This is a genomic window from Sulfitobacter undariae (assembly GCF_014196805.1).
Taxonomy (GTDB): Bacteria; Pseudomonadota; Alphaproteobacteria; order Rhodobacterales; family Rhodobacteraceae; genus Sulfitobacter; species Sulfitobacter undariae.
In genome coordinates, this window is record NZ_JACIEI010000002.1 from 113,348 (window position 1) to 168,446 (window position 55,099).

Here is a 55,099-nt window from a genome sequence, read left to right on the forward strand (position 1 = left end):
GCGCGTGGGATCTGGTCAAAGACTGGAGCAAAGAAACACGCGAAGAGCTGCGGATTGCGGCGTCTGTTGACGGGCTTCAGGCCGAGGTGAACGGGATCAAAATGATCGACCTTGCCCGCGAAACTGTTGCGCTGTCAGAGGCGGGCTTGAAGGCACGTGCCCGCAGTGGTGCGGGTGGTTTGGTCCCTGACGAGACACATTTCCTGAACGCGCTGAAGGAAAGCATCGAAACAGGCAAATCCCCAGCTGATGAGCTGCTGGATTGCTATGGTGGCGAATGGGCCGGAGACTTGAGCCGGATTTACGGTGATTTTTCCTACTAAACCTAGGCGGCTGACGCAGGTTTGAGAACGCGGGTGCGGTAGTACTCCGATATCTCTGATTTGCGCGCCGCTTGAGTCGCTGCTGACACTGGTTTGTCTTTGTCGAACAGCAGAGCATAGCCCTGCATTGCTTTTTGATGGGCATCCATATCGACGGCTTTTGAAGAATTTTTTGCCTTGCCTGTTTGTGCCATTGGACGTGTGGGCGTGCTGCCGCTGGATGGCATAGCATACAGCACCAGTATGGCGATGCCGCCGACGATAGGAACAAAGGACAGGAGCCACCAAAAGCCCGACATCCCTGCATCATGTAAACGCCGTATGCACAGGCTGGTGTAAGGGATGGTGACTAGTACAAGGTAGTAGCCGGTGCCGAAATCAAACAGGCTTAGGTCTGATAGGGTTAAGAGGTTCTGGCCTGTGCTTAGGGCGGCAAGTTTGGCCAAATCGAATACGGTAACGATAAGGCCGATGACGCCAATAGCTAGAAAAGCCCACCAAAACTCCGAGCGGGTTGCGCGGCCTTCGAAGTTAAAGGCATTCACTACGGCCAGTTTCAGCGCGATGAGGGGTCCGGTCATAGCTCATTATCCTAAATTTAGGTTTGATTTCTTGATAATCTATGAAGGGCATCCGTGTCGTTAACTGGGGCAAAATGTGGTGAATTCACGACAGAGTCGTAAAAAGGCCCGCATGAGCGCGGACCTTTTGTCGATTTCTAAAAGGGGTTAGGCTGGCGCTGCTGCCACTTGCTTGGGCTTTGCGTCATACATTACTGCGCGCAGGGTGCCGATTGCTTGGGTGAATCCAAGCCCAAGGCACAGCGCGGCCAAGCCGAGCGCGGTAAGGAAGGCGACCATAGGCGCGTCTGCTAGTAAGGGCAGGGTGGCACCGATCAAGATTACACCACCAGCGCCAATCGCGCTAAAGCCGGTTGCAATGGTGATGGCACCGGTACGGGCTATGGCACGACTTTGCGGGCACTCACCCAGCAAACTGCCAATACGTAGGATCATAACGGCCAGTGCGGCAAGAGCACCAAAACCAAGGGCGATGTAGAAAAGGGCAAGAATAAGCATGTCATGTTTCCTTTCAGAAGTGTGATGAGGGGTTAGAACGGGCGCGGCTTTGCAAAGAAGTCGCGGCGCAAGCTGTGGTAAATTTTTGCAAAGACGTAGGTCCATAAGGGGGCAAAGACCATACCGAAGCCGATGTACATAAAACCAGTGGCGAAAAACTCTCTGTCGCCAGTCACGGCAAAAATTAGCAACAAGGGCGCAAACCCGACGATCATCGACGCGAAGGCCACAAAGGCCAAGTCACTCGGCGCACCGTCGTGGTGGCGTAAATACCAGAGCAGAACAGGGGTGCCGACCATGAGATAGAGCGGCCCGCCCAATATGAGCGCAAACACAGGGATGAAAAGGACCCAGAAACCACAGAGGGTGACAACCAAAGGCCCGCCAATCAAAGCGACAAAGAATGCAACGGGATCAATGACGTAACGGGTCGGGTATGGGATGTGCGGCGGGGCGATAAGGGTCTGCATGTGATGTCCTTTCAGTGTGTCGCGGTTCTGAATTTATTATCATTTCTGTCATAAGAGAAATTAAAGGCCAAAAGTTAGACCTATAGCCCCTAGCCGTCCTTACCCTTTGGCAAGAAACGGGCAACGCGGGCACCAAGGCGGATCGCCGCCATTTGAACGGAGCGGGGCAGGCGCGAGACATCTGTGTACCAGCTGTCAAACATCTGCATTGTATCAAGTGTCTCTTTGATCCGTGCCTTAACGGCGGGTGGTGTTGCATCCTCTTCTGCCTCGCGTTGGACTTCCTCCAAGGCGCGCAGGGTCGGGGCAAACTCACGTTCGCGGCGGCTCTCGATCACGGTAGTGGTGAGTTCGAACATGTCGCGGACTGACGTAAAGTGATCGCGGCGATCGCCGAGCTGGCGTTGGGATTTGACCATGCCAAGGCTTTGCAATTCCTTCAGCCCGTTGGACACATTCGAGCGTGCCAGATTCAAAAGCTCACAGATTTCATCCGCATTCAGCGGATCAGGCGAGATGTGCAGCAGCGCATGGATTTGCGCGACTGAACGGTTGGTGCCCCATTTCGCACCCATGTCACCCCAGTGGAGGATAAAGTTCTGCATGGCGGGGGTCAGGTGCATTGGAACGACTCATCTGTTAATTTCTGTAATGACAGAAATATCAGAATGGATCGAATGTGCAAGAAAAATCGACGACAGATGCTTTCGGTGCTTTTGGTTCATTTTTCGCGCGAAAGTCTGACGTTGAAGAGGCCTGAGGATATTTTGAGGTGTTGCAGGGTTTGTTTGCCGCCTGCTGTGCGATAGATCAGCTCAATCTTGGCCGAGGAAATGCCGAGAGGTGACAGATGGCCCGGCCCTGCAATTACTTTGTAGCTGACAGCACAGGTCAGCGTTTCGCCAGCCTGCGTTCCGCGGTCGGAGCGCATCGCGACAACGCGGCGGCCATCATACATTTGGATCGGTGCAGGGCAGCCTTTGGCGCGAAACAGTTGTGCCATTGCACGCACGGGGTCCATGACGCCTGCGGGTACTTTGTTGATGTCAGATAAGGCTGTCAGCTCGTCTTGGGGTGTGATTGCGGTGCCCACAGCGCGGGCTTTCGCAATCTCCACCGTGACCACGCGGTTTTTGCGCGATGATCTGCTTTCGCCAGTAAAACGGCTGGTTGCCGTGTTGCCAATGCTGGTGCCAGTATAGTTTCCGTTGAAAACCCCCAAGGGAGTGTTGTCCAAGGTCGATGTCAAAATGGTTTTGCGCCCGGTCTCGGCGAATTTGATCTGTCCCAAGGCTTTGCCGCCCAAGGAAACGCTAAAACTCTCAGCACCCACAGGCGCGGCGAGCATCAAAAAACACAGCGTAGCTGCCGGAAACTTCATCCCTTTTGACCTATTTTGGGTTCGGTACCCGCACGAATGCGAGCAATGTTTTCGCGGTGACGCCAGAACACGATCAGCGTCAACGCCAGAGCGAGCAGATATGTCGTGCCAAAGCCGGTAAGTACAACCAGAACGCTGGACATCGCCGCCGCAAACAGTCCGCCCATGGAGGACATGCGTGACAGACCCGCCGCGACAAGCCATGCAATGCACGCGCCAATGCCTGCGGGCCACGCCAGCGCCAGCAATATCCCCAAGAAAGTCGCGACACCTTTGCCGCCTTTGAACTTGAGCCAGACAGGGTAGCAATGCCCCAACATCGCAGCGAGCGCCGCGATTTGTGCGGCATCTTCGCCACTAAAGGCACGCGCCAGCAGCAGCGCAACCGCCCCTTTGGCGCCATCCAATAGCAGGGTCGCAATGGCGGCGGGTTTTGACCCCGTGCGCAGCACGTTGGTGGCCCCGATATTGCCAGACCCGATTTCACGTAGGTTGCCAAGGCCCATCACACGGGCAATCACAACGCCAAAAGGGACAGATCCGATGAGGTAGCCAATTACGGCCCAGAGCAACAAAACAGAGACGGTGCTTTCAATTAGCGGCATGGGGTACTTTCCAGTTAAACAGAATAGACGCAGGAGCCTGCAACATAGGTTGATAGAACCTTACCCTGCATGCGCACTCCGTCAAATGGGGTATTGCGTGATTTTGACAGCAATGTTGCACGGTCCAGCACAAAGGGCGCATGGGCGTCAAACAACACCAGATCCGCAGGCGCACCCTCGGCCAATCGCCCCGAAGGCAGGCCCAACCGTTTGGCAGGGTTAAACGACATAGCACGCCACAGTTGCGGCAGCGTGATCATATCCGCATGCCACAGACGCAGCGCTGCAGGCAGCAGCGTTTCAAGCCCCACGGCACCTGATGCGGCCTCTTCAAACGGCAGGCGTTTGCTTTCTTCGTCTTGCGGGGTGTGCATAGAGCAGACAATGTCGATCAGCCCCGATGCCACGGCTTCAACCATTGCAAGACGGTCTTCTTCGTCGCGCAATGGCGGCTTGAGCTTGAAGAACGTACGGTAGTTCGCCACATCCAGCGCGTTCAGCGTCAGGTGGTGGATGCCAATGCCCGCTGTCACATCCAGCCCGTTGCGTTTGGCGCGTTCCAGCGGCGGCAAGGACCGCGCCGAGGTGATCTGATCCGCATGATAGCGCGCACCTGTCATCTCGATCAAAGCAATGTCACGGTCCAACCCCATCCGCTCGGCCATGGGCGACACGCCGGGCAAACCGCGAAGGGATGCGAATTTGCCAGATGTCACCGCAGCGCCACGGCTCAGGATCGGTTCTTGGGGATGGGCGATGACCAAGGCACCAAGGCTGCGGGCATAGGTCAGCGCGCGGGAGAAAACTTTGGTATCGGTGATCACATGGTCACAATCGGTAAAGGCCACCGCACCAGCGTCCATGAGAAAGCCGATCTCGGTCATCTCGCGGCCCTCACGGCCTTTGGTCAGCGCGGCCATGGGCAGCACGTTGACGGGCGTTGTCTCATTGGCGCGGCGGGTGACGAACTCCAGTGTTTCGGGGCTGTCGATGGCGGGAGCGGTGTCAGGGCGGGTGATCATCGTGGTGACACCGCCTTTGGCCGCTGCCATTCCCGCCGAGCGGTAGCTTTCTTTATGCCGTTCACCCGGTTCACAGACTTTGACACCCAAATCGACAATGCCGGGGGCAAGGTATTTACCGCCGCAGTCGATGATCTCTCCTTTTGGGTTGGCTAGATCACCTGCGGTGACAGCAGCAATGCGGCCATTTTTAACAGTAAGCGAGCCGACCGTTTCGGTCCCGTTTTCAGGATCAATCAAAGTGGCGTTGATGAAATGAAGCGTCATGGCGTCTCTTTCTGGATTTTCAGTATGAGGTGGTACACTTTGTCCACATCGTCAATCCATGTGAATTGTGGGGGGCGTGTGGGAAAGGGGTGGTGCTTGCTTCGGCCGGGGGGGCCAAAGGTGATTGTATGCTCGTGGTCGGTACGGATTTTTCGCTTTGGTGTGATGCGGATTTTGCGCAGGCGCGGCTTGGCCCATGGGTATGACAGGCCGATGATAGCGCGGCGGGAGGTGAGTGTGTAATAGCTATAGCGCCGCGCGACCGTATTGCGACAGATTGCATAGGTCGTGACGGCAATTCCTATACCCAGAAATATCAGCCCTACGATCCAGAATATGGCGCCTGCGAATACCACGATTGTCATCCATATCAGGGCAAAAGCACTGAACAACATTCCGAATGCCATCATGAAGAACTCTTCACGAGTCATAGAGAAAACAGTGTCGGGTCGACCTTGCCAGAGGATCGTTTCATCCGCTTCCAATATGCCGTCCCATGGGTCGCTCATGGCAGCAGTCGGGCGCGGGCGGCTAGAATTTGCGCTGCGATGCTGGCAGGCTCTGGCACATAGGCGATACACACGCGCTGCCTGTCCTTGAGGAAGAGTACAACGCTCCACCCCAACCGCGTGCGGACATCCGTGATATCCGCCATCGGGATACGGACTTCGCCGTCCGGGCCATGGTGGATGACGGCATCGGTGCGCAGATACCAACGGTTCTGGCGGATAGCCCGCCAACGCGTCGGATCATCAACGCCGAAACTATAGAGGAGGCTCAAGATTGGCGCGATATAGATCAGCGGCCAATACCCCGTCGACTGGGCAACTCCCCAGCCGAACAGGGCCAAAGCAGCGGCGGTTGTCACGCCAGCCAGCGCGCAACGGCGCAGGTACACCCGCAAGTTGGGGGACCAGGCAGCGAGCGGTTCGCTCACCCTGCCATCCAGACCATGCCTGCAGCCACGGCGAATGCGACCAATAGCGCGACGGTAGCAACGCGGCCCGACATTTTGGGATCAGGTTTGGGTTCTTTCATTTCAGTATCCACCATATCAAGAGAAGTATCAGCACCATTGCCACAGCGGTAATGCCACTGCCCATGCGCATCCGACCTGCTGTTGTGGGTTTGCCGCCCACGCCAGAATAGAGTTTTGCGGCATCAGAAGCGATCGGTGCCGCGCCATGTAGGGCTTGGGGTTCGGCATAGGTGCCGATCAGGGTCAACGCGCTGTCAGGGGTAAAGGTGATACCGCCTGCGTCACTGACCTTGGAGAAAAGAAGCAGCACATAACCGTCCAGCGCTTGCAGGCGGGTTTGATCACGGCGCAGCGCGGCTTTGTCCACGTCATACCCGTCACTGAGATACTGCATCAGGCCCACGCCCGTCAGGTCAGATAGGGCGAACAGTTCAAATTCACCCTCGCTTACGGAATGGTTAAGCAGTTGGGCCGCCACAGCGCTTTTAGGCTGCTGTTTTAAGGTGCGTGCCATATCCGCCATCGGGCGGGAAATGGCAAAAACGCGGATTACGCCGTGTTCAGATTGGGGAATGTCGATCACAGTCATACGCGTGCCTCCAGATGGGGCAACAGCGCGTCTGTGTGCTCGACAAATTCAAACCCTATTTCGGTCTTTTTCTTGGCCTCGGGGAGCAGAAAAGTTACGCTGGCGGGCATTGTATTGCGCAAATTTGGGGCGGTAATCGTTTCGCGGGGAATTGCCTTCACGCGGGTTTTCTGCCCCTCTATACGAAACATCAAGGCCCGTTTGTCTGTCAGGGCATAGCGGGTCGCCGCAAAGGCTTTGAGCTGCCGCCATGTGGCCCAAGCAGGGATCAACACCAACAGGGCAGGCAATAGCAACAGCCAGACGTCATTGTCTTTGCCTTGGGTGGCGATGATAAAGCCGCCCGCCAGAAACAACCCTGCCGCCGCCATTGGCGCAGGGCCATAAAGCCGCCAATTGCGCCAATGCAACCGCGGCTTTGGCTGGCCAGTCCAGAGCAGCTTTTCATCTGGCTCCAGCACTGTCTCCCAAAAATCGGTGGGGTTTTTCATTTCCGGCTCTCTGCAAGGTTCTGCGCCAGCAGATCCATCGCCGCCATACGCACAGCCACACCCATTTCCACCTGATCCTGAATAACGCTGCGGTTGATGTCATCCGCCAGAGTTCCGTCGATCTCGACGCCACGGTTCATCGGGCCGGGGTGCATGACAATTGCATCGGGTTTGGCGTGGGATAACTTTTCGGCATCTAGGCCGTAGCGGTGGTAATATTCCCGTTCGCTGGGGATAAACCCGCCGTCCATGCGCTCTTTTTGCAAGCGAAGCATCATGACAACATCGACGTCTTTCAGGCCTTCTTCCATGTTGTCAAAGACCTCGACACCGAATTCACCAATGCCTGATGGCATCAGCGTGGGTGGTGCAATCAGGCGGATGCGGTTTTCCATTTTACCAAGCAACATGATGTTTGAGCGTGCAACACGGCTGTGTGCGATGTCACCGCAAATGGCGATGGACAAGCGGTGCAGGCGGCCCTTGGCGCGGCGGATCGTCAATCCGTCCAGCAGCGCCTGTGTCGGATGTTCATGTCGGCCATCACCTGCGTTCAGCACGGCGCAGTTCACTTTCTCGGCCAGTAAATCCACCGCGCCCGATTGCGGATGACGCACCACCAGCAGGTCAGGATGCATGGCGTTCAGGGTCATCGCCGTATCAATCAGGGTTTCGCCCTTTTTGATAGATGAGGCCTGCATGGCCATGTTCATCACATCTGCGCCCAATCGTTTGCCTGCAATTTCAAAGCTGGCTTGGGTGCGCGTTGAATTTTCAAAGAACATGTTGATTTGGGTCAGACCCTTAAGCGCGGAGCCGTGTTTGTCAGGCTTGCGGTTTTGCTCGGCATATTTGTCGGCCAAATCCAGTAGGGTTGTGATCTCTGACGGATGCAGAGGCTCTATGCCGAGCAGGTGACGGTGGGCGAAACTCATGGCGAAAACCTCTGTCTGTTTGGGCCGTTATAGGCCCGCAGGCACAGGCGGGCAAGAACCGCTGCATAGGGCATTTCGGATCGCGTGGTTGGCGCGTACACTGCACTAATGGAATCACTGGATTTTCACACGGCGCGCGCGCTTTTGGAGTGGCAGATTGAGCTGGGCGCCGATGAATGCATCGGCGACGCCCCTGTCGATCGCTATGCGTTGCCTGACAAGCTGGTCAAACCAAACAAACCTGACATCAAGCCGCATCTGACCAAAGGGCCAGTCAAAATGGATGCGCCTGATCCTGTGGCCGAGGCGCAGAGCGCAGCACAGGGGGCAACTACGCTGGACGAATTGCGTTTAGCGATGGAGGCGTTTGAGCGATGTGATCTCAAACGAGGTGCGCGCAATATGGTGTTTTCTGACGGGATCGCAGGTGCACCTGTTATGATCATCGGCGAGGCGCCAAACCGTGACGAAGACAGAGCAGGCAAGCCGTTTGTCGGCGATACAGGCGTGCTGCTGGACAGGATGTTTGCCGCCATCGATATGGGGCGCGAGCGTGCTGATGCCCCTCTCTATATTGCAAATGTCATACCGTGGCGGCCCAATTCGGGCCGTGATCCAAAGCCGGATGAAATCGCGATGATAAAACCGTTTTTGCTGCGCCACATCGAATTGGCTGCGCCCAAGGTGTTGGTGTTGATGGGTAATGGCGCCTGTCAGGCCCTTTTGGCGAAAGTAGGCGTATCGCGTTTGCGTGGAGAATGGACGCAAGTCGCTGGTTTGCCCGCAATGCCAATGCTGCACCCTGCGTCGCTTTTGCGAAACACGGATGCCAAGAAAGAGGCATGGGCGGATTTGTTAGAAATAAAGGCGGCGGTGGAAAAATGATTGATCCTGTAATCCTCTTGGCCTTTGTGCCTGCGGCCTTGGCGCTGAATGTAACGCCGGGGCCTGATATGATGTTATGTCTGGCGCAAGGGATGCGTTCGGGGCGGGCCTCGGCTTGGGCGGCCAGCGCGGGGGTCAGTGCGGGTGCCTTTGTGCATGTGACGGTTGCGGGTCTGGGCTTGGGCGCGGTTGTGGCAGCCTATCCTTGGGCGTTTTCAGCGATCCGTTGGATCGGGGTTGCGTACTTGCTGTATCTTGCGGTTCAGGCGTTGCGCAGCAACCAGATCAAAGCAGGCGGACAAGGGATGCGCCCGTTCAAAGCGTTCCGTGCAGGGTTTTTCACCAATTTGAGCAACGTCAAAGTCATCTACTTTGTGCTGGCTTTTATCCCGCAATTTGTCGTGCCCGAAGCAGGGCCGGTGTTTGTCCAGTTTCTGGTCTTTGGCAGCATGATTGCGCTGGGTGGTTTTGTGATCAACGGCATGGTTGGGGCTTATGCAGGCACATTCGGTGCCAAACTGATCGGCTCCAGCAAGACGCTGGGATATATTACCAGCGGCATTTACGCTGCCTTGGCCGCGCGCTTGGCGGTGATGGAGTAAGCGATGACAACGATGAACGAAGCAAAAGAATTCATACCCGTGCGGATCGCGGTTTTGACCGTGTCCGATACACGTGACATGACCCAAGACCGTTCGGGCGACGTGCTTGTGTCGCGGCTGGAGGCGGCGGGCCATGTCTTGGCCGACCGTAAAATCCTGCGCGATGAGCGTGCCGAGATCGCGCAGCAGTTGCGCGACTGGTGCGCAGAGCCCCAGATTGATGTTGTGATTTCAACTGGCGGTACAGGGCTGACGGGGCGTGATGTCACCGTCGAGGCGCACCGCGATGTCTATGAAAAAGAAATTGATGCTTTCGGGACGGTGTTCACCATTGTCTCTATGCAAAAGATCGGGACCAGCGCCGTGCAATCGCGTGCAACAGGCGGTGTGTCGAATGGCACGTATCTGTTTGCGCTGCCCGGCAGTCCCGGGGCGTGCAAAGACGCATGGGATGAAATTTTGGTCAAGCAGTTGGATTATCGCCACCGCCCCTGCAACTTTGTTGAGATTCTCCCACGGCTGGACGAACACCAGCGCCGTAAATAGGCCGCACTTCTAAGCGTTGCTATGATATTGGTCTGGCGCATGTATATGCTGCGACAGGTTTGGACGCGGTAGAAAGCCAACTATTGTAAGTGAAATGTTTAACGTGAGTGTGCAATGCGGTTTCTGAGACAAAGCATGGTCGGCCTGTTTCTGGCGGCTGTTACCTTGGGCTTGTTGGTCTGGGCGGTTGAACTAGTCGGTGGGGCGGTTCAAACGCGGATGGCGGATAAGTCGGTTGAACGTGCCGCTCGGGAGCGTGTTTTCACTGTCAACGTTGTGCAGGCTATAGAGAGCACCCGAACACCGATCCTTGAGAGTTTTGGCGAAATCGCAAGCCGCCGGACGCTAGAGTTAAGGGCGGCAGGAAGCGGGCGTGTGATCGCCTTGGCCGCAGGGTTTGAAGATGGCGGTCGCGTGCGTGCAGGCGATGTGTTGTTGCGGATTGATCCGGTTGATGCGCAGGCTGCTGTGCTGCGCGGGCAAAGTGATCTGGCGGATGCAATGGCCGAAATTCGCGATGCTGAGCGTGCAGTTGATCTGGCGCAGGATGAATTATCTGCGGCGCAAGAACAGGCGGCGTTGCATTTGCGCGCTGCACAACGTCAGTTAGATTTGGTTGGGCGTGGTGTTGGAACCACAGCAGCGACAGAAACAGCCGAGCTTGCAGCATCTGCTGCGCGACAGGCCGTTTTGTCACGGCGTCAGGCAGTGGCGCAGGCGCAAGCACGGATTGATCAGGCGGCAAATGCCAAGACCCGTGCGCAGATTGCTTTGGCGGAACTGGAACGAGGATTAGCGGATACCGTTCTACGCGCACCCTTTGATGGCACGCTGAGCGCTACAAGCGTCGTTGAAGGCCGTTTGGTCAACGCAAATGAACGTGTCGCGGATTTGATTGATCCTGATGATCTGGAAGTCTCTTTCCGTTTGTCGATCGGGCAATATGCGCGGATGCTGGATGCGGAAGGGCAAGTTTTGAAATCAGAGCTTCGTGTGGGGCTGGATGTTTCGGGGGCGAACCTCGAAGCGGTCGGTCGTGTGACGCGTACCTCTGCTGCCGCAGGGGCGGGCCAGACAGGGCGGTTGGTATTTGCAAAGCTGGATACGGCGGCGGGTTTCAAACCGGGTGATTTTGTCACGATCAGTTTGCAAGAACCCGCGTTAGAAAACGTTATGCGTTTGCCTGCCTCGGCAGTTGATGCGGCGGGGGCCGTGCTGCTTTTGGGGCCAGAAGATAGGTTAGAGGCGGCGACAGTAAAGGTGCTGCGGCGGGTTGGCGGCGCTGTTTTAGTGCGCGGCGACATCGCAGGCCGCGAAGTGGTTGAAGCCAGATCGCCATTGATGGGCGCTGGCATTAAGGTGAAACCGTTGCGCAAAGGCGCCAAGCCAGACGCGCCGCAGATGCTGGAGCTAACAAACGAGCGGCGGGCAAAGTTGGTGGCCTTTGTTGAAGAAAACACACGTATGCCCGAGGCTGCCAAGGCGCGCGCACTTACACAATTGGCCGAACCATTGGTCCCTGCGCAGATGGTTGAGCTGATCGAGCGCCGGATGGGGGGCTAACCTATGGTACGCCCAATCCCCAAAACCGCTGGCGGAATTCTGTCGTATTTCACGCGGCATAAAACAGTGGCAAACCTGCTGCTGGTGCTGATGGTTGTTGCGGGGCTTGTTGCGGCGCCAAACATGAGGGCGCAATTTTTCCCCGATGTTATTGTGGACAGCGTCACAGTGTCCACTGTTTGGCGGGGGGCTGGCGCAGATGATGTAGATGAGGCGATCAGTCAGGTGCTGGGCACAGCCTTGTTGGGGCTGGAAGGGATTGAAAGCACTTCCAGCACATCGCGTGAGGGCAGCAGCACAATTTTTCTGGAGTTCGAGCCGGATTGGGACATGTCGCGTGCAGCAACAGATGTGCAAACAGCCGTTGATGCGATCACAACCCTGCCAGAGGAAGCCGAAGACCCAAATGTAAGGCGCGGCGCATGGCGTGACCGCGTGACAGATGTGGTCATCACAGGCCCGGTCGCGCCAGAGCAATTGGGTCGATTTGCTGATGAATTTGTGACCCGCCTTTTTGCTGCGGGTGTCACTCGTACCTCCATTCGCGGGGTCGCTGCGCCACAAACGCTGGTTGAAGTGCCGTCATCCCGTTTGATCGCCTATGATGTGACGATGGCACAGATTGCGGCGGCTATTGCATCAGAAGTAGATGCTGATCCGGCGGGGGATGTGGACGGCGCAAATGCACGTGTGCGCACAGGTATTGCCAAACGTACGCCACAACAGATCGCTGGGATCACGCTGAGATCGGATGCAGATGGGTCCAAATTGCTGGTGGGCGATGTGGCCACGGTCTTGGCGCTGGGTATTGATCGCAATATGGGATTTTTCGTTGGTGACAATCCCGCAATGACCGTGCGGGTGGACCGCTCGGAACGTGGTGATGCCATTGGCATCCAACATGACGTCGAGAGAGTCGCAGCCGATCTTCAAGCAAGCCTGCCTGCATCCGTACGGGTGGAATTGATCCGTACAAGGGCCGAAGCTATTTCCGGGCGTTTGGACCTGCTGGTGGGGAACGCGCTGGTCGGGCTTGGGCTTGTGGTGGCGTTGTTGTTTTTATTCCTCAATGCGCGCACGGCGTTTTGGGTGGCTGCGGGGATACCTGTTGCCATGGGGGCTGCTATTGCTTTGATGTATGCGGGCGGTTTGACGATTAACATGATTTCGCTGTTCGGGTTGATCATCACGCTTGGAATTGTGGTGGATGATGCGATTGTGGTTGGGGAACATGCCGATCACCGCTACCGTTTGGGCGGGGTTAGTGCCGCTGAGGCGGCAGAGGGCGCTGCGCAACGCATGGCAATGCCTGTCTTTGCTGCGACACTCACAACCGTGATAGCGTTTTTCGGTCTGGTCGCCGTGGGGGGGCGGTTTGGCGGCCTGATCGCGGATATTCCCTTTACGGTGATCGCTGTTTTGTTGGCTTCTTTGATCGAATGCTTCTTGATCTTGCCGCACCACATGAAGTCCGCGCTGGCAGGGAGTGAGCGGCGGGAAAGCTTCTCTGCGTTTAAGCTGGTGATCGGGGGATTCGTAACTGCCGTGGTGGCAACGATGCTGGTCTCGGCTCTGATCTTTGGCGCGATTTGCCTGTTTTTGAGGCTCAATGGGGCGGATGTCGGGCAGGCCTATGGGCTGCTGTCGGGGGTATCGGTGGCATTGGTCGGGGTCACTGTGATTTTGATCGTTGGCTATTTCGTTTCACGTCCTGCGCGGTTGCGCCAAGTTTTGAACGGCATCGGGCGGCATGGGATTGATACGCCGTCATTTGTGGTGAACGCGGGTTTTGTCTGGATGCGCGAGCGGATGTTCAAACCCTTCATGGCGGGCGTTATTGCTGCACGTTACGTGGTGTTGGCAGGGGTTGTGACGGTGCTGGCCAGCCAGATCGCATTGTTCATCAGCGGGGATGTTCAATGGCGCTTCTTTAATTCGCCAGAGCGCGGTTCGGTTTCCGGTAATTTCATCATGGCCGAGGGCGCAACGCGTAGCGATACGTTGGAGATGATGCGCGAAATGCAGCGCGCTACTGATGCGGTCGCCGCCCAGTTAGAGGCCGAGCACGGGATCAATCCGCTGGAATATGTCATGGCGCAGATTGGCGGCAACAGCGGACGGGGTCTGGCGGCGGCAGAAAATAAAGACGGTGATCTGCTGGGTGGCATTTCGATTGAATTGATTGATGCCGATTTGCGCCCATATTCCAGCTCTGAGTTTGTTGGTCTGCTGCAAGACGAGGTGGTGAACCACCCCCTCTCCGAGAGTGTGAGCTTCCGTGGCTGGCGTTCTGGTCCGGGGGGCGATGCGCTGGACGTGCAGTTTTACGGTGCGGATACGCAAACCCTCAAAAACGCCTCGACGGAACTGCAAGCAGCGTTGCTACAATATCCCGAAGTCAGTGCGATGGAGGATGATCTGGCCTATGACAAGGAAGAGTTGATCCTTGATCTGACCCCGCAAGGGTTGGCATTGGGCTTTACCATTGATGAGTTGGGCCGCGTATTGCGTAACCGCCTGGCAGGGATCGAAGCGGCGACCTATCCAGAGGGCCCGCGCTCGGCCACAATACGGGTGGAATTGCCCGAGGGCGAACTGACAGCCGATTTTCTGGACCGTACCCAGATGCGCACGCCCGAGGGTAATTACGTGGCATTGTCCGATATCGTGAGCGTCCAGCAGCGCAGCGGTTTTGGCACAGTAAAGCGCGAAAACGGTATCCGCCTGATTTCTGTCACGGGGGACATCTCCGAAGATGATCCTGCGCGGGCAAGCGAGATAACCAAGATTATGCAGGAGGAAATTTTACCGCGCATCGCGTCAGAATTGCAGGTGGAATACCGCCTTTCAGGGTTAAGTGAGCAGGAAGACGAGTTTCTGAGTGATGCAATGACAGGGTTAATCCTGTGCCTGACAGGGATTTATCTGGTGCTGTCTTGGGTGTTTGGCAGTTGGACAAGGCCATTGGTGGTGATGGCAATTATCCCCTTTGGGCTGATCGGCACAATCTATGGGCATAATGCGTGGGATGTTCCCCTGAGCATGTTTTCAGTTGTGGGGATGTTGGGGATGACGGGCATTATCATCAACGATTCCATCGTTTTGGTCACTACGATTGATGAATATGCTGCTGAGCGCGGGTTGTTTCCCTCGATCATTGATGGCGCCGCAGACCGGTTGCGCCCTGTGATGTTGACCACCCTGACCACGGTTTTGGGCATGGCGCCGCTGTTGTTTGAGCAGAGCAGGCAGGCGCAATTCCTAAAGCCGACTGTGATAACATTGGTTTACGGTCTGGGATTCGGGATGGTTTTGGTGCTGCTTGTTGTGCCTGCGTTGGTTGCGGTACAGCATGACATTGCACGCCAGATTGCTGCAATGCGCCGTGGTACGCGCAGCCCTGTGCGCGGTCTTCAAATGGGGCTTTGGCTGCTGTGGGCAATCATTTTGGGTTGGGGGGCTGCTACGTTGGGATATGCCGCCGTGCAAGGCGGCCTCTGGGGGCCGATTGCAGCTGCCTTCAACTCGGTTGCCGTGATGCCCCTTATGCCCGCCGCTTTTGCGTTGTTTGTGGGGGGCACTGCTCTGGTGGTGTTGCTTGGGTATCTGTGCGGCGCTGCGTGGATGTTTGTCCGCACAAGGTCAAAACCGCAGCGCTAGCAGATCAGTCGGGCGTACATCCCCGCAGGTCAACAGCCAGAGATGACCCCAAAACCGTAAAGCGCAGCGCTGAGCGATCAACCGACAGCGGCCCTTTGGCACTACGGATCAACTCTGCCTCCGCCGTCAGCGTGTTGCCCGACCGGCGTGTTGTGGCCTCAGAGACCCAGACATCAGGATTGCCTGCTTCGATCACCACATGCTCTGTCTTGCCTGTTGAAGGCAAATTCAGGTTTGCGGTGATTTTTAGGCCCTCTTTGGTGGGGCGGAGCGAGCAAGTGACGCCTTTGGCACCTGCCTCGGCGGCGCTATAGGGTTGCTCGGCCAATGCTGCGGCAATGGCGGGCAGGGGGGTACGGGATTGAGAATTCAGCGTCCCTTTGATCGATAAGGTTTCAGGTATGCAGATGTCTTTGCACACGCCAATTTCCAATGTCAGGTTAATGTCTACGGGCTTGCCTGCCTGCTTGGGCGACACCGCAAGCGGCAACATCACCTGATTGTAATACCCAACAGATCGCATGCCGCTTTGGTCAAATACTTTGGGCGTTGGCCAACTGATACTGACATCACGCAGGTTGCGTGATCCGCGCCAATTAAAGTCGGGTGGAATGCCTGCATCGCCCGGCGCGCGCCAATAGGTTTTCCATTCAGGTGCCAGTGTAAGCTGGATCGCACTGATGCGCGTACCATCGGCTTGCTGCCAACCGTCGACCAGTTTGGCCGTCACAACGGTGCCAATCGGGTCTGCCGCATGGGCAGGTGTAAACGGGATCATCAGAGCGGTGGCGCAAAGCAGATTTTTTATCATGCTTCCTATGTGGCGTGGCTTGCCGTCTTTGCCAAGTCACAAACCAGTTAGTCATGTTTCGCCGAAGGCGCTTGCAGCTTTGTGTTAGGCTGGGCACATTGGTGTTGGATGTGGCAGGAGGCGTGCATGGATTTGGCAGGACAATTTCTTGTGGCGATGCCGGGAATGGATGACCCCCTGTTTTCGCGGTCGGTTGTTTTTATTTGCGACTATTCTCAAGAGGGCGCGATGGGAGTGATTATCAATAAACCCGCCGTTGATCTGAAGCTGGCTAAGGTACTGACGCAATTGGAGATGCCGGTCACTGCCGACCTTTCGCAAGCGCCAGTCAATCTGGGCGGCCCGGTTCAGACCACACGTGGATTTGTGTTGCACCGCGATACGGCGCGCAGCGCGCCTGAGCCGTTGGTTATACCGGGCGGCTATGTTTTGACCGCGACCAAAGACATTCTGGAAGACATCGGCGCGGGTAACGGCCCTGATCCATACCTATTTACGCTTGGTTTTTCGGGCTGGGGGGCAGGGCAGCTGGATAATGAAATTGCGTTGAATGGTTGGCTCACCACGTCTGCGACGCCTGAAATGGTGTTCAACACGGACCGCGATGCCGTGTGGGAAGCCGCCGTGCGCAGCATTGGCATTGATCCGCTTGGCCTTTCGGCTGTGGCAGGGCGCGCTTAGTCGCGGGGTGCGGCAGCGCGGTTCAGGCGGTCATTGATGGCGCGGCCTAAGCCGTGCATCGGAATGGGGGCCACTGCAATCGGGCCGCCCATGGCGTCCAGCAGATGCAGATGCCCAAACAGATTTGCTGCAGCTTCTGCCAAATTTCCGCTGGGCGACAGATTTAGAATGCCGTCAATTGCCCCAAACCCCAGCAGATGTTCACTGTCTTCTGCGGTGGTTGCATTCAGGCGGACTGTACCACGCGGTGCATAATGTGAAGAGAGCTGTCCGGGGGCAGTGATGGCGCTGTTCGTGTGAGAGCGCAGCGCAGCGCCAAGTGTTACTTCTATATCTTCGAGGGACACGCCGCCTTGGCGCAGCAGCACCGCATGCGGGCCGTCAAATCCGATTATAGTGCTTTCAACGCCCACGGCGCAGGGGCCGTCATCCAGAACGGCTGCAATGCGTCCGTTTAGTCCCGCCATAACGTGTTGCGCGGTTGTCGGGCTGATCCGTCCTGACGGGTTGGCCGATGGTGCTGCAACGGGTCCATTAAATTGCCGCAGTAACGCCTGTGCTGCAGGATGTGCAGGCACGCGCAATCCGATGGTGTGCAATCCTGCTGTCACCAGCGGCGATAGCCCGTGGTTTGCCTGCAAAGGTAATACCATTGTCAGTGGGCCGGGCCAGAAAGCCTGGGCCAGTTTGTCTGCCTGCGGGGTCCACTGAACATAACTTTGGGCGGTTGCGGTATCAGCAACATGCACAATCAGCGGGTTAAACGAAGGTCTGCCTTTGGCGGCATAGATCGCGGCAACGGCCTCGCCCTGCCGTGCATCGGCACCCAGACCGTAAACTGTCTCGGTCGGGAACGCGACAAGCGCGCCGTTGCGCAAAATCTCGGCTGCGCGCGCTAGGCTTGCGGTATCAGCGGAGAGACGTTCCGTTTGATGGGGCATGGCCTGTTCCTTTTACTTTGACGCCGCGTTTTGATTGCACTTGGGCTGGTGTCTGTCCATCGTGGTACAAAATATGCCACTAGTATGTGAGAGAGACCTTTATGACGTATCGTGCGCCGGTAGAAGACTACAATTTCCTGTTTGATCATGTTGTTGGTCTGGAAGGGCTGCGCGCGACGCAGCGGTTTGAGGATGCCAGTGCTGATGTGACCCATGCCATCCTGACGGAGCTGGGCAAGTTGTGCGAAGAAAAGATTGCCCCTTTGCAGCGCAATGGTGATCTGAACGGTGCGTATCTGGAAAACGGTGTGGTGCGGACATCACCCGGCTTTCATGAAGGGTTTAAAGCGATTGCCGAAGGCGGCTGGGTTGGGATCTCGGCTGATCCTGAATACGGCGGTATGGGCTTGCCGATGGCGCTGACCGCTGCGGTGACAGATATGATGAGCGCCTCTTGCCTGTCGCTGCAACTGGCGCCGATGTTGACCCAAGGCCAGATCGAAGCGCTAGAGCATCACGCGAGTGACGAATTGAAGGCGCTGTATTTGCCCAAGCTAATCAGCGGCGAATGGACAGGCACGATGAACCTGACCGAACCCCATGCGGGATCGGACGTGGGGGCGTTGTCGTCCAAGGCCGAGGATAACGGCGATGGCACCTATGCGGTTTCCGGCCAGAAAATCTTTATCACTTGGGGCGACCATGACTTTGGCGGCAACGTATGCCATTTGGTTCTGGCGCGTTTGCCAGATGCGACACCGGGAGTGCGCGGGATCAGCCTGTTTATGGTGCCAAAGCTTTTGCCAGATGCCGACGGTAATCCGGGCGAACGTAACGGCGTGAGCGTTGTGAGTCTTGAGCATAAGATGGGTATTCACGGATCGCCCACTTGTGTGATGCAATTCGATAGCTCCAAAGGTTGGCTTGTTGGTAAAAAAGAAGGCGGCATGGCGGCGATGTTCACGATGATGAACAATGCGCGGATGGGCGTTGGCGGCCAAGGCATCGGCGTGGCGGATGCGGCCTATCAGCACGCGCTGGCCTATGCCCAAGAACGCAAGCAAGGCAAAACGCCAGAAAATGCCGAAGGCACCATCATTGGCCACGCAGATGTGCGCCGCATGTTGGCGACAATGAAGGCGGATATTTTTGCGGCCCGTGCGATTGCAGTATCCAATGCGGTGGCTATCGATATGGCCACCGCAACCGGTGATAAGGCATGGAAAGCACGCGCTGCCCTGCTGACGCCGATCACCAAGGCGTTTGGCACGGATACGGGTGTAGCTGTGGCTGAAATGGGTGTGCAAATCCATGGCGGCATGGGCTTTATCGAAGAAACAGGTGCCGCCCAATTCAGCCGCGATGTGCGTATCACCCCGATCTATGAGGGCACGAACGGCATTCAGGCGATGGATCTGGTGGCGCGTAAAATGATGGACGGCGGCGAGGCGGCTTTTGCCCTGCTGGACGAAGTCGAAGAAGACGTCGAGCGCGCCCGCGATGTGTTTCCGCGTATGGCGCGGGATGTTTGGGAATCCTGCGAAAGCATGCGGGAGGCAACGGAATGGTTGGTGTCACAAGAGGACATGCAAAACCGCTTTGCGGGGGCTGTGCCTTTCCTGCGTGCCTTTGCGCGTGTGCTTGGCGGGCATCTGCACCTCAAAGCCGCCTTGGCGGATCGCGGTGGTGCACGTGAAAAACTAGCCCGTTTTTACATCCAGCGTTTGCTGCCTGAACATGCATCATTGTTAACCCATGCGCAGGCAGGGGCAGAAGACCTCTATGCGCTGACCGCTGATGATTTGGCTGTATAATGGCTGAGAACAAACACAAAGGTTTGCGTTATCCTTGGGAAACACCACCCGAGGGGGCGCAGGCCATCGAAGTTGCGCCCGGCGTGTTGTGGATGCGCCTTGCGCTGCCGATGAAGCTGGACCATGTCAACGTCTATGCATTGGATGAGGGTGACAGCTGGACCATCATTGATACTGGGTTTTCCTCTAAGAAATCCAAAGAGATGTGGGCGCAGATCATGGCGGGGCCGCTGGGCGGGAAACCTATTAGCCGCGTTGTGGTCACACATCACCACCCCGATCATATCGGTCTTGCGGGATGGTTCCAGACCGTTCACGGGGCCGAATTGGTAACAACCCGCACCGCTTGGCTGATGGCGCGGATGCTGACGTTTGATACGCAAGACGTGCCAAATGCAGAGAGCCTCGCCTTTTACCGCTCGGCGGGGATGGACCCAGAGATTTACGCGAAACGCGCTGCGGACAGGCCGTTCAATTTTGCCGATATCGTTGATCCTTTGCCGCAAGGCTATTTGCGGATCAAACAAGGGGATAGCATCACCATGGGTGGCCGTACGTGGGATGTTCATATGGGTAATGGCCACGCGCCAGAGCACGCAACATTCTGGAGCCGCGACGATAATCTGGTGATCGCAGGTGATCAAATCCTGCCGTCGATCAGCCCCAATGTTGGCGTCTACGCAACCGAACAGATGGCCGATCCTATTGGCGAATGGCTGGAAGCTTGCGAGCGTCTGGCGCTTTTGGGGCATGTGGATCACTTGGTGCTGGGGGGGCACAAGCTGCCGTTCCAAGGGCTGCCCACGCGGATGCGCCAGCTGATTGATAATCATCACAGCGCGTTAAAACGCTTGTTAGAGTATATCGAGACCCCCAAAACCGCTGGCGAAGTTTTCCCGTCGCTGTTCAAAAGAGCGATAGGTGAGTCGGAATATGGTCTTGCAATGGTTGAAGCCTTTGCGCATTTGAGCCACCTTCACCAAGAAGGCCTTGCCACGCGTACAATGCGTGAAGACGGAGCATGGCTGTTTCAGCGCAAGGGGTGAGCAATGGATAACCAGATCAAAACCGCAGCCGAAGCCGTAGAGGCAGACGCGCTGCCGCGCATGCATGAGGTGCATAGTGATCCAGATGCGAAAAACGCTTCGGATCAACCCTTGCCCAAAGGCATGGCGGACAAGCCTGTGGCGCAAAAATCACCTGCCCAATGGGCCTATGAGCGCACGGTGCTTTACCTCAAAAAGTTTGAGGAGGGGCTGGATGATGATCACGAAATCGCGATGGGTTTTGCGGGAACTGATGCTGGCGTGCTCAAGATCGAGGGTATGGGGTATTTCGACCCTGATATTGTCACGTTCTACGGGGCTGATCCGGCTGGGGCAAAGATGCAACTTGTGCAACACGTAAGCCAGCTTAGCGTTGTGTTTCGTGCTTTGCCCAAAGCAATCGAGACGGAAAAACCCAACCGCATCGGGTTCAAACTGTTTCAGGAGCTGGAGAGCGACGAGGCATAAGTTGTTTCTTCTTGACCACATCGCGTACAACTGACGTGACAGCGTAGATAAAATGCCGTAATCGGTACGAAACATATTCCAAGACGATAGAAGGAACGCCCCATGGCTGAACATGAACATGGCTCAATGAACTCCGAAGAAAACCAAAAGATGTTTGACGCATTCATCACATTTGTGACGCGTTCATCCATCGCGATCATCGGCGTCCTTATCTTTATGGCGATTTTCGCCCGCTAATCCGTCAATCATTCTAGATTAAAGAGTTCCAGATGTTGAAATCGTTCCTCGCGCTGGCTTTGTCAGCGGCCCTTCTTGCCGGATGTTCTGACAAAGGCAAAGAATCGCCAACACAAGCGATCGAGGATGCGATCTACGTGAACCGTGGCCAGACCAAGCTGACGTTGATGACGATGATCAACAACCGCACGGGTGCTGGTGCGCATACGGCGCTGTTGGTTGAAAGCACGCAAACAGTGCTGTTCGACCCTGCTGGTTCGTTCAACCATGACAAAATTCCAGAGCGCGGCGATGTCTTGTACGGGATGTCACCTGATTGGGTGGAGTGGTATAAATCCGCCCATGCCCGTAGCACTTTCCATGTGGTTAGTCAGGAGTTCGTCGTAACGCCTGCGCAGGCAGCACGTGCCTTGCAGCTGGTTCAGGCAAATGGCGCTGTCACAAGCGCGTTTTGTGCCAATGCAACGTCGGGCATCCTGAGGCAGATAGAGGGGTTTGAATCCATCAAGCAGGTTTTCAAGCCCGAAAAGCTAATGGCGCAGGTTGAGCAGCTTCCAGGCGTTTCCACCACACGTCACTATGAAGACGATGAGGGCAATGTGATGGACGGTGTCAGGGCCCTAGCCCAGTAAGTACAGCAACCCGTAGAGCGTGCCAGCACCGCTGGTCATCGCAAGAAGCACGTTCTTTGTGCCCAATCCAACTGCCAGGGTCACAACGGCCGCTGCTGCACGTGGGATGTCGAACACACCGTCAGTGACCGAAGGCCAGACTACTTGGGGCGCGACAAGTGCGGGTAGTATCGCGACAGCGGTATAGCGCAGATGCCGCAGCAGCCAATCTGGCATGGCGCGGTCCCCAACAAGGCCCGTAAAGACAAAGCGCAAACCAAAGCTGCCGAGCCCCAATAAAATGATGACGGTCCAAAGCGCACCTGTTTCGATCATTTGTTTGCTCCCTTACGTTCCAGCCAGAGTTCCATTTGGGCGCCTGCCATCATGCCGGCGATACCCGCGATGATCAGGCCCAGCGAATAGGGCACACCCGCTGCCAAAAGGCTGACGACAACGGCAACCAATGCAGCCACCACATGGGCCATGGTGCGAAACATTGGCGCGATCATTGCCAGAAACGTGATGGGAATGGCAAAATCCAATGCCCAGCTTTCTGGAATTTGTGCGCCAACCAAGGCGCCAACCAGCGTAAAGCCATACCACATTGGCACAATCGGGGTGACCACACCCATAAAATAGGCCACCCGTGCAGGGACGGTCATGTCAGGCTCTTTTTCGAACTTGGATATGCTCACCAGATAGGATTGGTCGATTGTCATATAGGCACATAGGGCACGCTGCCACATTGGGGCCGCACCAATGTAAGGCGTGAGAGACGCCGAATACATTGCCATGCGTAGGTTAACCGCAAGCGCAGAGACCAGAACAATCACGGTGGGCGTGTTTTCTTGTAGCAATTGCAAGGCGGTAAACTGGGCTGCCCCTGCGATAACCACAATCGAGAACGCCATTGTCTCAATAATGTTCAACCCCGCCTCTGTTGCGATCACGCCAAACAGCGTTGCAAAGGGGATCACCATCAGAATGAAGGGAGCAGCGTCAAGTATGCCCTGACGATACGGAGATTTGCGGGTGGTAGTGGTCATGCGTTGCCCCTAGATTACCTGCAATGCGTAACGTGTTGACGGAGGGGACGCAATTGGCTGAACTGGATGATCTTTCAGAATATTTGATCGCTCCTGACCCGCAGGCGCGCCGTTTGACCCGTGCTGTGACGGGCTGGGATCATGAGGGTCAGGTCCAAGAGATTAACGTGGTTGAGGAACGGCCCCTGACGATCTACTTGAACGCGCAAGAAATCGTGACGGCCATGACCATCGGGGATTACCCTGATTACCTTGCGTTGGGATTCTTGCGCAACCAAGGCATGCTGAACCGCGATGATGAAATCACTGGCGTTGATTACGATGAAGACCTTGAAGTTGTCGTTGTCCGCACGGCGCGGCAGACGGACTATGAGGATAAGATGCGGCGCAAGACCCGCACCAGCGGGTGCGCGGTAGGCACGGTGTTTGGTGATATGATGGAGGGGCTAGAGGGTGTGGTTTTGCCACAAGCTGCGGTGCGTACGTCTTGGCTCTATGCCCTATCGGCCAAGATAAACCGCACGCCCAGCCTCTATTTGCAAGCGGGTGCGATACACGGCACGGTGTTGTGCTGTGGGGATCGCCCACTGGTCTATATGGAAGATGTCGGGCGCCATAACGCGGTGGATAAAATCGCGGGTTGGATGCTCTCGGAAGGTGTCAGCGCCGATGATAAGATACTGTACACAACGGGGCGCCTGACGTCTGAGATGGTCATTAAAACCGCGATGATGGGTATTCCTGTATTGGCTTCGCGCTCAGGCTTCACAGCGTGGGGTGTGGAAATTGCCCAGCAATTGGGCCTGACGCTGATCGGACGCATGAAGGGGCGACGGTTTATTTGCCTCTCGGGTGAAGAGCGCTTGCTGCGTGATGCAGACCCAGCCGCCATAGCTGATGAGCCACGTCGCGCTGGCCGAAAGGGCACAACATGAGCGAGGAACGTTGGGAGGTCGAGGTCAGGTCCAATGTAGGCGAGGTCTATGAGGCAATGGTTGCGGCTGGAAAAGTGTCTATGAACAAATCGCAACAGGTGCTGTCGTTTGCGCTGATGTTTTTTGTCTGTTTCTTCGCCCCGCTTGGCGCGACGATGCTGGCTTTTGTTATCGTCGGTTTGGCTGGCGGGCCACGGTTTGAAGACCTGCCAACCGGAGCGCTGCCCGTGACCTTTGCGTTATTTGGCGCTCTGGCCTTTTGGCTCTTGCGGCAATCCTATGTCATGATGGCACAAATATCTTTATCCTCACGCTTTGGGCGCAGATATGTTGCGACTGTGGCTGAGGATGGCGTCAACCTGAGGACCGCGCAAAGCCACTGGCATACGGGCTGGGGGGATGTGACCCAAGTGGTCGGGGGCAAGCAAACAATAACGATCTGTGTCTCTGCCGTTGCTCTGCCTTTGCCGCGCCGCGCTTTTAACGACCCGCTGGATGCAGACGCTGCCTTGGCCGCCATGCAACGTTGGCAGAGGGCGGGGCAATGACACAGTACACTCTGACCTACGAAATTGCTCCTGAAATGCTGCACCGCGCGATGCTCTCTTGGGCGCAGCCCGTGCGCAGCCGCAGGGCCAAGATGCTGCGTGTGGTGTTGGGGGCTGTCGGTTTTGTGGTACTGGTCGCCGCCATAGTGGTACTCTTGCAGTATGACATCGTCAGTAGGGGTTTTCTGCTTGGCGGATTGATCGGATTTTATGCAGGGCTTATTCTTTGGTATGTCATTCATAGGACAAGCACCCTTAAACTGGTCGGGTTTTCTGATGCGGCGATGAAGCGGCAAGGGATGATTGAGACCGTGTTCTGCGCTGATCACGTCACCATGACAACACAGATCAGCAAGGGGCGCATGGATTGGCGCTTCTTTGATGATGTTTCAGCACTGACCGATGCAACCGTGCTGCGGGCGGGGGCGATGGTGTATGCGGTGCCAGACGCCGCATTGCCGCATGGTGTTTCCCCAGCGGCCTTTCGGGATGATTTGATCCGCTGGCGCGAGGCTGGGATATGAGTGCTGTTTACAAATTCACATGCCCCGCTGATTACGAGGTGCTTCTTGCTGGGGTAAAAGTACCACCCCCTTTTGCCAAAGTCCGTGGCCAGACCCTCGGCAAATTGCTGCGCGTGCTACATTGCGTGTTGTTGGCATTGGGTGGCATCGGCTTTGGCTATGGGGTGTCAGAAATACTTACAGGCACACCTGTCTTGCTGCACTGGGCTACGGTGGTCGGAATATGTTTGGTCTATATCGCGATTTTCGGCACTATTCTTGTGACATATCCCATCATTGTCCGGCAGCTTATGGCCACCCGTATCAATCAAGGTGGGGTGGTTTTGACGATCGATGAAAGCGGCGTACAGTCGCAAGCGGTCCACTACAGCTCTCTTATCTCCTGGTCGGGCTTTGAGGGCGTGGGGGTGTCAAAGAAAGCGGTTTTGCTGTGGCTGGGCGGAAACCGCGTTTCTGTGCCCTTCAGCGCCTTTGACTCCCCTGATCAGATTGAAGCCTTTCAGGCAGACGTTAACAAATGGATCGAGGCATCCCGATGAAGCAACCCCTTGGTGTTATCCTTGCCGGCGGACAGGCTACCCGTATGGGCGGCGGCGACAAAGGTCTGCGCATGTTGGGCGGTCAAAGCCTGCTTGCGCGGGTTGAGGCACGGTTGGCACCGCAAGTGGCCGAGGTTGCGCTAAATGCAAATGGCGATGCGGCGCGCTTCCACGGGGTGGGTTTACCTGTGATCGCCGATAGTGTTGACGGCTTTGCCGGGCCATTGGCGGGTGTGCTGGCGGGGTTGGATTGGGCCGCTGCCCAAGGGGCCGATTTTATTGTGACTGCAGCGGCGGATACGCCGTTTCTTCCCTGTGATCTGGTGCCGCAGCTTTTGTTGGCATCTGAGGGTATGAATCACCCGCTGGTACTGGCCACCACCCCTGATCCGCAGCGCGGCCGCGCACGTCACCCCACCTTTGGCCTCTGGCCTGTAGCACTGCGCGGTGATTTGCGTGCAGCGTTACAAGGAGGGCTGCGCAAAGTGGTTCTTTGGACGGATGGGCATGATGGCCGTGAGGCATTGTTTCCCGACGAAAATGCGTTTTTCAACGTGAACACCCCTGATGATCTGGCCCGAGCGGAGACGATGTTATGAAGCTGTTTGGCGTGGTTGGATGGAAAAACGCAGGTAAAACGGGCTTGATGGAGCGGCTTGTCACCGAGATTACAGGCCGTGGATTTTCAGTATCCACTGTTAAACATGCCCATCACAGCTTTGACGTGGATCACCCCGGCAAAGACAGTTTTCGTCACCGCGAGGCAGGGGCATCGCAAGTGCTGCTGTCGTCGCGCAACCGTATTGCTCTGATGCACGAATTGCGCGGCGCGCCTGAGCCAACATTGGAAGAGCTGCTGCGTCAGCTTGCACCTGTGGATCTGGTGCTGGTGGAGGGGTATAAACGCGATGCCCATCCCAAAATTGAGGCGCATCGGTCCGTCACGGGAAACCCGCTGATCGCACCCGATGATCCGACCGTGCAAGCCGTGGCCAGCGATACCCCCCTGACTTTGGATCGTCCCGTTTTTGATCTGGATGACACGATTTCTATCGCTGATTTTGTCCTTGCCGAGGTGGGGTTGTGAGGCCCTTTGATACGGTTGTTGTTGTCGACTGGTCGGCTGGTAAACGCGCGGGTCCGACACCGCAAAAAGATGCGATTTGGCTGGGGATCACGCGGGAAGGGGGCAGCCTAGAGCCGCGCTATTGCCGCTCTCGGCGCGATGCCGAGCAGGCCCTAGAGCTGCTGATTTCGCAAGAAACCGTAGCAGGGCGGCGCGTGCTGTGTACGTTTGATTTCCCCTTTGGCTACCCGACAGGATTTACCCGTCATGTGACGGGGTCGGATGATCCTTTTGTGCTGTGGGATTGGTTTGAGGCGCAGATCACGGATGCCGAAGATGGCAGTAACAACCGCTATGATGTGGCAGAAAACCTCAACCAGATGTTTGATGGCATTGGCCCTTTTTGGGGTAAGTCACATGAGGATAGTTGGCCCGATCTGCCTTACCGCAAGGCGGGTATAAGCTTTGACCTTTTTGCCGAAAAGCGCAGCTGTGAAGGTCTGTCCAAAGCCGCTTCATCGTGTTTTCAGATGGCTTTTCCACCAACGGTTGGCGGGCAGGTCATGATGGGCTTGCCGACGCTCAACCGCTTGCGCCGTATGACAGGCGCCTGCGTGTGGCCGTTTGAAACGTGGCACGATGCGGATGTGGTCTTTGCTGAAATATGGCCGGGTGTGATCGAGAAAGCAGTCAAGTCTAGGCTTGCACAAGACGGGGCTGAGCAGATCCGCGACCGCGTACAGGTACAGCTTTTGGCAGATGCCTTGGCGCGGTTGCCGGTGTCGCGTTTGGCCGAACATATGACTGATGTGCCGCCCATTGCCCGTGAAGAGGGGTGGATATTCGGGGCAGGCATTTCGGACGAGTTGAACGCGCTGGCGGTGGCCGTGTCGTCCGTGCGAAACGATTGCTTTGCTTTGCCGCAAGGCGTGCACTGGACCCCGGTTGACGAGGCCTTGACGATGCTGCGCGAGCGGCTTTTGCCTGTGACCACAACTGAAACAGTGCCTTTGGCACAGGCCACAGGGCGCATTGCTGCGGTTGACGTGACCGCTATGCGGGCTAATCCGCCGCTCCCCAATACTGCTGTGGATGGCTACGGATTTGCGGGTGGGTGTGGGGATGGCACACACCGCTGGCCGTTGATGAAGGAGAGGGCAGCGGCAGGGGATGTGCCAATCACCGTGCCGCATGGCATGGCGATCCGTGTCCTGACAGGTGCGGCCGTGCCTGAGGGCGTGGATACGGTTATCTTACAAGAGGATGTCACTGTTGAAGAGGGTCACATCACATTTCACGGAAGCCTGAAACAGGGCAGTAATGTCCGCCGCGCAGGAGAGGATGTTCAGGCAGGTGATGTTGTTTTGGCAAGTGGCCGCATTGTTACCCCAGCTGATCTGGCGTTACTTGCGGCAACGGGTGTGTCCCATGTCTCCGTGCGCAAGCCGCTGCGCGTGGGGGTGTTGTCTACGGGCGATGAATTGGTTGAGGCCGGAGAGCCGACAACCTCAGGTCAGATATACGATGCAAACCGCCCCATGTTGCTGGCGATGTTGGCACGGCTAAATCATCAGGCTGTCGATCTGGGCCGCGCGCCGGATGACCGTGATGGATTACGTGCCAAGCTAGACGCGGCGGCGGGGCAGGTAGACGCTATTATCACCAGTGGTGGTGCTTCTGCCGGGGATGAAGATCACGTTTCGGCGTTGCTTGAAGAGGCGGGGGCGATGGGGATTTGGCGGATTGCTATGAAACCCGGGCGTCCGCTGGCCTTAGGGCTGTGGCGTGAAGTGCCTGTGTTTGGCCTTCCTGGCAATCCTGTGGCGGCGATGGTTTGCGCCTTGGTTTTTGCGCGGCCCGCGTTGGCGCAATTGGCAGGGGCGGAATGGGCCGTGCCACAAGGTTTCGATGTACCCGCAGCGTTTGAAAAGCGTAAAAAAGCGGGGCGCCGCGAGTATCTGCGCGCGCGTATCCGTGAGGGCCGCGTAGAGGTATTTGCTTCTGAGGGATCGGGCCGTATCAGTGGATTGAGCTGGGCCGAAGGGCTGGTAGAGTTGTCAGAACCAGCGCAGGATATCCGCGCTGGTGATCTGGTACGATTCATACCTTTTGGTAGTTTTGGTCTTTAATCAAACGTGCCTGCAACGCGGCCAAGCAGCATGAAAGCCCGTGCTGTGCGTGTATCGGCCATGGCGACAACCTCGGCGTCGGTGGCGACTTTTTCGAAATCGGCAAAGAGCTTGTCAAAGCGGCGCAAAAAGTGATGCGCTGCGTCGCGGAAGATCGGGTCTTGCTTCATGCGCCCTGATGTCAGCGCCAGTGATGATCGATCCCTGATGCCACCCAATGCGGCAATTGTCTTGCCACGTGAACCTTGCCCGAACATCCGCCAGATTTCCGGGCGTGCACGGTCGGGCCGCAGATCGTCCATATAGATGCCATCTTGGCTGAGCAGTGTTAGGATATCCTGTGCAGCTTGGATCAACTGGGCCGCATTGCGGTCCTTCATGGCGCGGCGTAGCGCGGCAAAGCCCGCTTCGTCCTCGGCGGTCTCGGGGAAATTCAGGGCGCGGATCAGATCATCGCCTTCGATGGGGGGCGTCATGTCGGTTGTTTGCGTGCCAAGAGCCAGCTTGGGTTGATCCTCGCTTGGGGGGGCAATAGCGGGCTTGGCCGCGCGCGGGGTTTCTTCGCGGCGGGTAGAGAAGGTGGCCAAAGCAGTTTCCGTTTTACGGGTTGCCGCTGCAATTTCATCCAGCTTGCGGTTTACTGAGGGTTCTGAGTTCAAACGTCCGCCCTGCTGTTGGGACAGATAAGCATGGCGAATGGCGTCGATAGCTGTTTGCAGGCGCTGGCTTTCTTCACGCATGATGCGGCTTGCGCGGGCTGCTGTGACGGCGACCCAAATCATTGCAATTGGCATGAATACGACAAGCATCGTAATCAAAAACCGCTGCCCGCCTTGCCCTTCCGTCGCGGCAGGTTCTTGCCCGAAGACAAAGAAGACCACGCAGACCAATACCCAAATGCACGATAGAACAACCGCTGCGATTTCGATGCCGGTGATGGTGCCTGCGCTGCTCTTGTCATAAATGCCAAGAGGTGTTGGCCGCGCAGACCGCGTTTGCGATCTAGCACCTGCGCGCGCGCCGTTGGGCTGTTCGCTATCGTCGTGTTCTAGGGTTCTGAGGGCATCAGACATATTGGGCGCTCCGCTCACGCATAGACGATTTTGAGAACCTCATAGGATTTCTGCCCCCCCGGAGTCCGGACTTCGACGCTGTCGCCTTCTTCTTTCCCGATTAAGGCACGCGCGATGGGGGACTTGATGTTCAGCAATCCCGCTTCGATGTTGGCTTCATATTCGCCTACAATTTGATAAGTTTTCTCTTCGTCGGTGTCTTCATCGACCAAGGTAACTTTTGCGCCGAATTTGATAGAGCCGGACAGCTTTGCAGGGTCGATGACCTCTGCAAGAGAAATGGCACCTTCCAACTCTTTCACACGGCCTTCGATGAACGACTGCTTTTCTTTTGCGGAATGGTATTCGGCGTTTTCGGACAAATCACCATGCTCGCGGGCCTCGGCAATTGCCTTGATGATAGCAGGACGCTCAACCGTTTTCAGGTGTTTGAGTTCCGTTTCGAGGGCTGTGTGACCCGCGCGGGTCATTGGAATTTTTTCCATGGTGTTCGTGTCCGTAATACTAAGGCGCGCCCCGAAATTACTCGGGGCGCGTGTTTGCGTTGCAGTTACCTGACCCAATATCAGAGTTAAATGCAAGGAGATAAGGTGCAAGGGCAGGCGCGGTTTCGCCGAAAGCGGGGTTTAATCGTATTGAACGACTTCGTATTCGATACCGTCATTATCGTGAAAGTAGAATCTGCGGCCCGGTTCATAGTCTGCATGGTTTTTGGTGACAAAGCCGAGCGTTTTCACTTTTGCTTCGGCTTTCTCCAAGTCTTCTACGGTAACCGCAATGTGATTCAATCCTGCGAGTTGAGCGTAGCTGTCTGTTTTAGCCTGTGGAGGTTTTGGGGGTGTATATAGCGCTAAATATTGGCTGTCTGTCCCCACATGTATCGTGTGGCCTCCTGAAATGGCATCGCCTTGCCAGCGGATACGCCAGCCAAACAGTTCCTCCATCCAATGTGCTGTGGCTGCTGGGTCCGAGACGGTGAAATTTGCGTGTTCCAGTTGTGCGGTCATGGCGCGTTCCTTGTTGAAATTGAGGTGACGCCCTTATCTCTAATTGCTAAACCTAACTTTAGGTCAAGGTATATTTTGGAGAAAATTGTGGCGATAAATGACGGGCTGACAATCGGTGCATTGGCCACGCGCACGGGCCTGGCGGTGTCTGCAATCCGCTATTATGAGGCGCAAGGGCTGATCAAGCCGTGGCGCAACGGGGGCGGGCAGCGCCGGTTTGCCCGCGCTGATTTGCGACGGCTGAGCTTTGTGATGATTGCCCAGCAGTTTGGTTTCACCTTGCCGCAAATACGTATTCAGTTGGAGGGGCTGCCAAATGGGCGTACCCCGACCAAGGCAGATTGGGCCGCCATCAGCGCGGGATTTCGCGACAGTCTGGATGCACGGATTACGACCCTGACCAAACTGCGGGACAATCTGGATGGGTGCATCGGGTGCGGTTGCCTGAGCCTTGAGGCCTGTGCGCTCTATAATCCACAAGATAAGGCTGCCGAGAACGGTCAGGGGCCGCGTTATCTTATGGGGGATGTCCCTTCCAATTAGGTAGAGGCATGCAGGATGTGGTGATTGGGCAATAAGGACCCTTTTATAACGGTTTTAACGTATGGTCGCGATTGCAATGCAGGGTGTCAGGCGATACCTCGGATAAAACCGTTTTTGACGCAGAGGGAGCGACTGATATGTCCGATATGGAACGCGAAGCGATGGAATACGACGTTGTGATCGTTGGAGCAGGTCCTGCGGGCCTGTCAGCGGCTATTCGTCTCAAGCAACTTGACGCTGATTGCAGTGTTGTTGTGTTGGAAAAAGGCTCTGAAGTGGGGGCGCATATCCTTTCAGGTGCGGTTCTGGACCCTTGTGGCCTTGATGCGCTGATCCCTGACTGGAAAGCAAAAGGCGCACCATTGAATGTGCCGGTAGTCGAAGATAACTTCTATGCGCTTGGCGCGTCAGGTGAAATTCGCATCCCGAACTTCCCCATGCCGCCGCTGATGAACAACCACGGCAATTACATCGTCTCCATGGGCAATGTCTGCCGCTGGATGGCAGAACAAGCCGAAGAAATGGGCGTCGAAATCTTCCCTGGTATGGCCTGTTCCGAGATCGTCTATGGCGAGAACGGGGAAGTCAAAGGCGTGGTCGCAGGCGAAATGGGCTTGGGCGCAGATGGTAAACCCGGTCCCAGCTATGAGCCGGGCATGGAGCTGCATGGCAAATATGTCTTCCTGAGCGAAGGCGTGCGTGGATCGCTGTCACAGCAAGTGATTGCCAAATATGATCTGGCAAAAGGCAAAGAGCCGCAGAAATACGGCCTTGGCATGAAAGAAATCTGGGAAATCGACCCTGCCAAGCACAAATTGGGCACCGTGACCCACACGATGGGCTGGCCCTTGGGCAGCAAGGCGGGCGGTGGATCGTTCATCTATCACCTTGAAAATAATCAAGTCTATGTGGGTTTTGTTGTCCACCTTGGCTATAAAAACCCGCATGTTTTCCCTTACATGGAATTCCAGCAGTTCAAACATCACCCGATGGTGGCGGAATTGCTGAAGGGCGGCAAACGTGTGGCGTATGGCGCACGTGCGATCACTGAGGGTGGTTACCAATCCATGCCCAAGATGGTTGCACCGGGCGTGGCGTTGTTGGGTTGTTCTGTGGGTATGGTTAACGTGCCGCGGATCAAGGGCAACCACAACGCGATGCTGTCTGGCAAAGCCGCAGCCGAAGCCGCGTTCGAGGCGATCACGGCGGGCCGTTCAGGGGATGAACTACCTGATTACGAAGCAGCCGTTCGTGACGGCGAGATCGGTAAAGATCTGTACAAGGTGCGTAACGTCAAGCCGCTGTGGTCCAAATTTGGCCTGATTGCCTCTTTGGCGGTTGGTGGCTTTGACATGTGGTGCAACACATTGTTTGGCGGTTCGCTTATGGGGACGCTCAAGCATGGTAAATCGGATGCGGAAGCGACCGAACCCGCAAATAAGCACCAAAAGATCGACTACCCCAAACCAGATGGCAAGCTCAGCTTTGACCGCCTGACCAACGTGGCTTTCGCCTTTACCAATCACGAAGAAAGCCAGCCTGCGCATTTGACGCTTAAGGATGATACCGTGCCTGTTGTTGTAAACCTTCCGGTATATGCAGGTCCTTCCGCGCGGTATTGCCCTGCGGGTGTGTATGAATTCGTTGAGGAAGAAGGCAAAGATCCACGGTTTGTGATCAACTTCCAGAACTGCGTGCATTGTAAAACATGCGATATCAAAGACCCCAGCCAGAACATCGTCTGGACAACGCCGCAGGGCGGTGATGGGCCGAACTACCCGAACATGTGATCAATTGTTGCGGCTTCCTGCCTATTTGGGTGGGAAGCCGCCATTGCGCGGACGCGCAAACATGCTAGCTTGGCATGAAAATTATGAGGCCAAGCATATGCGAAATTTCCGAACCACAGTGAGCGCGATTGCCATCGGGCTGGCCTTAGTCGTGACGGCGCCAATGCCGGTTGCCGCTGAATCGCTGGCGGGCTCTTATCTGGCGGGGCGCAGTGCTGCGGGTAGCAATGATTATGACATCGCAGCGCAATATTTTGCGACAGCTTTGGCAAAAGACCCCGACAACTTTGACCTGATGGATAGCACGGCCCTCGCCTATCTGGCGTTGGGCGACATCGAACGGGGTATCCCCATTGCGAAAATGATGGCTGCCAAAGAATATCGTTCCGCGGCGGCACGGATGTTGGTCACAGCTGGCCTGATTGACGAGGGAAATTATGCAGAGCTTGCGCAGCAGGAAATCCAGACGGATGGCATAAATCCTTGGGTGGATGGATTGGTCAAGGCGTGGGCGCTGATTGGCGCGGATGATGTCGACGCGGCCATGACCCAGTTTGACAACATTACCGATGATGCCGGAATGAAGGGTGTTGTCTTTTATCACAAGGCTTTGGCCTATGCGACCTTGGGGGATTATGCGGCGGCAGAAGCGCTGTTTGCAAAAGGTGCTCCAGGTGGCGCTGCACGTACACGTCGGGGGGTGGTTGCACGCGTCGAAATACTGTCGCAGCTGGGCCGGAATGACGATGCAATCAAGTTGATGGAGCAGACGTTCAATGGTGCAAGTGACCTTGAACTAGATATTCTGATCTCGAAGTTAAAAGCGGATGAGACGCTGCCCTTTACCCTTGCCCCTACCGCCCGTGCAGGATTGGCTGAGGTGTTTTTTACCTTTGCAGCCCTCCTGCGTTCCGAGCAGGCAGGTGATTATTATACGTTGCTTTATGCCCGCGTTGCCCGCTATTTGCGCCCCGATCATATGGATGCGCTTTTGATGACAGCGGCGTTGTTAGAGGGGCTGGGGCAGAACAAACTGGCGATCGCTGAATACCGTAGCGTTTCGGCAGATGATCCCGCCTATCACGTGGCCGAACTGGGCCGCGCTGACGCGCTGCGCCGTCTGGACAAAGCAGATCAGGCGATTGAGGTGCTGGAACAGTTGACGCGTAGTCACGGAGACCTTGCCGTGGTTTATTCGACGCTTGCGGATACCTTGCGATCACAAGAAGAGGGGCAAGCGGCAATTGCGGCCTATTCCAAAGCGGTTGAACTGACGGACTCAGATGATCCGCGTGTATGGGCGCTGCATTTTTCACGCGGCATTGCCTATTCTCAAGAGGGTGATTTGGCCGCCGCCGAAGCAGATTTTCGAACAGCCCTCGCGACCAACCCCGAGCAACCACAGGTGCTGAACTATTTGGGGTATTCGTTGGTCGAAGAAAATCGCGAATTGGACGAAGCGCTGGATATGATCGAGCGTGCAGTTGCTGCCAGCCCCGACAGCGGGTTCATCGTGGACAGCTTGGGCTGGGTTTACTATCGCCTTGGCCGCTACGAAGAGGCGGTGATCCAGATGGAACGCGCTGTTGAGTTGGAGGCTGTTGATCCGGTGGTCAATGATCACTTGGGCGATGTTTATTGGGCCGTGGGCCGCAAACGCGAAGCGCAGTTTCAGTGGAAGCGCGCCTTGTCCTTCATCCAGTTTCAACAAACGACCACAGATGTTGAGCCTGACCGCATCCGCCGCAAGATTGAGGTGGGTCTTGATGTGGTGTTGAAGGAAGAAGGCGCTGATCCCTTGAATGTTGCGAATGACCTCTGAGGGTTTCGCCGCTGCCAAAGTTAACCTGACGCTACACGTTACTGGGCAACGCGACGACGGATATCACTTGCTGGATAGTATCGTGGTGTTTGCGGATATCGGTGACCGTATGTGGTTCGAAGCAGGGCCGCAGATGCACATCAGCGTTACTGGCCCCTTCGCTGATGGTGTCCCGACGGATCACGGAAATTTGGTATGGCAAGCGGCAGAACTGGCTGGGTGGACGGGCCGAATCACATTGGAGAAAAACCTGCCTCACGGTGCGGGCATCGGTGGCGGTTCATCTGATGCTGCTGCGGTTTTGCGTGCATTTGGAGGGGCAGGGCGGGCTGTTACTTTGGGGGCCGATGTCCCTGTCTGCCTGTCTTCCTTGCCACAAAGGATGCAAGGTATCGGTGACGTGGTAAACCCGATGCAGGCTTTGCCAGACATGGAAATTGTATTGGTCAACCCGTGTGTGGTGGTGCCTACTGGCCCTGTGTTTTCTGGCCTTACATCAAAGCACAACCCACCTATGGCTGATAAATTACCCACCTTTGTAGATGCGCAGGCCTTTTGCGCGTGGCTTGGCGCTCAGCGTAACGATCTGGAGGCGCCAGCGCGTCTGATCGCGCCCGAAATCGGTGCGGCATTGGAGACGCTACAGGGCGCGTTGTTGGCGCGGATGTCAGGGGCAGGTGCGACGTGTTTCGGGCTTTTTGCCAATGGCGCAGCCCAAGCGGCGGCACAGATTGCACAGGCCCACCCGGACTGGTGGGTCCGTGCGGGCCGTGTGATCAGGTAAGCCTGCTGACAACGTAATCCGCGATATCAATCAACATATCTTTGATCTCATGCGCGGGCAGTGGCGCTAAGGCTGACTTGGCTTTCTCTGCCCAAGCCAGCGCATCCGCTTGCGTGGCTTTCAGAGTGCCGTGTTTATTCAACAAAGTCAGGGCGTGCTCAAGATCGCCCTCGGTCTGTTTGCCTTTTTCAATGGTACGGACCCAGAATGCCCGCTCTTCGTCATCGGCCAAGGCAATTGCTTTGATGACAGGCAGCGTCAGTTTGCGTTCTCGAAAATCGTCACCGATGTTTTTGCCGGTTGCGCTGGTGTCGCCTTGATAATCCAGCAGATCATCCACGATCTGGAAGGCGATTCCCAAGGCATCCCCGTAATCAAACAGGGCGCGCACATGGTCCTCTGGCGCATCAGCGATGACGCCGCCCACTTCGGTCGCAGCAGAGAAGAGCGCAGCAGTTTTCCCGCGCACGACCTGTAAATAGACTTGCTCGGTGGTGGCGAGGTTTTGCGCGGCAGTCAGTTGCAGCACTTCGCCTTCAGCGATGGTGGCGGCTGCATTTGATAGGATTCGCATCACAGGCATTGAGCCGGGCTCTGTCATCAATTGGAAGCTTCGCGCAAACAGGTAATCGCCGACCAAAACAGAGGATTGGTTGTCCCACAACAGATTTGCCGTTGGACGGCCCCTGCGCTGGCTGCTCTCATCCACAACATCATCGTGCAATAGCGTGGCGGTGTGAATGAATTCAACGGTTGTGGCAAGGTGGATGTGATAAGGGCCCGTATACCCGCACAGCTTTGCCGCAGCGAGCGTCAGCATCGGGCGCAGACGTTTGCCGCCTGCTTCAACCAGATGGGCCGTGACCTCGGGGATGCGCGGTGCATGCTCCGACGCCATGCGTTCGCGGATCAGGGCGCTTACGGCGGCCATTTCGTTCGATAGTGCTTGGGCCAGACGGTCATGCGGCTTTTGACTTGTAACAGTGCTCATTTTTTTCCCGCGTCCTACGCTCGACAAGGGTACATCCCTCAGACTACATCATTACTATGAAAGAACTTTTGCGCAGCACCGATCCTACGATCATCGCCTTTGCTTCAGCCCTGTTGCAGGGCGAGGATATAGCCTGCTTCTCGATGGACGTAAATATGAGCATCCTTGAAGGTGGGATAGGAATCTTCCCACGCCGCCTGATGGTGCGGGATGACGATTTTGACGCAGCGCTTCGCGTGATGCGCGATAATGAGATTGATCTGGGAAGATGAATGGAAGCGACCTGACTTGCGACGCTTTTCTAGGCGGGCTGGTACAGTTGTGGCAACCGCGCCGTGGCTATCGTGCGGGGGTGGACCCTGTGCTGCTTGCAGCCACTATACCAGCGGTTTCAGGGCAACGTGTGCTTGAATTAGGCTGCGGTGTGGGGGCTGCTGTGCTGTGTTTGGGCGCTCGGGTAACGGGGCTGACACTGACAGGTGTCGAGCGTGAAGCGACTTATGCAGAGCTTGCAGCGCGCAACGGGGCGGGGGCGCTGGAGGTGGTCACCGCTGATATTGCCGACCTTCCGCTGATGTTACGGCAGCGACAATTTGACCATGTGTTGGCGAACCCGCCCTATTGGCGGCGTGATGCCTCCATTGCGGCTAGTGACCCGACGCGAGAAGCAGCATTGGGGGAACAAACGCCGCTTGCGCTCTGGGTTGAGGTTGCGGCAAAGCGATTGGCGCCCAAAGGCTATCTGCATTTCATCCACCGCGCAGAACGGTTGCCTGATTTATTGGCTGCTTTGCCAAACGACATGGGGAGTATCGAGGTGTTGCCGATTGCTGCGCGGGTCGGGCGTGCCGCAGAGCGGGTGATCTTACGGGCGCGCAAGTCAGGTCGTGCAGATTTTTGTCTACATGCACCGCTAATTCTGCACCGCGGCGACGCTCATGTGGATGGGGATCAGTACTGTCAAAAGGTGCGAGACGCCTTGCGCATAGGGGCTGCGCTGCCTTTTTGAGCAGGGTTAAGCGGATGTTTACCACATATGCCTGTATGCTGCGGGGCGGCGTGACTTGGTGCAGACTTCGTGCTTCACTGAACATGCACTTTTAACAACTGGAGGAAGTATGTCCCTAAGCACACATCTTGAGACGTTGAAGAAAAAACACAGTGATATGAGCGAGGCAATCGAGCAAGCACAGCGTGCACCAGGAATTGACGGCCTGAAAGTGGCCGATATGAAAAAACAGAAAATGCGACTGAAAGAAGAAATCGGTCGATTGTCTAACTGATCTAAAGTTGAAGAATACGCTGCGCATGCCTGATTTGTAGGTATGCCAATGGACGTCACCAGCGCAAAATAGGCGCTGGTGTCACTCAGGCGGAAACCGCCTATTTCACAGTACATTTTAAGGAAAGTAGATTGCGCGCCGATTATGCGCTCGGCGGGGTCATTTTGCTGTCTGTTATTTCTAATAAAAAGGGCCAATGGATGTTTCCACTGACCCTTTTTTGTACATAGATTTTGCTTTTACAAATCAGACAAAGAACTGCGCGCCATTTGCCGAGATTGTTGAGCCGTTGATAAAACCAGCATCATCCGCAACGAGGAAGGACACAGCACGTGCGATTTCTTCTGGCTCGCCCAATCTGCCTGTAGGAATCTGTGCTATGATGCTTTCGCGCACTTTTTCCGGTACGGCCATGACCATATCTGTGCCGATGTAGCCGGGGCAGATCGCGTTGGCTGTGATGTTGGCGCGTGCGCCTTCATGGGCCAAAGATTTCACAATCCCCAAATCACCAGCTTTGGTCGCGGCATAGTTAACCTGAGCGAACTGGCCTTTTTGGCCGTTGATGGATGATATCACCACAATGCGTCCGAACTTGCGTTCACGCATGCCGGGCCAGATCGGATGGATTGTGTTAAAAACGCCAGTGAGGTTGGTGTCGATGACCTCTTTCCATTGATCGGGTGTCATTTTGTGGAAAGGCGCATCACGGGTAATTCCCGCATTGGCAACAATCACTTCAACGGGCCCCAAGTCAGCTTCTACCTGCGCGATACCAGCTTTGGAGCTGTCATAATCCGCGACGTTCCATTTGTAGGTTTTAATACCTGTCTCGGCGGTAAATGCATTGGCTGCCTCTTCGTTACCTGCATAGGTGGCAGCGACTGTGTAGCCTTTGGCTTTCAGTTCTTTTGAAATGGCTGCGCCGATTCCTCGGCTACCTCCGGTAACTAGTGCGACACGTGACATATTAACCCTCCCGATTGTAATGTTCTTGCCAATTGCATATCAGGCACGCAACAATGTTACGTGCCTGACTAGTGTTATGGCCGTTCTAGGCACATGGCAACACCCATACCGCCGCCAATGCATAAAGTTGCCAAACCTTTTTTCGCGCCGCGGCGTTTCATTTCAAATAACAGGGTGTTGAGGATGCGCGCACCGGAGGCGCCGATGGGGTGACCAATAGCGATGGCACCACCGTTTACGTTCACAATTGCAGGGTCCCAGCCCATATCTTTGTTCACAGCACAGGCCTGTGCAGCGAAAGCTTCGTTGGCTTCGACCAGATCAAGATCTTGCGGTTTCCAGCCTGCTTTTTCCAGCGCTTTGCGCGATGCATAGATCGGACCTGCGCCCATGATGCTGGGGTCAAGGCCAACCGTTGCGTAGGATGCGATTCGCGCCAGCGGCTCAATTCCGCGCTTTTCAGCGTTTTCAGCGCTCATCAACAGGGCACCTGCGGCACCATCATTGAGGCCAGAAGCATTTGCCGCTGTGACGGACCCGTCTTTGGCAAAGGCAGGGCGCAGCTTGGCCATAGCGTCCATGGTTGCGCCGTGGCGGATGTATTCGTCTGCATCGACGATCGTGTCTCCCTTGCGGCCCGGTACGGTGTAGGCGAAAATCTCGTCAACAAAGCGCCCAGCCTTTTGAGCTGCTTCGGCCTTGTTTTGCGAAGCGACAGCAAATTCATCTTGCTGGTCGCGGCTGATTTCCCATTTGGCTGCTACGTTTTCCGCAGTTTGGCCCATGTGGTAGCCGTTGAATGCATCCCAGAGGCCATCTTTGATCATCGTGTCGATCAGTTTCATGTCGCCCATTTTTTGACCCGCGCGCATGGCTTGCGCGTGGGGGGACATGGTCATGTTTTCTTGGCCACCGGCGGCCACAATATCGGCATCGCCCAGCTGGATATGCTGTGCGGCCAATGCGACGGCGCGCAAACCTGAACCGCACACCTGATTGATGGACCATGCGGCAGATTCGATTGGTAATCCTGCGTTTACATGGGCCTGACGGGCAGGGTTCTGGCCCTGAGCGGCTGTGAGCACTTGGCCGAGGATAGTTTCGGATACTTCTGAGGCATCGACGCCAGCGCGCACAACGATCTCCTTGAGCATGGCTGCGCCCAAATCATGGGCTGGCGTGTTGGCGAACGAGCCGCCAAAGCTGCCTACGGCAGTTCGAGCAGCTGAGGCGATAACAACATTGGTCATGGAATGGTGGTCCTCTCAATATGACGCGCGGCAGAGGACAGAGTGAAGCGGTTTCCTGATGGGTCTCGCTAATGCCCCCTACCTTGTCACTTTGGATACCGCATGGGGCAAAGTACAGCAAGAAGCATGGGGAGAACCGAATCTTATGCTTTGCGTTGGTTCGCGGTGCGTAGCCAGTCCGGTTGCGTTGTGGGGGCAGAAAAATAGTACCCTTGAAGGCAATCAATGCCGATCTGATTTACCAGTTCGGCATCCTGCGCCGTTTCCACAGATTCTGCGACTGTTAGTAATTCGAACTGGTGGGCAATGGCCATCAATGCGCGTGTCACTGCCAGATTATCGGGGTTCTGTGCAATCCCACGAATGAACTGGCCGTCGATTTTGACGACATCAAAATCGAAATCCTTGAAATATTTGATTGTAAAAGCGCTGGACCCGAAGTGATCCATGGCAAAGCAAATACCGTTGGGCTGCAAGCGATGCATGAAATCGATAACCAGTTCCGGCATCATCATTGTAGATGTCTCGGTTATTTCAAGTATCAGCCGTTCCCCCAGTTCAGGGGCGTCATGCATGAACCTGTTGAGGCAATTGATCCAAGGTGAATAGCCGATTGAACGTGCGGACATATTTATCGACAAGCGCAGAGCGGGATTGTTCTTGAGCGTGTTCAGCCCATGCCGCAAGGCGAGTACGTCAATTTCGCGTCCCGTTTCCGTATCTTCGATCTTGCCCATAAATTCGACAGCAGGAATTACTCTGCCTGTGGGGTCGAGAACGCGTATCAAACCTTCATAAAAGCCGATTTTACCGGAGGTGCCGCTGCGCACCACGGGCTGAAATGCCAGCAACGTCTGGCCATGCGCAATCGCCTCTTGGACCATGCCCAGCGTGCTTTGAGTTTGTTTTTCGACAGCAAAATCCAGCGGACTTTGGATGTCTCGCGTGATGTTGGCCATTTTGCGATTGATGTTGCCTGTCACGGTCTGGTCCCTCTTTGCTCTGCGCCTGCTGGATATGGCTCTGGTGGACTTTGGCGTGCAGCTGCTAATAAGGTGTTAATCGGCAAATTTGGCGCCAAATGTAGATAACCATAGGGGCGGCAATGACACAGGATACAACGCGGTGCGCTTGGGCAGGGCCCGAGCAGATATATGTTGAATATCACGATACTGAATGGGGTGTGCCCGAGTATGACAGCCGCGCTTTGTGGGAGAAACTGATCCTTGATGGGTTCCAAGCGGGGCTGAGTTGGATCACGATCCTTAAAAAGCGGGACGCTTTTCGGGAGGCATTTGCGGGCTTTGACCCGAATATCATTGCGGAGTGGGGTGAGGATGATGTGACGCGGTTGCTGGGCAATGCGGGTATCATCCGACACCGCGGCAAGATTCAAGCGGCGATCACAAATGCGCAGGCTTGGCAGCGGATCGAGGCAGAGCAAGGCTTTGACACATTTATGTGGGATTACGTGGGGGGCAAGCCCTTGCAAAACCGCTTTGTGTCGCAAGCGGATGTTCCGCCTAAAACCGAACTGTCCGAAAAGGTTGCAAAGGACCTGAAGAAGGCAGGTTTCAAATTTTGCGGGCCTACAATCGTTTATGCGTGGATGGAGGCATGTGGATTGGTGAATGACCATCTGGTGGGCTGCCATAGACATAGTGTCTGTGCTGCATTGGGACGCTAAGTAGTTCAAAATGTTATCGACCAGAGGTTGAAGGCAGGTTAGGTGACTGTCGAGTATATAAGATGTCATGCTTTGATGCTGAATTAGGTGGATGGAAATCTTGAAGAAAATCGCTTTGGCCTTGGTGGCCATTATTGCTTTGCTGCATTTCTACATCGCTTGGTTCGAAATATTTGCGTGGACGACACGTGGGCCAACGATCTTTGACAGCTTCCCAGCCGATCTGTTTGACCAAACGGTTCAAATGGCGGCAAACCAAGGCATCTATAATGCCTTCCTTGCAGTGGGCCTGTCGTGGGCTTTGTTCATTAAAGATCCTAAATGGCAGAAAAATATTGCCGTTTGTTTTCTGCTGTTTGTTGCTGTTGCCGGCATCATGGCTAGCATCACAGTCGCGGTTAAATCTGGTTTGCCTCAGTTGATACCAGCAGTGCTTGCATTGGGGTTCTTGTCGTTTGGGGGCAGGGAAAAAGCCGATTAAGGCCGTTATTCTTCTAAATTGCTAACCATGTCGTTGACTCTGTGCTGTAGATCATAGTAAGCGGCGCTTCTATTGGTGTTGGTGGACCCTGCAAAGGGAACCCTGTCAGAGCGCAAGCTCAGAGGACAACGCCCTTTACCGCCCCATTCGCAATTTTGCGGGGGCCATTTGAAGGAGAACAGTTGTGACTAAACGTACAGCTGCCAAGCATAAAATTGACCGTCGCATGGGCGAAAACATCTGGGGCCGCGCAAAATCCCCAGTTAACCGTCGTGAATATGGCCCCGGCCAGCACGGTCAGCGCCGTAAAGGCAAGATTTCCGATTTCGGTATCCAGTTGCGTGCCAAGCAGAAGCTGAAAGGCTACTACGGCGACCTGACCGAGAAGCAGTTCCGTCGCATTTACGGCGAAGCCGAGCGTGTTAAAGGCGATACAGGTGAAAACTTGATCGGTCTGCTGGAACGCCGTCTGGACGCGGTTGTGTACCGCGCCAAGTTCGTTGCGACAGTTTTTGCTGCACGTCAATTCGTAAACCACCGCCACGTACGCGTGAACGGCAAGTTGGTTAACATTCCTTCCTACCGTGTAAAAGAAGGTGACGTGATCGAAGTACGTGACCGTTCCAAGCAAATGGTTGCGCTGGTTGAAGCCACACAATTGGCTGAACGCGATGTGCCTGACTACCTCGAAGTTGATCACTCCAAAATGACAGCGACATTCGTACGCACCCCTGCTTTGGGCGACGTGCCGTACCCTGTTGTTATGGAACCAAACCTCGTCGTGGAATTCTACGCGAAGAACTAATCTTCGCCACCACATCGAACGCTTTCAAAAACGCCTCGTCGGTTACTCCGGCGGGGCGTTTTCTATTGCGGGTTTGCGCCAGTGTTGAATTGATGTGTGCGGTATGAAAATCGCGGGTGGCTGTGGCCTGCCTGAGCAGTTAAAAGGCGCTAAGCAACCAAAGAGTTCTGATATGACACAGCTGATCGCACCCCAACCCGGCATTATGGATATCACCCTTTATCAAGGGGGCGCGTCACATGTCGCAGGTCAGGAAAATGCGCTTAAACTGAGCTCGAATGAAAATCCGTTTGGCCCGTCACCTGCCGCGCTCAAAGCGTATGAGCGGGCAGGGCGCGAATTGCACCGTTACCCCAGTGCCGATCACGTTGAGCTACGTGCCGCGATTGGTGAAGTTCACGGGCTGGACCCCGCACGGATCATCTGTGGTGCAGGATCGGATGAGATCATTGCGTTTCTGTGTCAGGCTTATGCAGGGCCAGAGACTGAAGTGATCTACACCGAACACGGCTTTGCCATGTACCGTATTTCGGCCTTGGCCGCAGGTGCGACGCCCGTTGAAGTCAAAGAGCACGAGCGCGTGACAGATGTAGATGCGATCCTTGCTGCCTGCACGGATAAAACACGTCTGGTATTTTTGGCTAATCCCAACAACCCGACAGGTACCATGATCGGTCAAGGCGACATCGCGCGTCTGGCGGACGGTTTGCCCGAGCAGGCCCTTTTGGTGCTGGACGGTGCCTATGCTGAATATGTCGATGGCTACGATGGTGGCGCAGCTTTGGTAGATGCGCGCCAAAACGTGGTTATGACGCGGACATTCTCCAAGATTTACGGGCTGGGTGGTTTGCGAGTGGGCTGGGGATACGGCCCTGCGCATGTGGTTGATGTTCTCTCTCGCGTGCGCGGTCCGTTCAACCTCAGCAATGCTGCGCTTGCCGCTGCCGAAGCTTCGGTGCGCGATGTCGCATATGTGGATCATTGCCGCGCGGAAAATGCGCGCTGGCGTGTTTGGATGGCAGATGCTTTGGCCGAAATCGGGGTGCCCTCCGATGTGTCATTGGCCAACTTCATCCTTGCTCGGTTTACTTCGCAGGCAGAGGCCGAGGCCTGTGATTTACACCTGCAATCCCAAGGCCTGATTGTGCGCCGTGTTGCAGGCTATAAACTGCCGACATGCCTGCGCATTACCGTGGGTGATGAAAGCGGTTGCCGCCGTGTCGTTCATGCGGTGCGCCAGTTCAAGGAAGCCGAGTAATGGCGCAAGTATATGACCGCGTCGCACTGATCGGCCTTGGCCTGATTGCATCCTCAATGTTCTGGGCGATGAAACGCAGCGGCTTGGCTGGCGAAGTCACGGGCTATGCCCGTTCAGACGAAACTCGTGCGACCGCCCGTGAAATTGGACTGTGTGATGTTGTCTATGACGACATCAAAGACGCCGTGCGCGGTGCTGATCTGGTGGTACTCTGCGTGCCTGTTGGCGTGATGGGGCCTGTGATGGCACAGATCGCTGATGCGTTGGCCCCCGGTGCAACGGTAACGGATGTTGGTTCGGTCAAAAAGGATGTGATCGAACAGATCACTCCACATCTGCCCGAGGGTGTGCATTTCATTGCGGGTCATCCGCTTGCCGGGACAGAGCATTCCGGCCCACGCGCCGGCTTTGCCGAGCTGTTTGACAACCGTTGGTGTCTGCTGGTCCCGCCAGAAGGGGCTGATCCCGAGGCTATAGCGCGCCTGCGCAACCTTTGGGAAGGGATCGGTGCCAATGTTGAGGAAATGGATGCAGAGCACCATGATCTGGTGCTTGCCGTGACATCGCACGCGCCGCATCTGATTGCCTATACAATGGTGGGCGTAGCGGATGATTTACGCCGTGTGACCGATAGCGAAGTGATCAAATACTCGGCCGCTGGTTTTCGGGATTTTACCCGTATCGCGGCCTCTGATCCGACCATGTGGCGTGATGTTTTCCTGAGCAATAAAGAAGCGACGCTGGAAATCTTGGGCCGTTTCACAGAGGAGCTTTTCGCCCTTCAACGTGCAATTCGGCAGGGCGATGGAGATCATTTGTTTGACTATTTCACCCGTACCCGCGCCATTCGTCGTGGCATTATCGAAGCAGGGCAAGACACGGACGCACCCAACTTTGGCCGAAGCGCAGGGCGCAAGCTTTGAAGGTTTTAACGGCCCTGTTCTGTGTGATGGCAACGGTTTCTTGTGCGGGGCCAGACACCTCCAAACGGCCTGAGCCCCGCCCCCAAAGCGCTGAAGTGACGGCGGTGGATGACCAAACAGAAGGCACCGGAGATGCCGGAGGTGGTTTCTTTAAATCGCTGCGCCCTGTTTTTCGTTCCCCCAAAGTGGCGCAGCAACAACGCCAGCTTGCGGCAGGATCTGTTTGTGGTGATCCTTCCATTCAAGGCGAAGCCATTGGTCGAATAGCTGCGGAAATGTCGGGGTGCGGTGTTGAGAATGCAGTCAGGATCACGTCTGTTTCTGGTGTCCGGCTCAACAGAAAATCGACAATGGATTGCGGGACGGCGCAGGCACTGAAAACATGGGTGGACAGCAGTGCCAAGCCCGCTTTGTCCAGCAAAGGCGGCGGGTTGCGGGAGTTGAAGGTTGCTGCGGATTACGCGTGTCGCCGCAGAAACAACGCAAAAACTGGCAAAGTATCTGAACATGGCAAAGGTCGTGCCATTGATATTTCGGGTTTCCAGATGGCAGACGGCAGTCAGATCACCGTTTTACAAGGGTGGAATGCAGGCAGCAGCAGTCAGGTGCTCAGACGTATGCACGCTGAGGCTTGTGGCACCTTCGGGACCGTTCTTGGCCCCAAAGCGAACAGGTTTCATCTGGATCACTTCCATTTCGATACGGCGCGATATCGTTCAGGCAGTTATTGTCGCTAACGGATGATCAAGCGCGGGGCGGTGCCGAGCGGCAGAAAGCCAATCCGCAACTGCCCGTTTTGTGCGGTTATCGTCAGGTCCAAAGTGCCACTTGCGTCTGACATCGATCGCAGCATCTTCTCCAGCGTCGATGCCCATTCCGCAGGAACGGCACCTGATGCCACGCTCATTTCATAGACGTTTTGCCAATTGCGTAACTGGACGCGCAGCGCCCCTGTGGGAATACCCACGGCATCGACGGTGAAATCTCCGCTCAGGGTCAGGCCGGTATCGGCATATTTGGCTGTCACTTCGGCGATTCGAATGCTGCGGGGCTGTGGGCGGGGGCCTTGTAATGCACGTCGGTCCAAGGGGCGGTCAAAGATAACAGTCATATCTGCGACGATGGGCTCAAAGCTGGCGGGCCATGGCGGCGGCAAGGCGGATTTCTCCAATATCGTCTGACCAAGGGCAAACCCTGTTGCTGTAAGCGAAATATTATAGGCTTCTGGAGTACGACCTTGTTGCACAGTGGCGTCGACTTGCGCGATGTCGAAGATGCGCACATCCTCCAAGTCAGCGATCACATTTGTACTTTGGCCACTGAGTGATTCAAGCTGAAGCGCGGCATTCGGGTGCAAGCGTAGATCCGCACGTGTGCCCTCTGATCCCAAAACAAGATTGGCTTCGCCTGCAGTGAAGGTGATCGGCGCATTGCCCAGTTCTACGGTTGCATGACCGGGCCAATAAATTGGCGCCGAGAGTGAGAGGTTTGGCACTGTCAAATTACGCTGTGCGCCTGGCTTCTCAAGCGATAGGCCTTCGATGAGGGTAGTAATCTTGAGTGGAAACCCCGCTGAAGTGATGGATTGGGTTTCGGCCTGCCAGCCCAGAGCCCGACGGCTTTCCAGCCATGTGTTCACGCCTTTCTGAGTGCTGGTGGTGGCAAGATACCACCAACCGCCCCAAACAAGGCCGCATAAGATCAAAAACTTCAGTGCAAAGCGACGCATGGGCACAGCCCCCTTTTCATCAACGCATAGTTAGGGTTTACCTGCGACAACAGAGGAGAACCAGATGAGTATGTGGGTATTTGGCTATGGCAGCCTGCTTTGGAACCCGGGTTTTGAAGTCGCACAAAGCGTTGTGGGAAAATTACCGGATTACGCGCGGTCGTTTTGCATGCGCTCGATCCACCATCGCGGCACTGTTGAACAACCCGGCCTTGTGTTGGCGTTGGACCAGCAGGCCGGCAAAGCCTGTGAAGGTGTCGCGCTGGAAGTGGTCGCTGGCCAAGAGGAACAGACACTGGCCTATTTGCGTGAACGTGAACTAATTTCTTCAGCCTATGTGGAAAAAGAACTGCCTGTGCAATTGGTTGACGGGCGCACGGTCACCGCGCTGGTCTATGTTATCGACGAAGCACACGAGCAGTATTGCGGGGGTTTGGAGCTGGAAGAGCAGGCGCAGATCATGGCGCGTGCAGTTGGGGGCCGTGGCCCGAACACCGAATATCTCTATAACACTGCCGATCATTTGGTCACTGTGGGCCTACATGATCCTGCGTTAGAGTGGTTGGCAGCACGGGTACGTGAAATTTCTGTATAATTCCTTTGGCTTGACGTGATTTCGCGTTAAGCTATCTGTAATAACAATGAGGTCAGGAGCAGGAGCGCATGTCGCAACCAGACCGCAAGGCAAAACCGCAGTTTTCTCAACCTGTCCGGCAAATCACACTGATGTTGCTGGTGCTGGGCCTGTCGGGCTTTGGCATATTCGTGGCGCTGCCACGGGTGATGTCGGTGTTTTTGGCCAACCCCTATCTGAACGGGTTTATCGGCCTCGTCTTTGTGATCGGGGTTGTCGCGTGTTTTTATCAGGTGTTCCAATTGATCGGCTCTGTCCGTTGGATTGAAAATTTTGCCGCAGATAATGACGAACCCAGCGATACGCCGCCGCAAATGTTGGCGCCTTTGGCTGCCTTGCTGCGCACGCGCGGTGCGCGGATGCAGGTCAGCGCGTCTTCCACCCGATCAATCCTTGATTCGGTCTCTACCCGCATTGACGAAGCACGTGAAATCACACGCTACATCGTCAACACACTGATTTTTCTGGGTCTTTTGGGTACCTTTTATGGTCTGGCGACCACAGTTCCTGCCATCGTAGATACCATTCGCAGCCTTGCCCCGCAGGCAGGCGAATCCAGCACCGATGTTTTCAGCCGTTTGATGACAGGGCTTGAATCGCAGCTTGCAGGGATGGGTGTTGCTTTTGCGTCGTCGCTTTTGGGGTTGGCTGGCTCGCTGATCATTGGTCTGATTGAGCTGTTTGCAGGCCATGGCCAAAACCGTTTCTATCAAGAGCTGGAAGACTGGCTCAGCTCAATCACGCGGGTTGGTTTTGCGTCGGGTGACGAAAGCACACCAGAGCAAGCTGTGATGGCGGGCATGATGGATCACATGGCCGAACAGATGGAAGCCATGCAAGACATGTTCAGCCGCTCGGAAGCGGGACGTGAAGAAGTACAGCAACGTTTGGGGGCTTTGGCGACTGCGATTGAGCGTATGGCCGTCCAACTGGGCGATCAGGGCGGTGCGGCGGATGCGCTTGAGCGGATTGCGGACGGGCAAGAGCGGATGATTTTAGCGCTAGAGAAGCAGGCGGCGCCGGCTTCGGATGCTGGTGGGGCTGATGCGGAAAGCCGCATGCGCTTGCGGTCGATTGATGTACAGATGCTGCGTATTTTGGAAGAAATTTCGGCGGGGCGTCAGGAAACCATGGCTGAACTGCGCCAAGAACTTACTTACCTGACCAAGGCGCTTTCGCTGTCCCGTAATACAAATGAACCGCGCCGAATTCGGGCGACCCAAAAACCTGATACTGGCGAAGGACGTTAGGGATGGCCCTGTCGCGACGCACTGGCGCGCGGTTTCAGGCCTCTATCTGGCCGGGCTTTGTGGATGCCATGACGGGTCTGCTGCTAGTTTTGATGTTTGTGTTAACCATCTTCATGGTCATGCAATTTGTCCTCACCGAGCAGATATCGGGCCAAGAGACCGAGCTGGACGAACTGTCCTCCGAGGTTGCAGCTTTGGCGCAAGCCTTGGGGTTAGAGCGATTGGAGAACTCTGATCTAGAAGCGCGTGTCGGTGCGTTGCGTGCCTCGCTTGGGGATGCGCAGAGGACTACAGAACAACAGAGCGCTCAAATTGCTGCACTGCAATCTGAACGTGCCGAACAAGCTGAAGAATTGAGCGCAGCGCAAACTCGGCTGAGCAGTTTTGAAGCACAGGTTGCGGCGTTGATTGCGGATCGTGATGTCGCGCGGGGACAGGTGGCCGATTTAACCGAGCGTGAACAAGTGTTGCTGAGCGAGCAGGAGGCCCTAAACCTAGCGCTGGCGACCAGCCGCGAGGAAGTGAATGCGCAAGAAGAAGCAGCGCGTCTTGCTGCGGCACGACGTGAAGCTTTGGAAGCCTTGATGGCTGATCTGAAGGTAAAAAATGCGCAGGCCGAGGGCGAAATCCAGGCGCTGACCGATGACATTGCAACGGCGCAGGCTGCGCTGTCCGAGAAAGAGGCAGCGGAATTGGCCGATGCAGCAGCAGCAGAGGCTCTACGTAAAAGGCTGGAAACTGCGGATGCCGAGCTGACAGCCATGACGCTTTCGCTGGAGGCACAGCGCAAACGGGCAGAGGAAACTCTGACATTGCTGGCCGCCGCCCGCGCCGCCGAGGAAGAGCTGGACTTGCGCCTGACTGCGGCACTCAGCGAAGCGGAAGGGAGTGAGGCACAGCTACGCTCCAGCCTTCAAGATGCCGAAGCGCGGGTTGCAGCCTTGGAAGCGCAGCTTGGGAATACGCAAACCGAAACAGAAACCCAGATTGACGATTTACGCACGCGACTAGCAGCTGCGTTAGCTGCCAAACTGGCTGCTGAAGGTAATGTGGATGAAACCCAAAGCGAAATACAACGCCGCGCCGCGCTACTTGCGCAGGCACAGGCCCAACTGGCGACAGAGCAGGAAACATCTGCGGCGGCCCAACGCCAGACAGAGCTTTTAAATCAACAAGTAGCAGCGCTACGCGCGCAATTGTCTGATCTGCAGGGTCTATTGGATATGGCCGCAGCCGAGGACGTCGCGAGAGAGATTGAGCTGCAATCTCTTGGCTCGCAGTTGAACACCGCCCTTGCGCGGGTCGCCGTTGAAGAACGCCGCCGTGCCGAATTGGAAGCAGCTGAGCGTGCGCGTCTGGAAGCGGAAACAAAAAATCTGGAGCAGTATCGCTCGGAGTTCTTTGGCCGATTACGGGATGTTTTGGGTAATCGGGAAGGCGTGCGGATCGAGGGAGACCGCTTTGTCTTCAGCTCCGAAGTCCTGTTCCCACCGGGCGGGGCTGATCTGTCCCGTGCAGGGACGCGTGAAATTTCTAAAATTGCGGATATTCTGAGAAATGTAGCTGCGGATATTCCTGATGGCATTGATTGGGTGATCCGCGTGGACGGGCACACGGATAACATCCCGCTGTCCGGTCTTGGCGAATTTGCCGATAATTGGGAACTCAGTCAGGCTCGTGCATTGTCTGTTGTGAAATATATGGCGAATTTTTTGGGTATTCCGCCAGATCGTTTGTCCGCAAACGGGTTTGGCCAATATCAGCCCGTGGATACGGCAAACACCGATGAGGCGCGGGCACGTAACCGTCGGATTGAGCTGAAGTTCACCGAAAAATAAACTACTAGGGTAGGGTGAGTGTAAGCGCTTGTTGTTCAACTATTTTTCCAGATCGTATCAAGGCAGCGTTGCCCTCATAAGCACCCGCTGGCCAACGCTCGGCTCGCAGCTTTTTACCGATGGCACGAAAAGACTGCGCCTGTCGGCGCTTCATCAGAGTATCGCGTTCCACTAAGACCCCACCGTCAGGGCCGCTTAGCGAGAGCTGCACAACGTCACCTTTTTGTGTGCCAAACAGAAAGGCATAAAACACCAGCGCCTCGCTTTGGGCATTGGGGAGCGGCACTGAATTGTCGCGCACTGACGAGAATTCAGGCACCTCAGCGCCCGTGCCGATGCTGATGATGCCGCCGGCGCGGTAGGGGGGCAAATCAGACCAAAGCGTATTCTGATCGACCTCGCCGCAGGTGATCGTGCCATCTGGGTCAAATGGATCGACGACATTGCCATCGCGGCGCACCGAGAGATGCACATGTGGAAAGGCGGCGCGGCCTGACATGCCAACCTGACCCAATACATCGCCTGCTTGTATCTGTTGGCCGCGTTCAACCGAAACCGAATTTTGGCGCATGTGGCAATATTGGGTTTCCCAGCCGCCGTCATGGCGAATGATCACGCCGTTTCCGCATTCGCGTCCTTCTGTGGCTTGGCTATTCTTTGATGTGAAGCGGACGTCCTCTATGCCATCGCGCACCCCTGACACAACGCCAGCAGCGGATGCTAGAACGTCCACGCCTTGTGCGATCATGTCACTGCTGGCGAGAGCGAAGTCTGTGCCTTTGTGGCCATCATAGCTGAGGCCAGAGCATGTGAAATCAGAGACCTTATCAGAGGCATCCTGATCTACATATTGCTGGATATAGCAGGGACCATTCAAATCACAGTCGATCGGAGAGGTCAGAGAAAGTTCCCCCGCTGTGGCAGGCACAGCGAGGGAAAACAGGATCAGTACCTTAAGACGCATTATTCAGCCGTGAGCAGAGGTGGCTTTTTGCTTGTAATGCGAGGGCTGTCAGGGCCTTCAGTGATGATATCAAGTTCGCCTTTTTTGACGCCAATCTTGACCACGCCACCTTTAGCAAGCTTGCCAAAGAGTAATTCTTCGGCGAGCGGTTTTTTGATGTGTTCCTGGATAACGCGGCCCAATGGGCGCGCCCCCATTTTTGCATCATAGCCTTTATCGGCCAGCCATTCGGCGGCTTTAGTGCTCAGCTCAATTGTCACGTTGCGGTCCATCAACTGGGCTTCAAGTTGGAGCACGAATTTTTCTACCACCCGCATGATGACTTCTTTTGGCAATGCGCCAAAGGAGATCACAGCATCCAGACGGTTGCGGAATTCGGGCGTAAAGGTCCGTTCAATCGCAGCAGTGTCTTCACCCGTGCGGTTCTCACGGCCAAAGCCGACGGCTTCTTTTGCTTGCTCGGATGCACCTGCATTCGATGTCATGATCAGCACAACATTGCGGAAATCTACTGTACGTCCATTGTGATCCGTCAGTTTGCCGTGATCCATGACTTGCAACAGGATATTATAGACATCGGGATGCGCTTTTTCCATTTCGTCCAGCAGCAGCACGCAATGTGGGTCCTGATCTACGCCATCCGTCAACATGCCACCTTGGTCAAAGCCGACATATCCCGGAGGGGCACCGATCAGGCGCGAAACCGCGTGTTTCTCCATGTATTCCGACATGTCAAAGCGCAGCAATTTAACGCCCAAAGTATCGGCCAATTGTTTGGCGACCTCGGTTTTACCAACACCCGTTGGTCCCGCGAACAGGTAGTTGCCGATGGGCTTTTCAGGTTCACGCAGACCTGCACGCGCCAGTTTGATCGCTGATGAAAGCGCTTCGATGGCTTTGTCCTGCCCAAAGACCACGCGTTTGAGCGAGGCTTCGAGATCTCTGAGGACTACAACATCGTCTTTGGAGACACTTTTCGGCGGGATGCGGGCGATTTTGGCCACAACAGCTTCAATTTCCTTGATGCCGATGGTTTTGCGCCGCTTGGAAGCCGCAAGTAAATGCTGCGCGGCACCTGCCTCGTCGATGACATCAATCGCGCTGTCAGGCAATTTGCGGTCGTTGATATAACGGTGCGCCAATTCAACAGAGGTTTTGATCGCATCGGCGGTGTATTTGACGCTGTGATGATCCTCGAAATAGGGCTTGATGCCTTTGAGGATTTTCTGTGCGTCCTCGACAGAAGGCTCGTTCACGTCGATCTTTTGGAAGCGACGGGCAAGCGCACGGTCTTTTTCAAAGTGCTGGCGGAACTCTTTGTAGGTGGTTGAGCCCATCGTGCGCAATTTGCCACCGGCAAGCGCAGGTTTCAGAAGGTTCGACGCATCCATGGCCCCACCCGAAGTGGCACCCGCACCGATGACGGTGTGAATTTCGTCGATGAAAAGAACCGCATCTTCGTGTTCTTCCAGCTCTGTTACAACGGCTTTCAGGCGCTCCTCAAAATCGCCGCGATAGCGCGTGCCAGCCAAAAGTGCGCCCATGTCGAGGGAGTAGATGGTTGTCTTGGAGAGAATTTCAGGGGTCTCTCCTGCGACGATCTTGCGCGCAAGACCTTCGGCGATGGCGGTTTTGCCTACACCCGGGTCACCCACCAACAGCGGATTGTTTTTGCGACGGCGGCAAAGAACCTGAATGCAGCGTTCAACTTCGCTATCACGTCCGATCAGAGGGTCAACATCCCCATCGCGTGACTTTTTGTTCAAGTCTACGCAGTATTTCTCAAGGGCGGATTCTTTTTTGTCGCCTTCGGTAACACCCAAAGCTTCTTCTTCGTGATCGGGCGCGCCTGATAGCGGGCGTGCTTCTCCAAAGGCGGGGTCTTTGGCGACGCCGTGTGCGATGAAATTGACGGCGTCATAGCGGGTCATTTCTTGCTCTTGCAAGAAATAGGCAGCGTTGCTTTCGCGCTCTGCGAAGATCGCGACAAGTACGTTGGCACCGGTAACTTCGGTGCGGCCAGAAGATTGCACATGGATGGCGGCGCGTTGGATGACACGCTGGAAGGCCGCAGTTGGCACCGCTTCGGAACCTTCTTCGTCGGTGACTAGATTGCTGAGCTCTTCGTCGATGAAATCGACAAGTGTTTCGCGCAACTCGTCAATATCGACAGAGCATGCTTTCATCACCTGTACGGCATCCGGTTCATCCATCAGGGAGAGCAACATATGCTCTAGCGTGGCAAATTCGTGACGGCGTGCATTTGCAAGCGCAAGGGCTGCGTGAATGGACTGCTCTAGTGTGGTCGAGAATGAAGGCACGATGGTGCTCCTTTTCGATGAGGTCGACGGAAAGGGCGTTAGAGGTGCCAGCGCCTAAAGGCCGACCATGGCCTGATAGTATTAGAGTTTGGTTGATTGTTGCCCAGCTTCAAGTCTTTTTTGAAATATTTGTGTCACATTTTTTTGTTGTGGGGGTTGAGGATAGGATTCTGGAAGGTAGTGAGGCAGCGCTACAACACGAACTGATGTGTTCAAGATAGGGAGTAGGGTTCGAGAATACTACCAGCTTGTCCCTGATTTTCATGATTATGTTAAAAACGGTCTTTGCGGCTGCGAAGTTCGGTGAAAACCTCTACATCTGACGCGCTAGACAGACCCAGCACGGTGCGCAAGTCGCTGTTGGCAGCACGTAAAAAGGGATTTGTGGCCCGCTCAAGGCCCATGGGTGCAGGAACAGTAAACCGTCCTTGTGCACGTGCAGCTTTGATTGCGTCTATTCGTTGGTGAAGGGCTTGGTTGTTGGGATCAACCGTGACGGCAAAAGCCGCATTCGATGCAGTATATTCATGACCCGAGCAAATGAGCGTCTCATCGGGCCAATTTTCCATCTTGTTCAGACTTTTGTGCATTTGTTCAGCGGTGCCTTCAAACAACCTGCCACACCCCAGTGCCATCAAGCTATCTGCGGTGAATGCCACCTGTGCGGACGGCACGAAAAAGGCGATGTGGCCAATTGTATGCCCTGACACGTCAATCACCTGTACCTGCGTCGTGCCCAGATCAAAACTGTCGGTTTCTTTCAAAGACAGATCAAGATCGGGCAATCGGTGGGCATCAGCGGCGGCGCCATAGACGGGGGCAGGGTAGTCGGGCAGCAGATCAGGCAAGCCGTCGATATGGTCATAGTGGTGGTGCGTCAGCCAGATTTGATCCAACGTCC

At 55.7% G+C, this 55,099-nt stretch carries 62 protein-coding genes (2 of these 62 cut by a window edge); 35 read left to right on the top strand and 27 right to left on the bottom strand.

Going from position 1 to position 55,099, the window contains the following annotated elements:
* Window positions 1–323, top strand: partial view of a glutamate--cysteine ligase gene (locus tag GGR95_RS03950; RefSeq protein WP_184563037.1) — the final stretch only. 1,048 nt of this gene lie to the left of the window's left edge; only the last 323 of its 1,371 coding nucleotides appear in the window; its start codon lies beyond the left edge, outside the window; it ends in the stop codon at window positions 321–323.
* Window positions 324–325: 2 nt separating this feature from the next.
* Here GGR95_RS03950 and GGR95_RS03955 read toward each other — a convergent pair whose 3' ends face one another.
* The 12 genes from GGR95_RS03955 to GGR95_RS04010 form a co-directional block, all read right to left on the bottom strand.
* Window positions 326–904, bottom strand: a complete 579-nt coding sequence (locus tag GGR95_RS03955) for a DUF805 domain-containing protein (RefSeq protein WP_184563039.1) — start codon at window positions 902–904, stop codon at window positions 326–328.
* Window positions 905–1,051: 147 nt separating this feature from the next.
* A complete protein-coding gene (locus GGR95_RS03960) occupies window positions 1,052–1,402 on the bottom strand; it encodes a hypothetical protein (RefSeq protein ID WP_184563041.1) in 351 nt (116 codons plus the stop codon).
* A gap of 32 nt (window positions 1,403–1,434) precedes the next feature.
* A complete protein-coding gene (locus tag GGR95_RS03965) occupies window positions 1,435–1,872 on the bottom strand; it encodes a hypothetical protein (RefSeq protein WP_184563043.1) in 438 nt (145 codons plus the stop codon).
* An 89-nt stretch (window positions 1,873–1,961) separates the two neighbouring features.
* On the bottom strand, window positions 1,962–2,495 hold the full coding sequence (locus GGR95_RS03970; RefSeq protein ID WP_246423278.1) for a GbsR/MarR family transcriptional regulator: 534 nt from the start codon (window positions 2,493–2,495) through the stop codon (window positions 1,962–1,964).
* Between the two features lie 98 nt (window positions 2,496–2,593).
* Window positions 2,594–3,253: a DUF3108 domain-containing protein gene (locus GGR95_RS03975; protein ID WP_184563045.1), complete on the bottom strand. Its 660-nt coding sequence runs from the start codon at window positions 3,251–3,253 to the stop codon at window positions 2,594–2,596.
* Complete coding sequence (gene plsY / locus GGR95_RS03980) at window positions 3,250–3,858, bottom strand: glycerol-3-phosphate 1-O-acyltransferase PlsY (protein WP_184563047.1); 609 nt, start codon at window positions 3,856–3,858, stop codon at window positions 3,250–3,252. The genes GGR95_RS03975 and plsY overlap by 4 nt, the downstream gene beginning before the upstream one ends.
* A gap of 14 nt (window positions 3,859–3,872) precedes the next feature.
* Window positions 3,873–5,147 carry a dihydroorotase gene (pyrC, locus tag GGR95_RS03985; protein WP_184563049.1) on the bottom strand — a complete coding sequence of 425 codons (1,275 nt, stop codon included), beginning with the start codon at window positions 5,145–5,147 and terminating at the stop codon, window positions 3,873–3,875.
* A complete protein-coding gene (locus GGR95_RS03990) occupies window positions 5,144–5,656 on the bottom strand; it encodes an ABC transporter permease family protein (RefSeq protein ID WP_184563051.1) in 513 nt (170 codons plus the stop codon). Before GGR95_RS03990 ends, pyrC begins: the two co-directional genes overlap by 4 nt.
* Window positions 5,653–6,084, bottom strand: a complete 432-nt coding sequence (locus tag GGR95_RS03995) for a hypothetical protein (RefSeq protein ID WP_184563053.1) — start codon at window positions 6,082–6,084, stop codon at window positions 5,653–5,655. Before GGR95_RS03995 ends, GGR95_RS03990 begins: the two co-directional genes overlap by 4 nt.
* A gap of 97 nt (window positions 6,085–6,181) precedes the next feature.
* Window positions 6,182–6,715, bottom strand: coding sequence for a hypothetical protein (locus GGR95_RS04000; protein WP_184563055.1), 534 nt, complete (start codon window positions 6,713–6,715; stop codon window positions 6,182–6,184).
* A complete protein-coding gene (locus tag GGR95_RS04005) occupies window positions 6,712–7,206 on the bottom strand; it encodes a hypothetical protein (RefSeq protein WP_184563057.1) in 495 nt (164 codons plus the stop codon). Before GGR95_RS04005 ends, GGR95_RS04000 begins: the two co-directional genes overlap by 4 nt.
* Entirely contained in the window at window positions 7,203–8,141 is a 939-nt protein-coding gene (locus tag GGR95_RS04010) for an aspartate carbamoyltransferase catalytic subunit (RefSeq protein WP_184563059.1), read from the bottom strand. Before GGR95_RS04010 ends, GGR95_RS04005 begins: the two co-directional genes overlap by 4 nt.
* 108 nt (window positions 8,142–8,249) lie before the next feature.
* Here GGR95_RS04010 and GGR95_RS04015 point away from each other — a divergent pair, with 108 nt between their 5' ends.
* The 5 genes from GGR95_RS04015 to GGR95_RS04035 all read left to right on the top strand — a co-directional run bounded on the left by GGR95_RS04015 (window position 8,250) and on the right by GGR95_RS04035 (window position 15,397).
* Window positions 8,250–9,026, top strand: a complete 777-nt coding sequence (locus GGR95_RS04015) for a uracil-DNA glycosylase (protein WP_184563061.1) — start codon at window positions 8,250–8,252, stop codon at window positions 9,024–9,026.
* Window positions 9,023–9,628, top strand: a complete 606-nt coding sequence (locus GGR95_RS04020) for a LysE family translocator (protein ID WP_184563064.1) — start codon at window positions 9,023–9,025, stop codon at window positions 9,626–9,628. The genes GGR95_RS04015 and GGR95_RS04020 overlap by 4 nt, the downstream gene beginning before the upstream one ends.
* Before the next feature lie 3 nt (window positions 9,629–9,631).
* Entirely contained in the window at window positions 9,632–10,174 is a 543-nt protein-coding gene (gene moaB / locus GGR95_RS04025; protein WP_184563066.1) for a molybdenum cofactor biosynthesis protein B, read from the top strand.
* A gap of 114 nt (window positions 10,175–10,288) precedes the next feature.
* Complete coding sequence (locus GGR95_RS04030) at window positions 10,289–11,737, top strand: efflux RND transporter periplasmic adaptor subunit (RefSeq protein ID WP_184563068.1); 1,449 nt, start codon at window positions 10,289–10,291, stop codon at window positions 11,735–11,737.
* A gap of 3 nt (window positions 11,738–11,740) precedes the next feature.
* Window positions 11,741–15,397 (top strand): efflux RND transporter permease subunit, encoded by a 3,657-nt coding sequence (locus tag GGR95_RS04035; RefSeq protein WP_184563070.1) that lies wholly within the window; start codon window positions 11,741–11,743, stop codon window positions 15,395–15,397.
* A 4-nt stretch (window positions 15,398–15,401) separates the two neighbouring features.
* On the opposite strand, the gene GGR95_RS04040 is transcribed toward GGR95_RS04035, so the two are convergent.
* Complete coding sequence (locus tag GGR95_RS04040) at window positions 15,402–16,208, bottom strand: protein-disulfide reductase DsbD domain-containing protein (RefSeq protein WP_246423279.1); 807 nt, start codon at window positions 16,206–16,208, stop codon at window positions 15,402–15,404.
* Between the two features lie 126 nt (window positions 16,209–16,334).
* On the opposite strand from GGR95_RS04040, the gene GGR95_RS04045 reads away from it, so the two are divergent.
* On the top strand, window positions 16,335–16,889 hold the full coding sequence (locus tag GGR95_RS04045) for a YqgE/AlgH family protein (RefSeq protein ID WP_184563072.1): 555 nt from the start codon (window positions 16,335–16,337) through the stop codon (window positions 16,887–16,889).
* Here GGR95_RS04045 and GGR95_RS04050 read toward each other — a convergent pair.
* Window positions 16,886–17,830 (bottom strand): L-threonylcarbamoyladenylate synthase, encoded by a 945-nt coding sequence (locus GGR95_RS04050; RefSeq protein WP_184563074.1) that lies wholly within the window; start codon window positions 17,828–17,830, stop codon window positions 16,886–16,888. The genes GGR95_RS04045 and GGR95_RS04050 overlap by 4 nt on opposite strands.
* Window positions 17,831–17,931: 101 nt before the next feature.
* On the opposite strand from GGR95_RS04050, the gene GGR95_RS04055 reads away from it, so the two are divergent.
* From GGR95_RS04055 to GGR95_RS04075, 5 genes are all read left to right on the top strand, one after another.
* A complete protein-coding gene (locus GGR95_RS04055) occupies window positions 17,932–19,644 on the top strand; it encodes an acyl-CoA dehydrogenase (RefSeq protein WP_184563076.1) in 1,713 nt (570 codons plus the stop codon).
* Complete coding sequence (locus GGR95_RS04060) at window positions 19,644–20,690, top strand: MBL fold metallo-hydrolase (protein WP_184563078.1); 1,047 nt, start codon at window positions 19,644–19,646, stop codon at window positions 20,688–20,690. Before GGR95_RS04055 ends, GGR95_RS04060 begins: the two co-directional genes overlap by 1 nt.
* Before the next feature lie 3 nt (window positions 20,691–20,693).
* Window positions 20,694–21,158: a DUF6173 family protein gene (locus GGR95_RS04065; RefSeq protein ID WP_184563080.1), complete on the top strand. Its 465-nt coding sequence runs from the start codon at window positions 20,694–20,696 to the stop codon at window positions 21,156–21,158.
* Between the two features lie 102 nt (window positions 21,159–21,260).
* Window positions 21,261–21,395, top strand: a complete 135-nt coding sequence (locus GGR95_RS04070) for an aa3-type cytochrome c oxidase subunit IV (protein ID WP_184563082.1) — start codon at window positions 21,261–21,263, stop codon at window positions 21,393–21,395.
* 32 nt (window positions 21,396–21,427) lie between these two features.
* Entirely contained in the window at window positions 21,428–22,027 is a 600-nt protein-coding gene (locus GGR95_RS04075; protein ID WP_184563083.1) for a hypothetical protein, read from the top strand.
* Here the strand turns inward: GGR95_RS04075 and GGR95_RS04080 are convergent.
* Window positions 22,016–22,342: an AzlD domain-containing protein gene (locus GGR95_RS04080; protein ID WP_184563084.1), complete on the bottom strand. Its 327-nt coding sequence runs from the start codon at window positions 22,340–22,342 to the stop codon at window positions 22,016–22,018. The genes GGR95_RS04075 and GGR95_RS04080 overlap by 12 nt on opposite strands.
* Window positions 22,339–23,055, bottom strand: coding sequence for an AzlC family ABC transporter permease (locus tag GGR95_RS04085; RefSeq protein WP_184563085.1), 717 nt, complete (start codon window positions 23,053–23,055; stop codon window positions 22,339–22,341). The genes GGR95_RS04080 and GGR95_RS04085 overlap by 4 nt, the downstream gene beginning before the upstream one ends.
* A gap of 23 nt (window positions 23,056–23,078) precedes the next feature.
* Between GGR95_RS04085 and GGR95_RS04090 the strand changes: the two genes are divergently transcribed.
* The 7 genes from GGR95_RS04090 to GGR95_RS04120 are packed head-to-tail and all read left to right on the top strand — an operon-like array spanning window position 23,079 to window position 28,796.
* A complete protein-coding gene (locus GGR95_RS04090) occupies window positions 23,079–23,990 on the top strand; it encodes a formate dehydrogenase accessory sulfurtransferase FdhD (protein WP_184563086.1) in 912 nt (303 codons plus the stop codon).
* On the top strand, window positions 23,987–24,538 hold the full coding sequence (locus GGR95_RS04095; protein WP_184563087.1) for a hypothetical protein: 552 nt from the start codon (window positions 23,987–23,989) through the stop codon (window positions 24,536–24,538). Before GGR95_RS04090 ends, GGR95_RS04095 begins: the two co-directional genes overlap by 4 nt.
* On the top strand, window positions 24,535–25,062 hold the full coding sequence (locus GGR95_RS04100; protein ID WP_184563088.1) for a hypothetical protein: 528 nt from the start codon (window positions 24,535–24,537) through the stop codon (window positions 25,060–25,062). The genes GGR95_RS04095 and GGR95_RS04100 overlap by 4 nt, the downstream gene beginning before the upstream one ends.
* On the top strand, window positions 25,059–25,601 hold the full coding sequence (locus GGR95_RS04105) for a YcxB family protein (protein ID WP_184563090.1): 543 nt from the start codon (window positions 25,059–25,061) through the stop codon (window positions 25,599–25,601). Before GGR95_RS04100 ends, GGR95_RS04105 begins: the two co-directional genes overlap by 4 nt.
* Window positions 25,598–26,200, top strand: coding sequence for a molybdenum cofactor guanylyltransferase MobA (gene mobA / locus GGR95_RS04110; protein WP_184563092.1), 603 nt, complete (start codon window positions 25,598–25,600; stop codon window positions 26,198–26,200). The genes GGR95_RS04105 and mobA overlap by 4 nt, the downstream gene beginning before the upstream one ends.
* Complete coding sequence (gene mobB, locus GGR95_RS04115; protein WP_184563094.1) at window positions 26,197–26,688, top strand: molybdopterin-guanine dinucleotide biosynthesis protein B; 492 nt, start codon at window positions 26,197–26,199, stop codon at window positions 26,686–26,688. Before mobA ends, mobB begins: the two co-directional genes overlap by 4 nt.
* Window positions 26,685–28,796: a molybdopterin-binding protein gene (locus GGR95_RS04120; protein ID WP_184563096.1), complete on the top strand. Its 2,112-nt coding sequence runs from the start codon at window positions 26,685–26,687 to the stop codon at window positions 28,794–28,796. The genes mobB and GGR95_RS04120 overlap by 4 nt, the downstream gene beginning before the upstream one ends.
* Here GGR95_RS04120 and GGR95_RS04125 read toward each other — a convergent pair.
* The 3 genes from GGR95_RS04125 to GGR95_RS04135 form a co-directional block, all read right to left on the bottom strand.
* Window positions 28,793–29,869, bottom strand: coding sequence for a hypothetical protein (locus GGR95_RS04125; RefSeq protein WP_221384695.1), 1,077 nt, complete (start codon window positions 29,867–29,869; stop codon window positions 28,793–28,795). The two genes, GGR95_RS04120 and GGR95_RS04125, sit on opposite strands and share 4 nt — an antisense overlap.
* Before the next feature lie 14 nt (window positions 29,870–29,883).
* Complete coding sequence (gene greA / locus GGR95_RS04130) at window positions 29,884–30,354, bottom strand: transcription elongation factor GreA (RefSeq protein ID WP_184563098.1); 471 nt, start codon at window positions 30,352–30,354, stop codon at window positions 29,884–29,886.
* A gap of 141 nt (window positions 30,355–30,495) precedes the next feature.
* A complete protein-coding gene (locus tag GGR95_RS04135) occupies window positions 30,496–30,876 on the bottom strand; it encodes a VOC family protein (protein WP_184563100.1) in 381 nt (126 codons plus the stop codon).
* A gap of 87 nt (window positions 30,877–30,963) precedes the next feature.
* On the opposite strand from GGR95_RS04135, the gene soxR reads away from it, so the two are divergent.
* The 4 genes from soxR (at window position 30,964) to GGR95_RS04155 (ending at window position 35,815) form a co-directional block, all read left to right on the top strand.
* The gene (gene soxR, locus GGR95_RS04140; RefSeq protein WP_184563102.1) at window positions 30,964–31,419 is read left to right on the top strand and encodes a redox-sensitive transcriptional activator SoxR; all 456 of its coding nucleotides are present in this window, start codon (window positions 30,964–30,966) and stop codon (window positions 31,417–31,419) included.
* 137 nt (window positions 31,420–31,556) lie between these two features.
* Window positions 31,557–33,209, top strand: coding sequence for an electron transfer flavoprotein-ubiquinone oxidoreductase (locus GGR95_RS04145; RefSeq protein WP_184563694.1), 1,653 nt, complete (start codon window positions 31,557–31,559; stop codon window positions 33,207–33,209).
* Between the two features lie 97 nt (window positions 33,210–33,306).
* Window positions 33,307–35,031 carry a tetratricopeptide repeat protein gene (locus GGR95_RS04150; RefSeq protein WP_184563104.1) on the top strand — a complete coding sequence of 575 codons (1,725 nt, stop codon included), beginning with the start codon at window positions 33,307–33,309 and terminating at the stop codon, window positions 35,029–35,031.
* The gene (locus GGR95_RS04155; RefSeq protein ID WP_184563106.1) at window positions 35,021–35,815 is read left to right on the top strand and encodes a 4-(cytidine 5'-diphospho)-2-C-methyl-D-erythritol kinase; all 795 of its coding nucleotides are present in this window, start codon (window positions 35,021–35,023) and stop codon (window positions 35,813–35,815) included. Before GGR95_RS04150 ends, GGR95_RS04155 begins: the two co-directional genes overlap by 11 nt.
* On the opposite strand, the gene GGR95_RS04160 is transcribed toward GGR95_RS04155, so the two are convergent.
* Window positions 35,808–36,806, bottom strand: coding sequence for a polyprenyl synthetase family protein (locus GGR95_RS04160; RefSeq protein WP_184563108.1), 999 nt, complete (start codon window positions 36,804–36,806; stop codon window positions 35,808–35,810). The two genes, GGR95_RS04155 and GGR95_RS04160, sit on opposite strands and share 8 nt — an antisense overlap.
* A 56-nt stretch (window positions 36,807–36,862) precedes the next feature.
* On the opposite strand from GGR95_RS04160, the gene GGR95_RS04165 reads away from it, so the two are divergent.
* The 3 genes from GGR95_RS04165 to GGR95_RS04175 all read left to right on the top strand — a co-directional run bounded on the left by GGR95_RS04165 (window position 36,863) and on the right by GGR95_RS04175 (window position 38,089).
* Window positions 36,863–37,078 (top strand): putative signal transducing protein, encoded by a 216-nt coding sequence (locus GGR95_RS04165; protein ID WP_184563110.1) that lies wholly within the window; start codon window positions 36,863–36,865, stop codon window positions 37,076–37,078.
* A complete protein-coding gene (locus tag GGR95_RS04170) occupies window positions 37,075–37,815 on the top strand; it encodes a tRNA1(Val) (adenine(37)-N6)-methyltransferase (protein WP_184563112.1) in 741 nt (246 codons plus the stop codon). The genes GGR95_RS04165 and GGR95_RS04170 overlap by 4 nt, the downstream gene beginning before the upstream one ends.
* Window positions 37,816–37,924: 109 nt before the next feature.
* Window positions 37,925–38,089 (top strand): YdcH family protein, encoded by a 165-nt coding sequence (locus tag GGR95_RS04175; protein ID WP_184563114.1) that lies wholly within the window; start codon window positions 37,925–37,927, stop codon window positions 38,087–38,089.
* 246 nt (window positions 38,090–38,335) lie between these two features.
* On the opposite strand, the gene phbB is transcribed toward GGR95_RS04175, so the two are convergent.
* The 3 genes from phbB to GGR95_RS04190 all read right to left on the bottom strand — a co-directional run bounded on the left by phbB (window position 38,336) and on the right by GGR95_RS04190 (window position 41,291).
* Window positions 38,336–39,058, bottom strand: a complete 723-nt coding sequence (gene phbB, locus GGR95_RS04180) for an acetoacetyl-CoA reductase (protein ID WP_184563116.1) — start codon at window positions 39,056–39,058, stop codon at window positions 38,336–38,338.
* Window positions 39,059–39,132: 74 nt separating this feature from the next.
* Window positions 39,133–40,308 carry an acetyl-CoA C-acetyltransferase gene (locus tag GGR95_RS04185; protein ID WP_184563118.1) on the bottom strand — a complete coding sequence of 392 codons (1,176 nt, stop codon included), beginning with the start codon at window positions 40,306–40,308 and terminating at the stop codon, window positions 39,133–39,135.
* Window positions 40,309–40,451: 143 nt separating this feature from the next.
* Window positions 40,452–41,291 carry an EAL domain-containing protein gene (locus tag GGR95_RS04190; RefSeq protein WP_343042061.1) on the bottom strand — a complete coding sequence of 280 codons (840 nt, stop codon included), beginning with the start codon at window positions 41,289–41,291 and terminating at the stop codon, window positions 40,452–40,454.
* Between the two features lie 122 nt (window positions 41,292–41,413).
* Here GGR95_RS04190 and GGR95_RS04195 point away from each other — a divergent pair, with 122 nt between their 5' ends.
* From GGR95_RS04195 to GGR95_RS04220, 6 genes are all read left to right on the top strand, one after another.
* A complete protein-coding gene (locus tag GGR95_RS04195; protein WP_184563120.1) occupies window positions 41,414–41,995 on the top strand; it encodes a DNA-3-methyladenine glycosylase I in 582 nt (193 codons plus the stop codon).
* 100 nt (window positions 41,996–42,095) lie between these two features.
* Window positions 42,096–42,476 (top strand): DUF1304 domain-containing protein, encoded by a 381-nt coding sequence (locus GGR95_RS04200; RefSeq protein WP_246423280.1) that lies wholly within the window; start codon window positions 42,096–42,098, stop codon window positions 42,474–42,476.
* A gap of 184 nt (window positions 42,477–42,660) precedes the next feature.
* A complete protein-coding gene (gene rpsD / locus GGR95_RS04205) occupies window positions 42,661–43,281 on the top strand; it encodes a 30S ribosomal protein S4 (RefSeq protein ID WP_184563124.1) in 621 nt (206 codons plus the stop codon).
* Window positions 43,282–43,453: 172 nt separating this feature from the next.
* Window positions 43,454–44,539: a histidinol-phosphate transaminase gene (hisC, locus tag GGR95_RS04210; protein ID WP_184563126.1), complete on the top strand. Its 1,086-nt coding sequence runs from the start codon at window positions 43,454–43,456 to the stop codon at window positions 44,537–44,539.
* Window positions 44,539–45,462 (top strand): prephenate/arogenate dehydrogenase family protein, encoded by a 924-nt coding sequence (locus GGR95_RS04215; protein ID WP_184563128.1) that lies wholly within the window; start codon window positions 44,539–44,541, stop codon window positions 45,460–45,462. Before hisC ends, GGR95_RS04215 begins: the two co-directional genes overlap by 1 nt.
* Window positions 45,459–46,199, top strand: a complete 741-nt coding sequence (locus GGR95_RS04220) for an extensin-like domain-containing protein (RefSeq protein ID WP_246423281.1) — start codon at window positions 45,459–45,461, stop codon at window positions 46,197–46,199. Before GGR95_RS04215 ends, GGR95_RS04220 begins: the two co-directional genes overlap by 4 nt.
* On the opposite strand, the gene GGR95_RS04225 is transcribed toward GGR95_RS04220, so the two are convergent.
* Window positions 46,196–47,191, bottom strand: a complete 996-nt coding sequence (locus tag GGR95_RS04225; RefSeq protein WP_184563130.1) for a DUF2125 domain-containing protein — start codon at window positions 47,189–47,191, stop codon at window positions 46,196–46,198. The genes GGR95_RS04220 and GGR95_RS04225 overlap by 4 nt on opposite strands.
* 64 nt (window positions 47,192–47,255) lie before the next feature.
* Between GGR95_RS04225 and GGR95_RS04230 the strand changes: the two genes are divergently transcribed.
* The 3 genes from GGR95_RS04230 to GGR95_RS04240 all read left to right on the top strand — a co-directional run bounded on the left by GGR95_RS04230 (window position 47,256) and on the right by GGR95_RS04240 (window position 50,913).
* A complete protein-coding gene (locus GGR95_RS04230) occupies window positions 47,256–47,786 on the top strand; it encodes a gamma-glutamylcyclotransferase (protein WP_184563699.1) in 531 nt (176 codons plus the stop codon).
* Between the two features lie 68 nt (window positions 47,787–47,854).
* Window positions 47,855–49,075, top strand: a complete 1,221-nt coding sequence (locus tag GGR95_RS04235; protein WP_184563132.1) for a biopolymer transporter ExbB — start codon at window positions 47,855–47,857, stop codon at window positions 49,073–49,075.
* A 2-nt stretch (window positions 49,076–49,077) separates the two neighbouring features.
* Window positions 49,078–50,913: a peptidoglycan -binding protein gene (locus GGR95_RS04240; RefSeq protein WP_184563134.1), complete on the top strand. Its 1,836-nt coding sequence runs from the start codon at window positions 49,078–49,080 to the stop codon at window positions 50,911–50,913.
* Window positions 50,914–50,917: 4 nt separating this feature from the next.
* Here GGR95_RS04240 and GGR95_RS04245 read toward each other — a convergent pair whose 3' ends face one another.
* The 3 genes from GGR95_RS04245 to gloB form a co-directional block, all read right to left on the bottom strand.
* Window positions 50,918–51,877, bottom strand: coding sequence for a M23 family metallopeptidase (locus tag GGR95_RS04245; protein WP_184563136.1), 960 nt, complete (start codon window positions 51,875–51,877; stop codon window positions 50,918–50,920).
* Window positions 51,877–54,198 (bottom strand): ATP-dependent Clp protease ATP-binding subunit ClpA, encoded by a 2,322-nt coding sequence (gene clpA, locus GGR95_RS04250; RefSeq protein WP_184563138.1) that lies wholly within the window; start codon window positions 54,196–54,198, stop codon window positions 51,877–51,879. The genes GGR95_RS04245 and clpA overlap by 1 nt, the downstream gene beginning before the upstream one ends.
* A gap of 272 nt (window positions 54,199–54,470) precedes the next feature.
* Window positions 54,471–55,099, bottom strand: partial view of a hydroxyacylglutathione hydrolase gene (gloB, locus tag GGR95_RS04255; RefSeq protein ID WP_184563141.1) — the 3' portion only. The gene runs 163 nt beyond the window's last position; the window shows 629 of its 792 coding nt (coding positions 164–792); the start codon falls outside the window, past its right edge; the stop codon is at window positions 54,471–54,473.

Coding starts and splice junctions, on each gene's coding strand:
- GGR95_RS04000 (WP_184563055.1), bottom strand. CDS start 6,715: ATGACTGTGATCGACATTCCCCAATCTGAACACGGCGTAATCCGCGTT.
- GGR95_RS04055 (WP_184563076.1), top strand. CDS start 17,932: ATGACGTATCGTGCGCCGGTAGAAGACTACAATTTCCTGTTTGATCAT.
- GGR95_RS04085 (WP_184563085.1), bottom strand. CDS start 23,055: ATGACCACTACCACCCGCAAATCTCCGTATCGTCAGGGCATACTTGAC.
- GGR95_RS04105 (WP_184563090.1), top strand. CDS start 25,059: ATGAGTGCTGTTTACAAATTCACATGCCCCGCTGATTACGAGGTGCTT.
- greA (WP_184563098.1), bottom strand. CDS start 30,354: ATGGAAAAAATTCCAATGACCCGCGCGGGTCACACAGCCCTCGAAACG.
- GGR95_RS04165 (WP_184563110.1), top strand. CDS start 36,863: ATGAAAGAACTTTTGCGCAGCACCGATCCTACGATCATCGCCTTTGCT.
- phbB (WP_184563116.1), bottom strand. CDS start 39,058: ATGTCACGTGTCGCACTAGTTACCGGAGGTAGCCGAGGAATCGGCGCA.
- moaB (WP_184563066.1), top strand. CDS start 9,632: ATGACAACGATGAACGAAGCAAAAGAATTCATACCCGTGCGGATCGCG.
- GGR95_RS04215 (WP_184563128.1), top strand. CDS start 44,539: ATGGCGCAAGTATATGACCGCGTCGCACTGATCGGCCTTGGCCTGATT.
- GGR95_RS04175 (WP_184563114.1), top strand. CDS start 37,925: ATGTCCCTAAGCACACATCTTGAGACGTTGAAGAAAAAACACAGTGAT.
- GGR95_RS04240 (WP_184563134.1), top strand. CDS start 49,078: ATGGCCCTGTCGCGACGCACTGGCGCGCGGTTTCAGGCCTCTATCTGG.
- GGR95_RS04150 (WP_184563104.1), top strand. CDS start 33,307: ATGCGAAATTTCCGAACCACAGTGAGCGCGATTGCCATCGGGCTGGCC.
- GGR95_RS04170 (WP_184563112.1), top strand. CDS start 37,075: ATGAATGGAAGCGACCTGACTTGCGACGCTTTTCTAGGCGGGCTGGTA.
- hisC (WP_184563126.1), top strand. CDS start 43,454: ATGACACAGCTGATCGCACCCCAACCCGGCATTATGGATATCACCCTT.
- GGR95_RS04230 (WP_184563699.1), top strand. CDS start 47,256: ATGAGTATGTGGGTATTTGGCTATGGCAGCCTGCTTTGGAACCCGGGT.
- GGR95_RS04125 (WP_221384695.1), bottom strand. CDS start 29,869: ATGTCTGATGCCCTCAGAACCCTAGAACACGACGATAGCGAACAGCCC.
- GGR95_RS03960 (WP_184563041.1), bottom strand. CDS start 1,402: ATGCTTATTCTTGCCCTTTTCTACATCGCCCTTGGTTTTGGTGCTCTT.
- GGR95_RS03965 (WP_184563043.1), bottom strand. CDS start 1,872: ATGCAGACCCTTATCGCCCCGCCGCACATCCCATACCCGACCCGTTAC.
- GGR95_RS04100 (WP_184563088.1), top strand. CDS start 24,535: ATGACACAGTACACTCTGACCTACGAAATTGCTCCTGAAATGCTGCAC.
- GGR95_RS04095 (WP_184563087.1), top strand. CDS start 23,987: ATGAGCGAGGAACGTTGGGAGGTCGAGGTCAGGTCCAATGTAGGCGAG.
- GGR95_RS04050 (WP_184563074.1), bottom strand. CDS start 17,830: ATGCCCCATCAAACGGAACGTCTCTCCGCTGATACCGCAAGCCTAGCG.
- GGR95_RS03955 (WP_184563039.1), bottom strand. CDS start 904: ATGACCGGACCCCTCATCGCGCTGAAACTGGCCGTAGTGAATGCCTTT.
- GGR95_RS03990 (WP_184563051.1), bottom strand. CDS start 5,656: ATGAGCGACCCATGGGACGGCATATTGGAAGCGGATGAAACGATCCTC.
- GGR95_RS04020 (WP_184563064.1), top strand. CDS start 9,023: ATGATTGATCCTGTAATCCTCTTGGCCTTTGTGCCTGCGGCCTTGGCG.
- GGR95_RS04135 (WP_184563100.1), bottom strand. CDS start 30,876: ATGACCGCACAACTGGAACACGCAAATTTCACCGTCTCGGACCCAGCA.
- GGR95_RS04010 (WP_184563059.1), bottom strand. CDS start 8,141: ATGAGTTTCGCCCACCGTCACCTGCTCGGCATAGAGCCTCTGCATCCG.
- GGR95_RS04005 (WP_184563057.1), bottom strand. CDS start 7,206: ATGAAAAACCCCACCGATTTTTGGGAGACAGTGCTGGAGCCAGATGAA.
- GGR95_RS04035 (WP_184563070.1), top strand. CDS start 11,741: ATGGTACGCCCAATCCCCAAAACCGCTGGCGGAATTCTGTCGTATTTC.
- mobB (WP_184563094.1), top strand. CDS start 26,197: ATGAAGCTGTTTGGCGTGGTTGGATGGAAAAACGCAGGTAAAACGGGC.
- GGR95_RS04160 (WP_184563108.1), bottom strand. CDS start 36,806: ATGAGCACTGTTACAAGTCAAAAGCCGCATGACCGTCTGGCCCAAGCA.
- mobA (WP_184563092.1), top strand. CDS start 25,598: ATGAAGCAACCCCTTGGTGTTATCCTTGCCGGCGGACAGGCTACCCGT.
- GGR95_RS04185 (WP_184563118.1), bottom strand. CDS start 40,308: ATGACCAATGTTGTTATCGCCTCAGCTGCTCGAACTGCCGTAGGCAGC.
- pyrC (WP_184563049.1), bottom strand. CDS start 5,147: ATGACGCTTCATTTCATCAACGCCACTTTGATTGATCCTGAAAACGGG.
- GGR95_RS04045 (WP_184563072.1), top strand. CDS start 16,335: ATGGATTTGGCAGGACAATTTCTTGTGGCGATGCCGGGAATGGATGAC.
- GGR95_RS04015 (WP_184563061.1), top strand. CDS start 8,250: ATGGAATCACTGGATTTTCACACGGCGCGCGCGCTTTTGGAGTGGCAG.
- GGR95_RS04040 (WP_246423279.1), bottom strand. CDS start 16,208: ATGATAAAAAATCTGCTTTGCGCCACCGCTCTGATGATCCCGTTTACA.
- GGR95_RS04030 (WP_184563068.1), top strand. CDS start 10,289: ATGCGGTTTCTGAGACAAAGCATGGTCGGCCTGTTTCTGGCGGCTGTT.
- GGR95_RS04060 (WP_184563078.1), top strand. CDS start 19,644: ATGGCTGAGAACAAACACAAAGGTTTGCGTTATCCTTGGGAAACACCA.
- GGR95_RS04235 (WP_184563132.1), top strand. CDS start 47,855: ATGTCGCAACCAGACCGCAAGGCAAAACCGCAGTTTTCTCAACCTGTC.
- plsY (WP_184563047.1), bottom strand. CDS start 3,858: ATGCCGCTAATTGAAAGCACCGTCTCTGTTTTGTTGCTCTGGGCCGTA.
- GGR95_RS03975 (WP_184563045.1), bottom strand. CDS start 3,253: ATGAAGTTTCCGGCAGCTACGCTGTGTTTTTTGATGCTCGCCGCGCCT.
- GGR95_RS04225 (WP_184563130.1), bottom strand. CDS start 47,191: ATGCGTCGCTTTGCACTGAAGTTTTTGATCTTATGCGGCCTTGTTTGG.
- GGR95_RS04070 (WP_184563082.1), top strand. CDS start 21,261: ATGGCTGAACATGAACATGGCTCAATGAACTCCGAAGAAAACCAAAAG.
- GGR95_RS04065 (WP_184563080.1), top strand. CDS start 20,694: ATGGATAACCAGATCAAAACCGCAGCCGAAGCCGTAGAGGCAGACGCG.
- GGR95_RS04245 (WP_184563136.1), bottom strand. CDS start 51,877: ATGCGTCTTAAGGTACTGATCCTGTTTTCCCTCGCTGTGCCTGCCACA.
- GGR95_RS04080 (WP_184563084.1), bottom strand. CDS start 22,342: ATGATCGAAACAGGTGCGCTTTGGACCGTCATCATTTTATTGGGGCTC.
- GGR95_RS04090 (WP_184563086.1), top strand. CDS start 23,079: ATGCGTAACGTGTTGACGGAGGGGACGCAATTGGCTGAACTGGATGAT.
- GGR95_RS04075 (WP_184563083.1), top strand. CDS start 21,428: ATGTTGAAATCGTTCCTCGCGCTGGCTTTGTCAGCGGCCCTTCTTGCC.
- GGR95_RS04195 (WP_184563120.1), top strand. CDS start 41,414: ATGACACAGGATACAACGCGGTGCGCTTGGGCAGGGCCCGAGCAGATA.
- GGR95_RS04155 (WP_184563106.1), top strand. CDS start 35,021: ATGACCTCTGAGGGTTTCGCCGCTGCCAAAGTTAACCTGACGCTACAC.
- GGR95_RS04145 (WP_184563694.1), top strand. CDS start 31,557: ATGTCCGATATGGAACGCGAAGCGATGGAATACGACGTTGTGATCGTT.
- GGR95_RS03970 (WP_246423278.1), bottom strand. CDS start 2,495: ATGCACCTGACCCCCGCCATGCAGAACTTTATCCTCCACTGGGGTGAC.